This window comes from Enterococcus sp. DJ147D b, assembly GCF_058216655.1.
This window is the reverse complement of sequence record NZ_JBZADF010000002.1, coordinates 1-57671: the sequence shown is the minus strand read 5'-3', so window position 1 is coordinate 57671 and position 57671 is coordinate 1. Positions and strand designations below refer to the sequence as shown.

The window sequence follows — 57671 nt, the reverse complement described above, 5'->3', positions numbered from 1 at the left end:
ACAAGCACTTTCCAGACATGAAAATTATTAAAGTTCATGATTTTAGAAAGACCAATGCATCACTTCTCTTTGAAAGTGGCGCTAGTATCAAGGACGTATCACAACGCCTAGGACATAAGTCAACCAAAGTAACCACAGACATTTACATCATGGTTACTGAAGCAAAACAGAACGAAACAGCTGAACAATTTGCTAACTACATGGCTTTTTAAACTTATGGCATTCAAAATAGCATTCAATGATTAAATACCTATTTTTAATCAGCTTATAAACATTGGTATATTAACATTTTATACTTGCACTTTCGCAATCTTCCCTTGTTCGATATAGACAAGGAAAACAACGATTCAAAGTGATCAGTATAAAAAAGAATTCTATTGGGTAGACGATCAAGGTAACCGCCTCGTGGATGCTAATCAAGTAGAATATAGTTTTAGTAAAGAATAATATTTCTAAAACTCGTAACAAAGGCGCAAGGGGTATGGATCTGTTTATTTAATTGATGTATTTCCTCTTATTTTACATAATCGCTACGATAAGTATCCGTACTATCAAGCCAATTTCACCTTAACTTTGTGAAATTCTAATTTCTAAAAATAACTTGCTTGTTATATTTACGGTATTTTTTAAGCACATTTCATGGATAAGTACCCACTCAAACAACCGAAACTGCCTTAAAATCACTATTTATTAATTGTTTAAACAAATATCTGTCTTTAAACTCATACAATATGGTTAATATTCTGGAACACAATGCAAACCAAAGGCTCCCGACACTTTAAACAATATATTTGATATCAGCAAAGACATTGCGTATCTTGAAATTTTAGCAATGTAGAAACAGATTAACGAAGTTTGTCTTCCAATCTTCAAAATCTACAGATCATTGAATAAATGGTCTATTAACGGCAAGGGTATTTTCACTCGTAATAGAGCCATAGGGTGCTTGTTTACCAGTTGCTTGTTTAATAGCATCATTGGTACTTTGGTTTTCATGATCATAAAGTATGATTTCCAATCTCATGACCTTCTTCTGAGGCTTGTTTAGCGATTTGAGAATATTTTTCTGTATTTTTTCCTAATAGAAAAAATGTAACATGCACATCTTTAAACTTTATAATTTCAAAAAGTTGTGGTGTAGTCGATTGTTTAGGTCCATCATCAAAACTAATTGCTACACTTTTATTAGCTTCATCACTTGAATCATCATTAGCCATTGAATTTGAAAAATATTTTATAATTGTTTGTTTTCATGATACAGATAACAGATTCGTAGTATAAATAAAAAACGGTCTTATTCTTTAGAATAAGACCGTTTCTGGATCAACCAATTGTGATTGACTTAAACTATGATCTAAACATAATTCAAAATGTAAATGGCTACCTGTGCTATTTCCTGTCGAGCCAACATAACCAATGATCTGACCTTGTTTTACTTTGTCACCAACCTTGACTTGATATTCTTGTTGGTGCGCATATAAAGCCGTTGTACCGTCTTCATGCTCAATAGCTACATAATTCCCCCATGATGGGTGAAACTCTGCTTTAACGACCGTTCCTGCTTTACTGGCATAGATTGGCTCGCCTTGTGCTGCTGCCAAATCTAATCCTCTATGAAATTCTCCCCCACGAGTACCAAATGGACTAGAAATCGTATAGTTTTTCACTGGTACAATATAGCCTTCTTTACTTAATTGTGGTCCTGCGACTTCCTTGTCGTAGTCCGTTAAATGGTAGGTCTCGATCAAACCATTTAGTTTTTGATCGTATTTCGTATCAGTTGCATATCTGCCAGTTAAGAATTTGGTTGCTTCTTGATAAGTTTTTGCGTTTGTTTTCCATACACCACTATAAAATTGACTATTACCAGTCAAACCTTCTTTAAGCAACTGTGCATAATCATTTAAGCTATCTTCATAGTTTTCATACTGTCTAAAAGTGGCTTGTGTGTTGTAAAGAGTGCCGTTACCTAAATCCTCTTGTGTAGCAAAAGAAACACTTTTTCCGTTATGCGTACCTTTTATTCCAAATAAATTGTAGTTCGGTGCTTGTGCTAACAGACTTTGGCCGCTAGCTGATTCCAAAATGGCTTGCGCAATTATGACAGAAGCGTATAAATCGTTTTCCTGCCCTACTTTGCGAGCAGATTCGCCGATTTTTCGGACAAAGCTTTCTACGGACTCATCTTTTTCAAAATGAATGTTTCCTTCAGCCGTTTCTTTGCTTGAAGGAACTAATTCTTGAATAGGCGCAGTTGGCGTTTGGTGATACGGTTTTGACTCGCTTTCTGCTGGGATAGCTTGCTGCTCTTCATTTGGTGCTTTTACTTGATTGTTTGAAGGTTCAGTTGTTGACTGAGTCTGTGATTCATTCGTAGAACTACCAGTATTCGGCTTTTCTGGTTTTGATTCACTTGGCTTTGTTTCACTAGGTTTGGTTTCATCTGGTTTAGACTCACTACTGGATTCCGTTGTACTCGTTGAATCTGTTGTACTGTCTTCTGTAGGCTTTTCAGCCGATTCTGTTGTAGATGTCGTATCCTCAGGTGTACTTTGATCTGTACTACTTTCTGTGGAATCAGTCGTTGTGTGCGTAGTAGACGTTCCTGTTTGTTCATCACTACTTGAAGTAGATTCTTCAGACTGATTATTCATCGTGCTAGATTGACTGGTTGGTATTGAAAGCTGTTCATCTGCTAATACCTGTAACGGTGTTGTCAATAGCATTTGAGAAAGAAGAACAGCAGAAGCTATTTTTGAAATATGTTTTTTTTTCACTTTTTTCTTTCCTTCCTTTATTGCATTTAAGTTACTTTTTTTGTAAAAATCTATCTAAGCTTTATCTCTTATTCAAATATGTCAATAGAATAGATAGCTTTTTTTCTGTGAAGTGTCTATTTTACTAGGAGAATTTTTGCTTTCACTTCCCTTATCTTCACCATTGGTATAAATATTGATCTGTTTCACATTTCAAAGACTTGATATTAATAGTAATCATAGAACTCAGATTATATAATAGATTTAGGTATTTCTTTATTTAAATATTATATCCAAAATTTCTTGATTAATTTCAGAAATCTATTTCTAGAAGATTAATCAAGAATGTTTAGGTAAGGTATCTCTAAAATTTTGTTTTAAAATTTCATTTATTTAACCATCTACTTGATTTTGTAATTCCCTAACATAATAGAATAGTTTGAAATTTTTTTACAATTTATTTTCGGGACCAGAATCAAGAACCTTGCAAAACACTAATTTTTATAAATCAAGGTAGATTCAATCTGATTAGCCATATTTACTTCCTACTAGTTGAAATTTTCTAGTCTGACATATAGAACCAATATTTTTTTATTGTTAAGAATGGAGCTGTAAACAATATATTATCATTCTGATGATTTGGAAATAATCAAAATACATACTTAGAATAGTACTTTATTGAGCAAATCAGAATTTTATGCTTTCTTATATATACTGGCATCCACACTATTTTTTAACTATTATCATTTCACATGCAGTATTTTAAGAATTGGAGCTAATACTGCGGTAATGTCATTCCGATAGCTTCTTTATTCATTATTAATGTTATATTAGGAAGAATCGGGACATTGCTTTCTTTTATGAGAAAGCTAAAAATATAAGTTACTCTTCACGTCAGTTTCAATTTTCTCAACGTTCTCGATATACCTTTCGGATGTTCTTATTCGAATACCGCCTAAAATACTTTATTTAAATAATTCTTTAGGAATTTTCAATTGATTTAGCACATCTATGTCCCCTTTTCTCCTTTAACTGCAACTTTCAACATAATATTCTTTGAGCTAAGCTATCTACTTTTTTAATCTTTAAAAAAACATTTTCTAATTCTCTTCTTTTATGTATTACAAAAACATATGTTCTTAATGATAAAGAAGAAGTAGCTAAATACACAAAAGAAGAAGTAATCTATTACTTTACTTCTTCTTTCAATTTATAAGATTAATTAGTATATCACTTTATTGTAACTTGAAAAACAACAAACTCTTTTAGAGTGAGGGTCTGCAGATTAGTTATACGGAACCTTTTTTAAGTTCCATTCTTTAATATTAACAAATAATCATTAAGCATAAAATGCCATCTGACTACAACTTCCATATTTACTTTTCACCCTTAAAAATGTCCTTTTATAGTTTTAGAGCGTGCTTACACATATAATAAAAAATTATCCATCTTTTGTATCTTCATGCAATCGCTCAATTAATCGTGTCAACTCATTCATTTCTAAATCGGTTAAGCTTGAATGATTTAAAAGAATAGCAGGAAGATCGTAAGAATCTTGTCTTTTCTGTTTACCAAAATCTGTGATAGTCACTAACACAATGCGTTCATCATCTGTATTTCTTGTACGTTTCACTAATCCATGTTGTTCCATCCTTTTCAATAATGGTGTCAGTGTGTTACTTGATAAATCTAACTTTTCACCTAATGCTTTTATGGATAAACAATCTACATCATAAAGAAGAACTAAAATCAGATATTGAGGATAAGTCAATCCATTTTTTTCTAAAGAAGGATTGTACATACGCTGAACGGATCGAGATGTAACATAAAGCAAAAAGCACAGATGATCACTTAAAGGGGTTAATTTTTTTTCATTTTCCATTACATTATCTCCTTATCTACTGATTCATTAGTTTAAAACAAAAAAGTAACTCACACAAGTTTTTATCTTTGACGATTAAATCGTGTGAGATTATAATAAAAACATAAATTAAAGGAGTGATTGATTATGGAAAAACAAATTTCATTAGAAAAAGAAGCGATTGATTTTAGCGAGGCAAATGCCCCACATCCACGTATCTATGAATTAGATCCAAAAGATGGACGTGCATTACTCGAAGAGGTACAAGAATCTCCTGTTAATAAATATAATGTAGATATCGAAGATCAACTGATGGATACTGGAAAATATGGCTCAATCAATGTCCGGTTTATTCGACCAGCTGGAAATTATGCTACTCTACCTGTAATTTTTTATATCCATGGTGCCGGTTGGGTATTTGGTAGTGCCAAAACACATGATAAATTAGTGCGAGAATTAGCTGTTCGAACGAATTCAGTTGTGGTATTTCCAGAGTATACATTATCTCCAGAAGCAAAATATCCAACAGCCATTGAACAAAACTACGCAATTTTACAACAATTACCAGAAATGGCTGAAGCAAAAAAAATGGACATTTCCCGTTTAACTGTAGCAGGTGACTCTGTTGGTGGAAATATGGCCACAGTAATGACGATTATGACAAAACAACGTAATGGTCTGACAATCAACCAGCAATTATTGTATTATCCTGTAACAGACGCGAAATTTAACACGGAATCTTATAACGAATTTGCAGAAAATTATTTCTTAACAAAAGAAGGTATGCAATGGTTCTGGGATCAATATACAACTGATGAAAAACAACGTGCAGAAATCACTGCATCACCTTTGCGAGCAACTCTTGATGAACTGAAAGGATTGCCAAAAGCAATGATTTTAAATGGTGAAGCAGACGTTTTACGTGACGAAGGTGAAGCTTATGCACGAAAATTACGTGAAGCTGAAGTTGACGTCACACAAGTCCGATTTCAAGGAATGATTCACGATTTTGTGATGGTTAATGTATTGGATCAAACAAAAGCAGCAAGAGCTGCGATGACTTTATCTACGGAATGGATCAATCGTAACAATAATCAATAGTAACTTCTTGAACATACAATAAGCAAAAAGCTCAGCAAAGTGTAACCTTGCTGAGCTTTTTCATAAACGTCATAATTGTAATCAAATAATGCGAAAGAGAGTGGAATATTAATCAGAATTTTTTCTGATTAATATGTACCTACCCCCAAAAGTTAGACAGAAAAAGTTAACTTTTGGAGTTCACTACATTCCTCCACTCTCTTTATTTAAATTATATATCTATTGTTTGGTTAAAAAGCAAAGACAATTTCTTCTATACCTAACACTAAAAAATAGAAGCCTAGTAAAAAGCTTGCTGTGATTGCTGAAGAAATTGGATCAAATAATAAAGAGATACCAATAAAAATTCCGATAATATTAATAACTAGTGAAAATATATATCGAGGTTTACTAAATTCTTTCAAATAGGAAGAATTAAATAAGTAGAAAATTGAATTAACAATAAACCAAATAGCAAAAACATAAGGTAAAAGAAGTAATCCTTGCCAAATATGAAGTGCTAATCCAATCCCCATAATAAGATAAATAGTTCCTAGAATAATATTATTCGCTTTAGTATTTCCAAAGAAACCCGTTGTTTCATTCAAGTTAACTAATAAAACTATGCCTTTTAAAGTTAATATGATACTTACCAAAACTACAATAGAAGTTAAACTACTTACAGGGTTCCTAAAGGCAATTAATGAAGCCCAAATTGATAATATTCCTAATAAAAATAAACTAAATTTAAACTGATGTTTTTCTTGCATCTAAACACTCCTATTCTAATGTAATGATTACATTATCTAGAATTCAAGAGTTTGTTGAAAGAAAAAAATACACTTTAATCGTGTATTTTTTTCTCTTTTTTCTATTCTCTATGCTTTACAATCAATTCTATCTAAAATAGAAAAGAGGTAATTTTATGACACATTTAGAAAAAAAAGAAAGCCATATTTTAAGTAAGATTCAAGGGGAAATAAATAATTTGAATTATGATCTAACTGACATGGATAATACTGACAATATTGATGTTGCCTATGCCGAAGAACAGGATGCATTGGAAACAATTGGCTCTATTCTTAAAAATGATACAAAGCTTGATAAATTAGAAGATAAAAGTGCTGCGAAAGATGAAAAAGAGTTTGATAAATGGGTAGATAATGAAGAAAAAATTTTAAAAAGAATAAAGAACGAATTGGTTAATTTAAATAAACAGTTAAAAACATTGACTGGTGATTCAAATAAAATGAAGAGATATTTTGCACAAAAAAAAGCTTTACTAGACATCAAGAAAATTTTACATGAAGCTAGTGAGTTCTTTAAATTGTAAAAAATTTTTTAAGCTAGTAAGTAAATAATAAAAACTAAGATAGTATAATCAGATTAATCGAATTTCTTTACAAAAATCCAGAACTTGTTTTTGTAAAGCGTATATGCCCCATTATCAAATTTACGAATTGTCATAAGAAAAGTGAGAACAAGGATAAGCCTACTGAGAATAGACTGATCCTTGTTCTCACTTTTCTTATACAAAACCTTCACATTTCGCAATTAAATTACAGCAGCTTTTTCCATGAAAGTATACTCCATTGACTGCCTAACGTATATAATTATGGAAAAGTATTCTGTTTTATTTAAGCTGGATGCAATTGTATCTAGATCCTTTTATGGATATGTTCAATAGTGAAATTTTATCCTATCGTACCTATGAAAAGTCCGATGCATTTCAAATGCATTAGCGATAATGGAATGTTTGGAGGAAGCTATCCAGACCTCTAACGATTGTCCTTATCGTCGTACGTTTCATTCAGATCAAGGTTGGGCATATCAAATAAAAGCTTATAGAAACAAATTGAAGGAATACAAAATTTTTCACAGTAAAGTTTATAACTGTTTCGAGGAATTAAAATCAGCCATCGATAACTATATCTATTACTACACAATGAACGGATAAAACAGAAATTCAACTGGCAAAGTCCCGTCCAATTTCGTAAAACAGCCGTAACGTTTGCGTAAAAATATCACTTTAGAGCATGAAAAAAGAGTGGATTTCTCCACTCCAAAAAAGTCTAACTTTTTGGTGTCATTACATTACTACAGCTTTTTGATCTCTTTTTTTCTTCAAAGACTTCTAGATTAAAAATTGATTTTTGAATTTTTTGTGTTTCCTGTAAAGTTCGATGAACTTGTATTGAAAGAATATTCCATTGTTGTGGGTATATTCAATCTATAATCGGCATTAACACAAATCCAATCTCGTTGTGTGCCCATCATTTCTCTAAACAGAGGACCTCGCTATGTTTACAACAGCAAGAATCTCCCCTACAAAATAAGACAGCCTAACAGAATTAAATTTAGTAATTTATCTTACATTCTATTAAAAAACTAATCTAGATTTCTTTTAATTTTGATTCATATATTTCTAAAAGTATTAGGTCCAACTGTCTATAGTCTTTTAATGAAACACTACTATCTACATAAGCAATATACTCATATCTCAATTTAGGCTCGACCAAACTGTAATTGATGTCTGTTGTGGTAACTAAAAGATCATATTTTTGTTCAAGTTGAATATCTTTATATCTATCACATAGTACGACATTAAAGTGTAACGTCATTATATTAGATAGTTCTCTTAAGAAGATTTTTGTTTCACTATACGGCATATCAGTATCTACCAGTACAGATATTTGAGGCTCTAAGAAAGTAAGATCTTCTACTTTCGCTAAAGCTAAACTGTATTGATTCACTAAATATTCAACTTTTTCAAAAAGTGAATATCCAGTTTTTATATAAAGTTTTTCACACATTTCATTGAAAATATTAGTTGTTCTGATTAAATATTTTTCTGTACTCGAATTTAGAAAAAACTCTAAAGAATCTTTTTTGTCATAAAAAAAATCAGCATATAAATTAATAGAATAGAGATATTTCTTAAATTCATCTTTTTTATCTGAATCCAATGAGCAAATATTTTTATCAAAATACATAATAACCTCTTGCGTGGCCAACCAAGCTTGAGTATGTTCAATATAATTATTATTCTCCAAATAAAGATCACTATATTTTAATGTAAATGTCACTCTAGTACTTAAAAATGCCAAAAAGTAATTGCTTTCTACCTTACTTTTATTTATTTTAGCAAACCAATACTTCTGTAACCCTGTTTCTTCACCTATTAGCGTAAATAGCGTGCTATATTCCGTGTTAAAAAAATCAGCAGAAATTTCTTTTTTTCTATTATATCTAATAATAGTTATTGCTAAGAAGTAAGCAATTTGTAAGCGACCATTTCCGCTAACTGGGATATCCAATTTTTCGATATAGTGATTCAATGATTTTAATAGCTCGTCTTGTGATATTCCTGCGTACTTCCATTCAGATCCTCTATAAATAGTCCATAGAAAATTAAAGTAGAAAAAGCGGATCTTATTTTCTGGTCCTTCAATAGAGAAAAAACCTTTTTTATAAACAATCGTTAGACTATACTCTTCTAAATTTTTTCTCATGTCACACATTTTTTTATTTATAAATGCTTCACTTATATGATATTTTTCTATCAAGTTAGTCAAACTTTCATCTTTCGATAACAACTTAATTAAAAAGATAATAGGAAAGCAAGATTCAACCATTTTCTTTTTCAAAAATAAATATTCTTTCGTATGATTTTCATTTATTCGATAACCTTTTCCCTTAACATAATCAAGCAAAGACGATACTTTTTGTTCTTCTGCAAATATTAATAATTCCTCTAAATATTTGTAACTTGTTTTCCGGTCAATCGATAGTTCATGAGCTATTTCAATACCATTTTTATACCCCTCGATATTTCTTAAATAATCAAGTATTTCTATTTTTTTTTTCACATCATTATCAATAAAACAATTTATATCCATCTCAACCTCCTAAACATTTAAAATAACAGTGTACCATGATGAAATTATCTAGACAAATTTCATCATGGTACACTGTTATTTTAAATGTTCATTATTTTTATAAGATATGAAAAGCTATAGAACTTATTGTTGTTGATTAGTAATGCAGGAGTTTATAGTATACATTTTTAAAAAGATAGTACGATTTCTTCTAATCCTAATATTAAAAAATAAAAACCAATCAGATAACTAGCTGTTAAGGCCGAGCTAACTGGATCAAAGAACAACGAAATCCCTATAATTACTCCAAGTATATTGTTGATGATAGAAAAAATATATCTGGGCCGACTAATCTCTTTGAGAATTGTAATCCATTCATTGAAGCCTACTTATCGTCGATCGAAAAGCGGGCTTCAGGAAAAATGAATGTCTTATTACATTTTTCGCATTTATAAACATTCTCTTTTCTATTTTTAGTGCCTTATCCTCACATTCACATTCAATGAAGCTTGCACGTTACTCTTCGTATATGCTCAATGGTAGTCCGTAAAAGTTAAAAATTCTAACAATAATGATAAATATTTTTTAGTTTAACTGAACGGAAGTAAACTCAGTATCAACTGTAAATTCAATCGGCTTTTCAGAAGAAAGTAACGCGTCATCTAATTTAACTGAGTACACCTGTTCGGTAGTATATGGATTAAAGTAATAGGTTAACTCATCTACATCTAAAATCGAACGATATTGTGTATAATCTATTGATCCATCATTTTTAATATTTACACCTTTTGGAATCGTGACACTATTTAAAATATGAAAAATCGCACTCACTGCTTCATCCGTAGTTTTCCCTGCTTGAGTGAACTGTCTATAATAACCAGTTCGTACAAAACGTTCTGGTGACGTTAGTCCCCCAGGCATCCCAAATGTACCAGAACCTTGTCCAAATGGTTTAGTAGAATAGGCTCCTATTTTTTTTCCTTTAAAATTTGTGGGACGCATGGAAAGATAGTTATTTAAATTTTTTAAATGCCATTCAAGTTCAGGACTGTTAGTCATTACACCAACGGGATTTTCCTTCAATTCAATTTCTCCGGTATTTGTTTCGACTACTACCGTCATACCTGTTCTATCAGTCACAATATAATGTAAAGGCAGTACTAAAGACAAAAGTGAGTTTTCTTCATTAATTATATTTATTTCAAAAATACGTTTTTTTAACTCCTCAACACTAGAAATTTCACCCAGCAGCCACATAATAAATCCATGAGGCGATATGTTCAACTTTCCTTCTCTTGATTCATTATATTTTGCTTCATCAAGGAAATAGAGTTCTGCCACCGCAAGTCCCTGTTCGTTCACACCATCTGCTAACAAATATCCGTCTAGATTCCGTCCTGTGCCAATAAAACCAAATCGTGTTTTTCTAGTTGTGTTCGACGTAGCATTCCATTCATACTGTCTAGGAATAAAGATAGGAAGTCCATTTAATTCAAAACCAAAATCCATTGTTCGTGCTAAAAAATGATGACTGTTTCCAGATTGATAGGTTAAACTTGTACACATCATAATACCTTCTTTCAACTATTTTTAGTTCGTTTCTATTTACTCTAGGTCGGAATGTAAGTGATATCAGCTATCCATTTTTCACTTATAAGTTATATACTTATAAATATATAATACCTCTTAAAGGTTATAATGCACATCATTTATGCGTCTTTTGAGTGTACCTAAATATACATTTATCAATCATTGAAGTTTCTAGTTGGTCATTTTTTTACGATGTTTTCCTTGAATTGAATGCCATTTTTTGTCTGAATAGCTAGTAAATCATTATAGACTTCATACATATTTCATACATATTTTTTCCAGCAGATAATGATAAAGAATAGATAAACGTAGTAGGTAAGCTTTCGACACTTTTTTCTCTAGTAACCCATGAATCAATTGTGGACATAAGGATGGCAAGAAACATCTCAAAATTAGAGAATGGACTTGTCCTATTTGTTGTTCTCATCATGACCGAGATGTAAACGCTAGTATAAACATTCTGACCGAAGGTCTTAGAATGAAAGCGTTATCTTAGGTGAAATCAAGAACCGTAGGAACTACGGGGATAGCTTGGTAAAGAAGAGAAACCTCTGTGAGTAAAGAAATAAGCTTGCAAGTACGCTCTATTCCTAAGAAGCTCCCACTTCAAGCGTTAAGAACCGCTATGTTTAGCTAAGTGGTGAGTAGTTCACAGTGAAAAACAAACCAATGTTACTTAGTCATATATAAAAAAATATACTAACTATATTAAGTATATCTAATATAGTTAGTATATTTTTATGAATTTAATCGACGATTATATATTTGTTTTTCTTCATCATTAAGTGTAGCAACATAGGCGTCCATTGCTAGTTTCACAATTTCGTACATTGGAATATCTTTAACGTAACTAATATCTCTAATTGTTTTCAATACAGGTGGATCTACCTGTACAGGTTTTCGTTCTTTTGCAGTATACTTGTGCTCACCTAGTTCTACACTCAAATCGTCTTTGATTGAAATATCGGCAGCGCCAATTTTCTTTTTATCTTTATTAGTTGGTAATAATGCCATTAACTTCTATCTCCTTTCCTCCAGGAAGAATACGATTTGCCATTGAGTCGGCATACTTTAGAGTATAATCGAATCCTTCAATGTCACCATTTTTTTCATAATAGGCTATTCGTTCTTCCAGTTCAGTAAATATATCAGCAAAGATAGCCCACCACCGTCTGTCAACATAGTCATTTAACTGTATACCATATTCACCATAGTTTTCTAGTCTATCAGATCCTTTTACTATACTTTTAAATATATTTGCTTCTCCATATTTATCTACTGTTTTTTTGTAATTAGCATTTTGTGACGACTTACGGACAGCAAATAAAACAGGTAAAATTCCAATAATTTGAAGATTTGTTTCTGGAAAATTAGTGACAATTGGTACTAAAACTTCATTTATAAAATCTTCAGTCCCCTCCATTGCATAACGTTTAAGCTCTTGCATTGGAACAATATAATCTGCAGCAGTTAAAAATGCTCTAACAACATTATCAGTTGAAGGTGGACAATCTATCAAAATATAATCAAATTGTTCCCTTAATTTTTTTAAAGGCTCTAAAAATGCTAGATGTCTCTTATGTCTATCTGGATATTTTTGTGAAAGATATTCATTCAGTTCTTCTGATCCTGGGGAGCCAGCCATTATATATAAATTTGGGCTAACTTGAGTAATTCCAGATTCCCAATCGTTACTTTTGATAGCAGCAGCCATTGATCGATTGAAGCTAGTAATTTGATAAGTAGATCCAATATTCGAAGTTGTATTTCTTTGTTGGTCATAATCTATCAACAATATTTTTTTCCCAAATAATTGACTTGCAACCACTGCCAACAAATCGTTATCAGTGGTTTTTCCTGTTCCACCTTTACGAGCTGTCAGCATAATTACTCGCCCCATTCTCTTTGTTAAAGTTTCTTCACTTGATGAATACATGTTATCCCTCCAATTATCACGTAAAATATATTAGTTATATTAAGTATACTGAATATAGCTAATATATTAAATATACGAAATACTTTTAATATAAGAACTATACTGAGTATACTTAATATATTTCATATACTTAGTATAGCAGATATATTCGTTTTATCAAAATATATTTATACAAAGTGCGTTGAAAGCTTTTATTGACAACGTTAAAATATTACTCAACAAGTACTCTTTTATATACGAGCTAATATCAAACTTATTAGAACTCTGATTGTTCTAACATATATACTCAAAAAATAGAAAGAGGTTACAAAAATGACAACGGAATTCAATTTTATTACAGCGCAAGAAACTTATCGAGCGCTATACTACCAATTGCCAAAAGTATTATTTACTTCATCTTACTACAAAGAAATGAGTAATGATTCAAACATTGCATATGCAAAGTTACAAGCTAGATGTGAAGCGTCGATTCAAAATAACTGGATCGATGAACAAGACAGAGTTTATTTTATTTTCACCAGAGCCGAGCTTATGGAAATTTTAGGTTGTAAAGAAAATAAAATCTCCAAAATAAAAAAAGAATTAAAAGAGAAAAACCCACTTTCGACAGAAACAGCGTCAAATCAATATTCTTTCGAAGGTGGGAAAAAGGGAGTCAATCTATTATATTCTAATAATTCTTTAGACACTAATAGACACTGAAAAAGACCAGCTACAAGATCAATTGTTGCTCAATGAGTTTGAAACTATCATGCAGGAATCGAGCATTGGAACATTCGTTCCTGAACGAGTATTAGGCTTAATTAAAACTTTTTCTTCTAGCTATGAAGAAGCACAACAAACAGTGAAAACCATACACAATGCAAAAGCAAAAGCTGAAAAAGAAATGAATACGATCGTTGTATTCGAGGAAGTCGATAGTTACGGCATAAATGCAGGACAAGCTCTATACACAACGTTACTAAAAGCTTATCAAAAACAACGAACAGAAAAAGTTCAAAATATCCAAAATCTAATTTTTGTTTATGTAAAAAACTGGTTTATTGAACATCCGATTACTGCCAAAAAACAGCAAGAAACACAAAAAAACGGAGATCCAGTCTTGATGACTAACTGGCTAGAAGAGTGACTAAAATAGTTCCGTCACAAATTCATGTTATTAACACAATTGGCAATTTTAAGTTCCACTTTTTGCAGATTTGAAATTAAACAGAATGTTATAATTTCATTGTGCGAAAATTTGAGCAAAAGGAGCTATTACTTATGAATACGGAGTTAGGAATTGCCCGTGTGATGGATGCAAAAAATATATCTGGGAAAGAACTCATAGCCGAAAAAATATTTTTGCGTTCTAGATTGACGAGAGTACTAAGTGGAGTGACCAAACCAACTTTTGAAGAAATAGTTCTTTTTTGTGACTATTGTGCGATCACATTAGCCGAATTCATGAGTGTTATTCAAGAAGATACAGAAAAAGAGAAAATGATTACCCAATACCGTAGATATATTCAAAACATACCAGATTCAGAAAGAATTAAGGCAACAGAAATGGTAAATTATTATACAGCTAAGAGATTTGATAATTTAAGTTCTTTTCTGCAATATATACGAGTAGAAAACTTTATTGTCCCAAAACTGGAAAAAAAACCCTTCGATGGATTACCAGAGGATAGTATTGCTTTTATTGTCGAAAATGTCGGAAAAGGTAAAGTTCTAAGTTCTGTAGAATTTTATATTCTTGCAGGAACTGCAAGAGAAATTCCGTATAGTTTTTTGAAAAAAATGTATCAAACATTTATTCCTGTCGACAAAAATTATTTATTCAGTGTAACTGCCGAAGAAAGACAAGCTGTAAGAGAGTTTATCTCAAATGTATTTGATGATTTTTCTGAGCATGGAGATTTAAAACTTGCGCAACAGTCGTTGGATGATCTGAGAGAGTTTCTAACACATTTTCCAAATTTGCGATTTAAACTTATGTTGAAGATAAATGAAAATTTTTTAGCACTTTCGACAAAATTAGACAGAAAAATAATCACTGAAACTGAGACATACATCGAAGCACTGAAAAATCTTGATGAAGATGTGTTTGCAAAAGGTGCTGAGTTTCAACTTGAACAAATTGTAGCTGGAATAAGTGTTCCAATATTTGAAGAAAAGATGCCTTCTGAATAATTTTATTAAAAAAATCACAACTCGAAACATAATGCAAGTTATTTAAATCCCGTTTTTCGGGCAAAAAAAGCCCTTTTTTTTTGAAATTTGATCAATTTTAGTCGAAAAACAGACTTTTAGTCCCGTTTTTCGAGAATTTAAAAAAAAGCCTTTTTTATCTGATATAATTATTTCAGAAGTACTTCTAAGAATTTTTCAATCGGAGGTGAACTAAAATGATGTCAAGAATTCAACATATGACAACTTCTTTGTCAATTTTATTCGCAAGTTTTATGTAAAAAAATAAACCCATGTAAATCAAGGGTTTTGTGCGTTTTTGGTAATTGTGGCTGAAGTAAGCTACAAAAAATATTGTACAAAAAAAAGATTCTGTGGTAGCGTATTAAATGACAAATAACAAGAATCATTTTAATTAAATAATATTTTTTTGTTGTTCATATCGTGGAACTTAACAAGAAAAGGAGGCCGACAGTGACTTCTCGCCGAATTTAGGATTGCCGTCCAGAATTCAGGTCATAGAAGCCATGTCGTTCGAACATAAACTACCCTTATGTCCGATGAGCCCCTTTTAATGTTACAGTTTTACCTGCAACATAAGATACTATAACATATTTTAGTAGTATTTTTAATAATTTTATTTGTGAAAAACGTGCAAAGTTTAATGCTGATTTACCGTTCACATTCAATTTTATTGAACTTACAACTAAAAGGAATTTTTAGTGTCTACGTGGGGATTTGTAGGGGAACTGTAGATTAAAAGAGGGAGAATCGTTCATTAGTGTAGTGCTAGTGGATGGTTCTCCCTCTTTTTTGTTTTTGTTAAGCTCCACAATGTGAATAACCTATAAATCAAAATACTTAGTTAATCAATTACAAAATAAAGGAGATCCTAAAAATGAAATTTGTCCAATTAAAAACAGAAGAAACGAATCAGAGCTTTTATCAAATGCCTATCGGATTGATGAAAAATGAGAAATATAAAGATTTATCGCTAGGTGCAAAGATGGCCTACACTTTGTTTTTGAATAGACATCACTGCTCAGAGGCTAACGGATATAAAGATCAATTTGGGGACACTTATTTCTATTACACGAACGAGGAACTAATGCAAAATTTAGGAAGAGCGAATCGTGCAGTCTCACTAATTAAACAAGAATTGATTGATCATGGACTTTTGAAGGTTGTTCGTAGACCTCCGATGAGAATGGAAGATGGTACTAGTAAGTTTCAAGCATCCTTACTATATTTGGGGGCGTTAGACTCATCAGACAAAGATGAGTACAACAGACCAAACAAATTGGAAAAAAAACCAAAGAAGAAAGCGGAAAAAGGAGCTGCGGCTAAAGATAACGTCAACCAAATAGAAGACAAGAAGAAAGAAACAGCAGCTGTCAAAGAAGAAAAGAACGAACAAATATTACTAAGTAATTTCTCAACAACTATTCAATCGTTTGGTCGAACGTTTATTCCTGAAAACGCACTAACACTCATTCAAAAATTTTCGAATTCTATTAAAGAAGCAAAAGAAACAGTCAAAGCAATCCATAATGCAAAAGTAAGAGCACAACAAAAAATAGGAGAATATATCGTATTTGAAGAACTAGAATCATATGGAATAAATGCAGAAGCTGAATTGTACACAACGTTACACAGAGCATACATGCTACAAAAAACAGAAAAAGTGAAAGATATAAAAAATGTAATTCACGTCTACGTACGTAATTGGTTTATGAATACAATTGTTCCGACAAAAAAATTGGCTACGGATAATACTCTTCCGAAAGTCAGTATAGTTAATTGGTTAGAAGAAGAACTCTAAATTATTTTTTACGTAAAGTTGGAAAAGGAAATATAATATACACTAAATTTTTAAAAACATATAAAACAACTAATAGATACTCTATAGAGCTAGTTATGCAAAATTTGAGAATGTCAAACTAAAAGAAAGAGTGATGAAATATGACGCGTGGATTAACAGTGACACCTGCAGATCTAAGAAGTGTTGAAACGAAAGTTCAACTGTTTAATGGTCAGAGATGGAATTTAGCTAAAGGCTATGCTGAAAGGTACGCAATCTGGTACGAAGATGGGAACCCAACCGAAATTATCATTCGTAGAGCCAAAGTAGATAAAATATTTCCTAGCATAAAATTACTTTTTGATAAAAAGAATCAAGTCATCGCTCAACGGTCAAGTCCTGAAAAATTATTGATTGCAACAAGAGAAAACAGTTGGCTGAAAAGAGAAAACAAGTATAAGCAATCCTCAGAACTTGCTGTTTACGAAATGATTGAAATGATTGAAAAACAAGATGAACGGTTACGAAGAAAACGAGAAAAAGAACTGAAAAAACGCAAATCATCATGGCAGAAGCAATTTTCATATCTGGAGAAGAGATGATGAAGGCAAAAGAATTGATCAGTATTTTTCAACAAAATCCAGATGCTGAAATCTTAGTTTCAACAACTGAGTATTACGAAGGAATCACTCATTTCGCAGGCTATCAAAGAGGAGAATTTCAACCTCTAAAAGCCATCTCCTTTGATATTGAAAAAAATAGTATTCAACTAAACGGAGCAAGAGAGCTAGAATAATAGGCTGAAACTTTTGAGGGGAATGAACAGGAGGAAACAGAATGAGTTACGAAAATTACAAAAATTGTGTTGAAGAGGTAAAGGATGAAACAAATACCGTTAATTGAAGAGTTGGAAGAATTTAAAAAGCAAGGATATGAAAATAATCCTAATGAGCAAGTCATATACATTTTTGAAAATGGATTTGGTGCAAGTATCATTCTAGGAAAACACAGCTATGGATTAGAAATGATGTTAATAACGCCAGATTATGAATTTGATGAAGATTATGTAAAAAGTCAGCTCTTAAAGCTTGAATCTGATCTTTATTATGACGTTGTTGGCTATTTGAATAAAGAAAAAATGAATGGGCTTTTGCAAGGTATTCAAAAAATCAAGCCATTTTTGGAGGTGGTAGAAAGATGAAATATAGAAAAAAACCAGCGGTTGTTGAAGCTATGCAGCTAACTAATGAAAATCTGTTAGAAGTGAAAGAGTGGTGTAACGGTGAACTAGTTCCTAATACAGAAACAAGAGAATACGATCTATGTATTTCAAATTTAGAAGGTATTACACAAGCAAATTACGGAGATTATATCATCAAAGGTACGGATGATGAATTTTACCTACGTAAAGCTTATATTTTCGAAAAGATTTATGAAATAGTAAGTCAGAAACCACAACTCAACGACAACCAGCAAATCGTGTTGAAGTGGTTGAAAGAGAATACTTGTAAAGGTAAAAAGCCTGTCTATCCGATGAATTTAGTAAGAAAATCAGTTGCAAAAATGCCTGTAAAAATTGTTAGTCACTACAATCATTTAAGTGATAGAGAAGAATTTGAAGTCCTAGTAGCGTTCGCAGAATGGGGATTGGAACAGGAGGAAGCAGAATGAGCTACGAAAATTACAAAAATTGTGTTGAAGAGGTAAAAGACAAAAATGGGAAAATAATCAAATATCATGACGCTGTTCGTACGTCACAAGGTGAGCTTTTATTAGTTGGATTTGGTGTCAATCATCATCACAAAACGAAGGGTTTAAATGCTTTTAATGATTTTAACGGCGCTCATGATTGGCTAGATGTGTATCCAGATGGCGAACTAGAAATTTTGGGGAATGTTGATTTTATTGCTGACGAAACGGAGAGATTAGTATGAAAGATTTTGTGATCTTTACAGGTGAAAGAAAATGAATAATAAGCGGGGGACACCCAGCCGAAAGAGAGGGGACACCTGATGTCAACCAAGAAAAATAGGAAAAAATTTGCTCTATCTGACGCTACTATTGAAAAATTGGAGTGGTTAGTAAAAGAGCACCAAAAACGTTCTGATATCAAAATTTATCCGTGCAACACACTTGAAGAATTGATTGACAATGACTATTTGATAAGAAGCAGATTTAAAAAATAAGGAGTGAGTTTTATGGAAGAAAAGATAATTAATTTAATGAAATCAAAACATAAAAGAAAAATGTCTGTGAAAGAATGTGCTACATTTTTCAAAATGAGTGAAATAGTACTACTTAGCAAATTAAAGCATGCAAATTTTGTGAGAAGAACGTATAAAATCGATCCAGAGACTGGCTCTATTCAATCATTTTTGGAAAAAATATCTTAAATTCAGTATCGAAAATCTCTAAGTTTAATGAAAGACAGGTATTTGTTATGACGAAAAAAGAAATAATGGATGAAATTGCTCGTTTGACGCAACCAGGCTGGCAAGAAAATGAGGAAGTTGGACGTACTGTGCAGACGCTATCTAAAAAATTGAGTAAAAAAAACACAAACGACGAACCTAGAGCCAAAATAATTGTTGTTTATCATCAAGGAAAAATGTTGGTCAGTGGGGATGCGAGAAAAGTAGCTGCATTTATAAAAAAACCGATAGTGACTGTAAGAAACTACGCCAGAAAGAACTATGTAGATCTGAACAGGAAAGAGTTTTCGTATCTGGAAGAGAATTGATAATGAAATCTGAAAAAGAAAGGATGATCAAAAATGGAGTTAAAACCAGTGGATCTAAAAAGAATTACGTGTGAATTTGTTTTATTCAATCGACAGCATGTTAAATATTCAAATCAAACAGTGAAAAGAATAGTCGTCGATTATTCTGGGAAAGTCACAGTCATAAGCACTAAAGAAATAACGAATAATCACGAGCTTAAAAAATTTTTCGATCAAATAAAAAGTATCTATGTTGATGGGAAAACAGTTGCTTGCAGAGGTTGTTCTGACTTACCTTTACAAATTTCAAATCATGATTTTGCCAAATTAAAAAAACGAAAATTACTCTTAGTAGAATCTGAGAAAAGTTATCGAAAGTTAGAACAAAAAGAATTGTATAACTGGAATAAGGATATGATTCAGCATATAAAAAAAGTTGTCAGTTAAATTTTTAGTTAAATACTTGATCCTTTTGTTTGTTAGTTTTTACTAGCAAATTCTAGTAGTTGGTTAAAAGCTACCGAAGAAACAGACAAAATTAGAACACGGACACGAAACAACATAGAGTATAATGTGCCTTATGTTGCTGGTGAAGGAAGTAGTTTTCGAACCCTGAACAATACACGTCAACTAATTTGAAGTTTTCGGGAGAACATTGAAAATTGAATAACTACAGGACTTACTAAGTTAATCAGCGTGCCTAATAAGGGCTTAGTAAGGATAAATCACCTATAAGAGTACGGCTAGAGCTCGTAGAAGTTTGCGGTATGTTGATGGGTATGGCACACACAGAAAAGAACAGGTGCGACGATCAGATTTTAGAAAATTTAAAATGACAATTTTATTGTCTAATCGATTTCAAGGGAGCCGTGTTACTTTTCGAGAGTTTGAGGTTGCTGACGCTAGAAACCTTGCGAAAAAAATAACCTGTAGAAAAAAGTAGCTTAAAAGCTAACAAACAAAAGGATCAAATATGTACTAAATTAAATAGTATATCGATGCTTCGATGAAATAGAATGACAAAATTGCAATCAGTTAGACATAGAGAAAAACAATCAAAAAATTGAGAGGAATAAAAAAATGAGTATGAAAAAAGTCAACAGTATGGAAACGAAGATTTTAGAGCTAATGCAAAAAAATCATAGAAATAAATTAAGTGTCAAAGAGTGTTCAGAGAGTTTAAAAATCACCGAGTTTCAAATAATTAGCAGATTAAAAGATCCAAAAGCAATTCAGCGTAATTACGTGAAAGATGAGGCAGGTAAAATAGAAATGGTTTTAGAAAGAGTTGCTAATCTCTAGTGTCTATAAAAAAGTTAAAATAGAATTTTAGACTATCAGTTGGAGGAGATCATGAATAAGAAGAAAAAAAGAAATAAGAAAATTCCTGCACTAATAACAGCTATAGCTGTACTTGCTCTTGGTGGTTATGAATATGTTTCAAACGAAGGACTATTGACGGATGACTCAAATTCTACAAATCAGACACTAGAATTAGTGAGTGACCAATTTAATAGCGATACAGGAAATGAAATAGATTTAGGCATCTATGAACAGCTTTCAGATCTTGATTTTTCAAGTGGTGATTCAGCGATCATTGAAGTGAATGGGAATAACAGTACGTTAGATACAAATGAATGGATAGAAAACCGTGTTTATTATGGCGATTTAGATTATTTAAACAGAACAACTACAGTCACTGCCTACATCAATAAGAATAACCTTGGCAAATCTGAAGGGCGATCTAGACAAGTATGGCAACCGACAGGCTGGAATCAAAAAACTGTAGATGGTGAAACCATTCAAAATCGAGGGCACCTACTTTCGTATACGTCGAGTTTCAATTTTGATTCAGATGGAAACTATGTACAAGGTGAAGATGGTAGCGAAGATAATCCTAAAAATTTAGCAACACAAACAGCTTATTCAAATCAAAAAGTACAAACAAAGTATGAAGAAATGGTTCGTAATGCACAAAAAATGAATGAAAACAAAATTGTTTATCAAATTACTACCATTTTTCGTGGGGATGAGTTGATGCCACGAGGTTATTGGCTACAAGCAAAAGATACAAACGGAACATTGGACTTTAATGTCTATGAGTTTAACGTACAACCTAAAGTAATATTTGATTATGCAACAGGAAAAGCAACAATTGATCGTCAACTCGTAGTAAATTAACGTTTAATACACAAAAATAATTTTTATTAAGCAGAGAATTGAATAATTCACTGCTTTTTTTATTTGCAAAAATAAAAAAGAGGTAGCAGACCACTCGCTACCTCACAGAATATTGAAGAATGGAGTTGCCTGTTTCCGTCAAGCAACTCCGCCTGCATATGGTAATGAATGTATACATTCATTATCCAACGAGTTTACCATAAACGAATGGAATAAAAAATAAATCTGATGTTTAGTCATATTCAAGGAGGATAAGATGAAAGAAACATCAATGTTACTGGCAAGAAAAGCGATTGGAAAAGATACAGAGGTTCTATTCATGCAACAAGGGAAGGAATTTGTAGTGAGTATCTGTATTACTAAACTTCAAAAACCTTACTACTGCAATCAACTCTATAAATATTTTGAACTAAAAGAACAAGCAGAACAATTCTTTGAAGAGGTAATGACGATGACAGAACAAGGAGAGGTTTAGTGAAAAATAAGCGAGGTACTGCAATTAAATGAAGAAAGGAGAATAGTATGAACTACGAAGTAAAAGAAATTGTATGTGATTGGGGAATTTTTATAGATAGTGAACTCTATCCACATATGATATTTAATAGTAAATCAAATGCAGAAGAAGTGAAGAGAATTTTAGAACTTGATTGTCAGCATAGACGATTTGATGAGTCTCACTTAGATGAGGTAAATAGATGGAATTGATAGGGATAATATTAATTGTAATGTTGATAATACTTATGTGTGCCGTTTTGGTTATCGTCCTGGCTAATTTTTTTCAGGAGTCAAACAGGAGAAAAAAAATTCTTTATGTATGCGATAAAATTGTTGGCGTTATTTTCGTTATAATGTGTCTTTTGGTTATTGGATTACTAGTTGAATTAGGTATCGAACTCTATGCTCACTTTATTTACTCTAAATAATGAATTTGCGTAGAGGTGAAATAAAAATATTACTAAGAAAAAAGGCGGAGAATCAATCATTCACTGCTTTTTTATTTGCAAGGAGGAACACATGACAGATGAGTGTAACATTCGTATTCGTGGTGATCCATGAATCAAAAAATAAATAGGTAAAACACAAGGGGCATGAATTTCATGTCCTTTTTTATATAGATAAAAATAATTTGGTTTAGAAAGAGGATGGAAAATGAGTAAATTAAGCAATAAACAAAAAAAGGTATGGAAAAAAAGACTTGCCGCGACAATGGTGTTAGGTGCAACGGTGGCAGGTGTTGCTACAACAAGTACCATTGTACTTGCAGAAAAAGGAAATGAGCAAAAAGTAGAAAGTCCAACAAAATATGAAAAAGCACTAGGAAAATCAGATGCAAAAAAAGCAATCAGTTCGTTTGCTTCAAGCGATTATGTGTCTGTACTCGATGATCCAGAATCAACAATTGTAGATGATAAAACAATCATTTCTTCTGATTATGATTTTTCTGCTGGCTTCATTGAAGGGAAAACAACGGTTGAAACGATTGGTGCTGGATGGGAAGACGGCTTACAACAACCTGATGGTTCGTTAAGTTCAAGAGGAATTCATATCAATGAGAAAGACATTGTCAAAGGTGAAACAGGTGTCATTTATCACCATGTTTCGGCAAACGGACAAGATGTTGATATGAAAATGACTGTAAAAGACTTTACTGGTTATAAACAAGGTCAAATTGGTACTTTGGCGATGAATGTACAAGATCAAATCGGTTCATGGATCAATCGTATGGTCGATATTACGTTTGATGTGGAATTTTTAAAAGCTGGTACAAATGAACAAATTACGCTTAAGGGCTTCTTTACATGGTCAGATATCGATTGGTTACAGTCCGTTACGATTAATAAAGATATGGTTGATAAATCAGATGGTATTTTAGTTTCTTCTGACAGCTGGTTACAAACGAAAACATTAGAAGATGGCTCGAAAAAATTTGCAGAAGTGAACAACGAAGGCAGTGATGACTTAGATCCATGGGCAATGTTTACTGTGTTATTCCGAGATGTATCTGATTTTAGTTATACATTCAGCACTAATGCTGATCCATCGAAAGAATGGACAGAGGAAAACGACTGGGAATATGCTTGGCAGGGAAATACGGCAGTGAAACCTGCGCAGTCAGAAGTACCTGCGCCAACGAAAGTAGTATCCGATTCTGATGAGTTAGACGTAATCAATAATACGTTAAACGAAATGAAAGAAGGATTCACTTATACGATTTATCAAATTATTCCCGGTGAACTAGAAAAATTCCACCATAAATCATATGAACTGTTAGATACGATTATTCCAGTGCTAAAACGTACGTCTGATGTTAGAACTTCTGATGAAACAGGAACAGACCGTTCAAGTTGGTTTAAAGATATGTCTGAAGGCAATAATATTCGTATGGTAGCGACTGAAGAAGCATTGAGTAATCCAGATTTCTACGCACATACGTACTCTTTCGAATTTGATACGGAAGTTCGAGCTGGAGCTGATTTATCGGAATATCTAGGTGAAGACGGATTGTATCATTTCCCGAATGAGGCAAAGGCGATCATTGATGGTGAAGAAAAAACAACACCACCAACTGACACAGTTGTAAAGGATTATGATTCTGATCCACAAAAATATAATGTTGACGAAAATGGTGAAGAAACAACTGATGCGTTACAAGGCAAAAAAGGTGATAGCGTAAGCTATTCTATTCGTAATCAAGCACCGTATTCAATTACAGGTAAAGAGTTTTCATTAACAGATAATGTTTCAGATTATGTTGATATTGATCCTGCTTCTCCTAAGGTCGAAGTGACTGATGACAATGTGACTGAAAGTAATACAGGGAAAGACAACAGCACGTCTACTGATGAAGATGAAGACTTAAAAGTTACGTTGAACAAATGGATTGTTAAAGCAGAAGAATATCTTGCTGATTCAGAGAAATATGACGAAACAGCAATTGCGACACTACAAGAGTTCACAGACACAGCAAAAGAAGATTTAGCGAAAGAAGATGTATCAGATAAAGTTCTACAAACAGATATTGATGCGTTGATTTCAGCAATTAAAGTTTTAGATGAAGACGTTGATTCTGATAAAGACACGTCTACTAACAAAGAAACAGTTGATGTGAAAGATGCGAAGTGGACAGATATTACTGATGAAGGTACGTTAACCGCTGATAAAGAAACAGGACAAATCAAGTGGACGTTATCGAAAGAAAAAAGTTCACTATTAGCAGGCAAACACTATCGTCTAACATTTGGCGGAACATTAAGCAAAGATTTAGACTACTCATTACTTGAACAAGAAGATGGGTATGCGATTGTACCAAACGTCGCAACTGAAACAATTGGCGACAATGACAAAGATACAAACGAAGTGGATCGTTTAGTTCCGGAAGACGAAAAACCAGTAACACCAACTGATCCAGAAACGCCTAAAGAACCTGAAACGACGCCTTCTGAAGCACCAAAAGAATCCGTTGTTGAAGAAGACACTGGCGCAAAAGTCTTACCAACAACGTTACCTAAAACAGGAGTAGATGCGAGTACAGAAACGAAAGCTGAAACTTCAGGAAATGGTGTGTTGAAAGCAGTTGCGGCTGCTACTGGTACAACAGTTTCATTATTTGGTTTTGCTAAATTCTTTAAAAAATAAAATAGTAGAATAAACAGGGAGAAGAAGGAGCAAATGTTCCTTCTTCTATTTTTAAGGAGAATATATGAAAAATTTTTTTAAATCAAAAAAGGGAAGAGCTTTAATACTTGTTGCTTTGATTAGTATTTTTGCAGGAAGTATTTTTTTAGGTTATCAGACACTAAAAGATTTTGAAAATGTTCAAGCCACAGAAGAAACGGTATCTAGTGAAGAAGAAGCATTAAAAATCAGAAAAAATATGAATACAGATGAGCGTATTCAATTAGCGAATGATGTAAGTGAACTGGATGAAAATGGGCTTACTGATTACGAAGCGATGAAACGTCCAAAACTAAAAGAAATTGAAGAAGCGCAGGCGCATGTAAATGATCTGAATGCAATGTATGTTGGAACTGTTGAAATCCCTTCAATTAACCTTGATATCAATATTTTAGAAGGTACAACATACGAAAGAATGTTGTATGCAGCAACAACAATTTTTCCTGATTCTGTGATGGGTAAAGGAAACTATGCATTAGCTAGTCATAACATGGGTCAAGAAGGACTAATGTTTACTTCACTTTATAAGGTAAAAGAAGGCGATGATATTTATTTGAAAAATAATGAATCTGGAAAAACATTTCATTATCAAACAACGTCTGTAGATATTGTGAATTATAAGGATGCTTCTCTTTTAGAAGATCAAGACGAGGCAGTCGTTACATTAATTACATGTGAAAATATTTATGACACGACAAATCGAGTAGTTGTACAAGGCTCTTTAGTCGATTAATTGGAGGAACATATAGATGAAAAAAACAGTAGATGGCGCTTTATTTGTACATTTAGGAAAAGATACAACCGTTGAATTTGATACCAATAATAACGAGAACTTACTTACTCTTCGTCTTAAACCGAACAAGTTGGGCGAATTTATTGGAAATGGTGTTATAACAGAACAAAATATATTTGATAGAGAATATATCGGCATTATTAGTAGAACGAATGGAAAAACCTATGTACGAATTGATCGGGATCAAACGCTAAAATATGAAGCAAATAAGCGACCGTTCAATAATCAAGGGTTTCTATTCTTCATCGACCAAGAAAAAACAGCAAGAAAAGATCAGATTTTTAATTTGTTTACAAAGGGCAAAAAAAACGTGGTTAAGTAAGCATGAGAAAAATTAAAGAAAAAGCATTCTGGAAAGTAAGTTTTTTGATTGGGCAATTAAAACCACAAGAGAAATTTTTCAAAGCAGGTATAGAGATAATCATTGGTCTTTTGATTGCTGTTACAGGAATTACGTTTATCGCTCTAAGTAACAGTCATCATTACTCTGAGATATCTATAACACCAACAAAATTTTTCAATATGTTAGATACGGATAACGGAAAGATTAATCAGGAAATGACATTAATTATTTATCACACTGACTGTCCTGCTTGTCAAAAATTAGAAAATAAGATTGTGCGCGGAGTAATACAGAAAGAGAATGAGGATAGTAGTCGAGAATATGTTGCTGTGGATGTAAAAGCGATGACAGGAGAGCAACTACAATCCGTAAAAGAAAAATTTCCTGATTTACTGGTGGATGGGAATAAAATCTCTACTCCAACTGTAGCAAACATTGAAATAGAGCTAGATGGACACATCCAAGTGATTGATAAAAATACAAATGGTGATATGAGTAAAATACTAAAAATATTGAATAGTACAAGATAAAACTTAATTAATGTGGAGCAGCAGATACAGTTGTTGTTGCCACAAATACATACTTAAAAAAGAGGAGGCAAGGTATGGATAAAATAAACTATCATAAAATGATTGCTAAAATTAAGTATTTAATTTCAATACTCTTAACGTTTCTGGTGGTAATCATAGTTATTACTCTATTGACTACAGTAATTTATTTCTCAGGAAAAGTTGATATGTCGATTAGATTCATAGAATCATTCGAAAATATGGTTCTTTTGATCCTATTGGTGATGGCCATTGTATTTAATTGTTATTTACTTATTCGACTGAGAAAGAGAAAACAATTTGATAATAAAGAAATACTAACTATCCTATCCATATTTAATTGTGTGCTGATTCTTACGTCTTTTGTACCTCTTTTTGTAATTAGAAGAGGATCAAATGTTAAATCAGTGGAAGCAGTTGTAAAAAATACGTATGCTTTTTATGGTCTCCTCGCTTTATTAAGTTTTATAGGTATGACTATTACTATCTATTTACTAAAAAGAAAAATTCTTAAAAATAATTGGTGGCTATTTTTAATCTCTCTCCCATATGCAGTGAGTGGATGGAGTTTTGTGGAAGACTATCAATTATTTAGGAGCTTAGTAACAAGTAATGATTTTGATTATGAGAAAATATCGGAAATGTTGAATTCTAATGTCAATATGAATGTGTTACTGCTAAATCAAGATTGGTATAAAGGTATTGCGTTTATTTTTGAAGTATCAATTTTAATGTTAGGAGTGATAGTAATTGAAACTACTTGGAAAAAGACAGAAAAAATTCGAGCCTAAAGGAGATGAGCGAAGAAAAAAGAAAAAATTAGGTTTGAACAAATACAAAAATCCATCAGATGTTAAATTGTTCTATAGAATGCCCCTGTTTTTAGTTCTAGGGGCGTTGCTTATGTTTTTAGGTATAACTATAGGTCAGAGCAACATATCGGCTTACAAGCGAGAGATATTGACACATTCGATGGCCAAAGGTGAGGAACTGAAAATCAGAGAAGGGAATTCTGAAGGGAAATTGACGCTGGGAAATACTTTGCTTAGTCAGGATGGGAAAACATTAGTAGCAGAAATTCAATATGACTCAAGTGCACATCAACAGCTATCCTCATTCGGTAATAACTACAATCTATATTTGATTGATACAGAAAAATACTTGATGGAAGATGTTACAGTATCTTATGGAATGTTTGAAACTGACGGCTCAGGAATTTTAACTTTACACAGTGACAAGGGTTTTGAGGATAAGGCGTTTATGGTTTTCATTCTTGATAAAGGTCAATTGGTTTCATCATCAGACTTAATGACCTCTACGTATTTAACAGATGGTGAAATTGATCGCTCTTTAGCAGCACAGTTAGCACAATTAGATAAAGTGACCGAAGAAAAAGCAACAACAAATGAAAAAGAAACATTACCACCAACATACATTGTTAGACTTAATGCTTTCAGTGCGGAAAGAGCATTACGTAACTGGAACGATGATGGAGAAATGTTAGAAGATTTAATTATTGATAAAAATTTACAAAAATTAAATAAAGAAAAAAAGAAATTAGTTGAAAAACAAGCAACTGGAAAACATACACTTGAAGAAATGGAAAAACGGTTAAAAGAAAACCCAAAAGACGAAACAGCTAAAACTTCAATTACAGATTTAAACAATTCCTTGAAAAAAATCGATAGTGAGATAAGTAAAATTGAAAATAAAATAGTAGAACTAAATAGAAGTAGTATATCTTCAGATAGTTTAGAACCCAAACAAACGCAATTTGAGAAATTTACTGTTGTAGATTTAGAGAGAGTTAAATAAGGAGATAACAAATGACAATAGACGAGTTAAAGCGGATCATCATACAATTTATGAAGGATAATCCAGATGAAACAGATGAAACTATTTATAAAATAGTAAGGAGTGCTCGGAAACAAGTAGTTGTTGAGACGCTACCCAAATACACGCCAATAGAAGTAGATGATCGAGTGGAACTTTTAGAAGAATTCGAAGAAGAAATTGCCGAAATTGAGTTTGAAGAATTTATGGATGAAGCAACGATTTGAACTCCGTACGACTAAATTCACGAGTGTTCTTGGGTGATGCTTATGAGCATTTTCCTACTTCGTCGAAGGGAGTAGCATTTTTGTCTGTTGCTGAAGCAATTGGATTGATGATTCAATTTGGATCGTTGATTATTGCGTTAGTTGGCGTAATGTTAACTATAAGTAAGAACAACAAAAAATAAACCCGTCATAAAACTCTGGCAAGTTTGACGGGTTTATTAACCATTAAAATTTTGCTGCCGTCTAAGGCTACAAAGGGAAGTCATGTTGACGCATGGATAGTATAGCACAAAAACACTAAAACATTCAAATAGCTTACAGCAAGCATCTGAAAAGGCTATGCCATAATGTCCTAGTTTTACAAATTCAATGATTTAGTATTATGGTATAATTTAAGAGTAGAAAAGTGAAAAGATGGTGGCTAATCTCTTGAAAAAGGGGTGATGCCTATGGTTCATAGCTTTATCCCTAGAAGGGAGTAGGCACGTGTCAACTTTTGAAGCAATTCAACTGATGATCGCTTTTGCGACGTTAGTTTTGCTGATTATTGACCATAAAGACCAAAAAAAATAACCATCTAATTACTTTGGCAGGGAATTAGATGGTTCAAAACATTTATTCAAAAGCCACCGTCTTTTTAACGGTTCTACATTGGGGCTATGTTCGAGCATAGCTCCTTTTTCTTGCCTTCAGTATAGCACAAGAACACTAAAACATTCAAATAGCTTGCAGTAAGCAACTGAAAAGGCTATGCCATAGTGCCCTAGTCTTACAAATTCAATGATTTAGTATTATGGTATAATTTAAGAGTAGAAAAGTGAAAAGATGGTGGCTAATCTCTTGAAAAAGGGGTGATGCCTATGGTTCATAGCTTTATCCCTAGAAGGGAGTAGGCACGTGTCAACTTTTGAAGCAATTCAACTGATGATCGCTTTTGCGACGTTAGTCTTGCTGATTATTGACCATAAAGACCAAAAAAAGTAACCATCTTCTAACTTTGGCGAGTTAAGATGGTTACAATATACACTTAATGATGCTACCGTCTTTTTAACGGTTCTACTGGAGGGCTATGTGATCGCATAGCTCTCTTTCTTTTGATTTAGTATAGCACAAGAACACTAGAATATTCAAATAGCTTGCAGTAAGCATCTGAAAAGGATATGCCATAATGTCCTAGTCTTGATGATTATTGATCATAAAGACCAAAAAAATAACCATCTAACACTTTGACCGGTTATAGATGGTTAAAACACTATTTATATCGTAGTCACCGTCTTTTTAACGGTTCTACATTGGGGCTATGTTCGAGCATAGCTCCTTTTTCTTGCCTTCAGTATAGCACAAGAACACTAAAACATTCAAATAGCTTGCAGTAAGCATCTGAAAGGAGAGATTTTTTAAGTGCCTAGTATATTAGAACTATATATCCCAGAAAATATAGCTGAAAAGTATCAGGGTTCACTCAGTGAGTTACAAAGGGGAGAGAACACGCTTGTAGGAAATCAAGTTCAGTTAGAAATGTTAGAAGTATCGATGATGAATCCTGACATGCCAAACTGCATGATTTTAGGAGAACAAGGTGTTGGTAAAACAGCGCTAGTTGAACAGTTTCTATATGAACGACATATTTCGGATAGACCAATGTTGATTGTCTCATTATCTATTGAAGCCTTGGGGGAGTTACCAGAGAATATCATGGTTAGTAGAATGCGCACACTGTTGCATGATATGAAAAAAATTAAAGAGGAAACAATCAAAAAAAATGCTATTAAGAATTTTGACTTATGTTTGTTCATAGACGAGGTTCATAAGTTAAATCGTTACGGATTTTCTAATGGCTCATCGGGTGCAATGAATGCTCTAAAAGAAAGCACAGCAAGAGGAGAATTTCCTTTAATTGTCGCTACAACGGACTATGAGTATCGAAAACATATCGCACCTGATTTAGCGTTTGATAGACGTTTTTCAAAAATCATTCTTTCAGAGCCGAATAAGCGAGCAGTTAAAAAAATTTTAAAAAGACGGATTGAAATTTGGCAAAATCGAGGAGTAATTACTGAAGCTGTCGAAGGTACGTTTATCGATGAATTAGTTGATCTATCAGATGCGTTCATTCGAAATCAAGTGAATCCAGCAAAATCTTTATCTATTCTTGCTTCATCTGTAGCTTATGTACAAAACCAAAAAATTAAATATCAAAAAGAACAAACCTTAGACCATGATGTTCTAAGGTTTGTTTTTATGTCTGAAGGCTACAATATTGAATCAGAAGTTAGTGCAAACGAGGTAGAAAAAGTAATTGAGACGCGGATACGAGGACAACCCCTCGCGCGAATGTATTTAAAAGATTTAGTGAACTCTTTTTTCTATACCAAGAGAAACTTTAAAAGGCCATTGATTCTTGCTTTGCTGATAGGCACAACAGGGACAGGAAAGACTGAAACAGCAAAAGCCTTGGCGACTGCGCTTTTTGGTAGAGAGGATGCCATGATTACCATAAACGGAGGAGATTATTCAAATCCAGAAGACGTCATGTTGGCCCAACATTTTATTGGAGATAGTGTAGCAGTAAATAAGCAACAGGTTATCTTACTTGATGAGATAGAAAAGTCTCATCCTAATGTTTTAAATGGCTATTTACGAATGATTGATGAAGGGATTGTACGAGATAGTTTAGGAATTGAACGCTCAATCAACAATACAGCCTTAATTGCGACGTCAAACTTAGGAGCGAGAACATTTTCAGATTTAGCAGAAACAATGAAAATTAATACAATTGATAATCCTAATGAGATCAGCGAGGCAATCATAGATGAATGGTATAAACAGGAAACATCTGTGAGAGAAGCGCTACAAAATGGAGATGAAGGAAGAAATAATGGAATTAGACCTGAGTTTTTGGAACGATTCCAATTATTTGTTCCTTATTTTCCGTTACCTAGACAAATTATTGCTGAAATTGCTCGTAAAAAATTGGAACAATTTCGTGATGAAATGAAGTCGATTGGCTTTCTTATTCAATTACCAAAAGTCAAATCAAAAGAATTTTGGAAAACAAAAGAGGTTAAGTATGAAAATGTAGATAGCGTGAGTGTGATGATCGCTGAGGACATCATTAACCGAAAAGGTTCAACAACAGGTGCACGTGCAATTAACCGATTCATTGATAATTCAGTAAAGATAAAAGTAGCAAATGCAATTGCAGAACGAGAAAGGTTGGAGTTGTCAATGGATGGCGTTTTTCAAATTACGACAAACGGAAAGGCATCTTTTGAGGACCATAGTCATGAAAGACCAGATGTTTCAGTAAGGTTTGTGGGAAGGAGAGGGAATGCTGATTAATAAGAAACTTAGGTTTAAATTAGCTGGAAAGAAAATAAGCAATAAACTAATGAATATATTTTTTTCTAGTCTAAAAAGTAAGGTTGTAGTGTTATTAGCAATTGTTGGTTTTTGGTCAGTAGGATCTAAAATGACAACCGTTGATGCCTACTCTTTTGGTTCTGTGTATCAACATTATCTTTTAGGGACGCAGTCTGAGAATTTGATTGAAGGTAATTCTGATACAAAGGTGATGGTTCTAGGAAGTCTTGGTTCTGGAGGAGCAGCAGGAGAATTTTCGTATGATGACATTATCAATTCAGCAAATGATGATAGTAAAGAAGACGCAAAAAAGTTCGTTTCAATGATGTCAACCTATTCAACGTTTAATTATTTTTCGAATCAGATTGAAGGATTTTCGAGTGTCATACCATCTGTAGTGCGAGCAATTTTAGGGTTAATTTTAATGCCACTAGCGTTGATGATGGACTTGTTAGCTTTAATCATTCCAACAATCGTTGGACTTATTGCGAAGTTGAACGTCATCAATTTATTGGCTACGAGCATCGAAGGTAGTCAATACACGTCAGCATTAGAAAGTATATTAGGTATTTCTGCTAGCACGATAGCAAAGCTAGCTACTGCTTTAATGTCTTTTGCTGTCGCAATGATTATTTTAACAGCCATTCGTATATTTAGGACAGATTCAACCATTGAACAACGGCAAGTAAGTAAATTAAAAGGTCGATTAGTCACTTTGATTTGTTTGCCACTAATTGTAGGAATAAGCGCAGATTTTTTAAGTAAAGCAATGGATTTTAGTACATCCGTTAGCGCTACTTCTGCTGAATTTAGTCGATACTTAATCGATGATCGTTCATGGGCATACAATTTTAATTTTGCACCAAATGGAAATGATTCGAACGATGCGAATATTGTCCCTTCTTCTGATGGCTCTTATGTTGATTTAGATTTGAATCCATATAAGAGTAGTGCCGTTTCAAGAATTAATAGTATTAATGAGAATAGCTCAATACTAAATAATGAAAGTAATAAAGTCTTCTCGAATAGTGCGCTTGTACTTGCGTATATGACAAGTGCTACGTTTTCCGCTACAGATTATTTAAACTATAAGGGTACTGAGGCTTCAACTAGACTGTACGGCTCAAGTGTTAGTACAGTCAAAACAATAGGGAGCTATTACACATATGCCAATGATGTAGGTGATAATTTAGTGGATATAGAACATTCTTATGTTCCGTCAACTGGTAAGCCAAGAAAAAAGGAGGAAAATTCTAACAATATGCAAGAAGGTGGCTATGCGAACGCAATCGATGATTATCGTATAGATGATGGAGAAACGTATACATTAAAAGTAAGTCCACAAATTGCATGGCGGGATCGGTATATTTATGGTGGAAAAACATCTGGAGAAAATATGGATAAATACTATAGTGTTGCTCCAAGTTTGGAACAAATCGACAATAATGTAGGATCGAATGGAGAAGAGGAGTATGGAATTACTACCCAATCAGTATTTTTAATGCTATCCACTATTTTTACTGAAACTGGTGGGAAATATCACATGGATACACCAACGAGAGGCGCATACGATAAGCTAGCTTCTTTCGATAGTAATAGAAGTAATTACTATGTGGTATCTATGCTAGGAACACCATTTTTTACAATGTTTGCATTAGTTGCACTACCACTAATTCGTTTAGTTGTTTTATTGACAGTATTAACAGCAGTGCTTTCTTTGGGAATTATTGACATGAATATCCGACCGCTAATGGCGTACTTCAAAGGACTAACAATTGGTTCCATTGAATATTGTCAAGCAATGTTAATTTATGTGATAGGAATAGGAGCTACAATCGCACTGTTAGTAATTCTTCCAGAATTATTAATTTTACTGCTTACTGGAGTAGCTGAACTCATCACATTTCCTAAAAAGTTTGTAGACATTGTGACTATCTCACCACAAGCATCACTTGCATTGGAAGGTGTGAAACATATATTTTCTTGTGTGGTGGCGATGGGTTTTGGTTACTTATATTTAAAATCACCAACATTTAGAAAACAATTAGTCGATGTATTTGCAATGCCCTGGTCGTATGCTTGTGCAGCAGGAGATCGATTAGAAATACAAGCTTCAGGTGGCTTAGGAAGGCGAGCTCAGTCAGAAAGAGACAGGATGCGCTCGAAAAACAAATTAAATGCTGTATTAAATGGTGCCAATCAAAATAATACATCACCATTTGGTGCTCTTGAACAATGGGCAAATGATACAAAGGAAGGGATTAAAAATGATTTGTCGTTTCTCAGAACGAATACAGACGATATTCCAGATGATGATACAGATTTTACACCTAATGAGCCAAAAAACAACAGTACAACAAATCCTACGCAGTCTTCAGCAGACCTAGCTAGAGAAGGAAAAAAAGCAAGAATGTTGAATACTTTAAATGAAATGGAAGCAAGTGAGGATATTCCCGATGACAATAAAAATGATATTACAGTAGCGGAACAATCAATTTCAGAGTTCTACGATAATCCAACTGCTGAAAATTTGACAAAAGCACAAAAGGATCTAGACATTTTAGAAAACAATTTAAGAGATGAAGATATCGAAGATGTATCAGGTTTCCAAAAAGTTCATGATGTCAGAGAAGAATTAAATGATTTAGCTGAAAGTTTCTCAATTAAGTTTGAAGATAAAGACAATAAAGCTGAGAATAATCTAGCCAATGATACTAGTGAAGAAAATTTTATTCAAAACAATAATAATGAAGATTCATCAACAAACCTGGTCGGAAATGAAGGGAGTAACGATGAAGAATTATCAATTAAATCAAGCGATGACACCTCTAATGAAAAGATGCATAGAGAGATAGAAAATAGGTTAAAAGATGGTAAGGCTGAGGAGGAAAAAAATTCAACAATTATCAGAGAAAATTCAGAAGAAATTCGAACGGTCAATAAAGAATCTGTTGACTCTGAAATAAAAACAGTCAAAGATATCACTAAGGAAAAAGAACAAGGCCTGGATCACGTTTGGAAGCAAGATGCAGAAACTCAAAATAAACAGAGTCAATTACAAAAATTAGGTAACACTACAATCAATCAATCAAACGTGAACAATGCTCAAACCGAAAAGAATACTCAAAAATATTTTGAAAAAGAAGTTAATCAAATAGTCAATAACTCTACTGAAAAAACTAATTATCCAATAAATAATCAACAAGCCAACAGTAGTCATTCTAAAAATGAAGTAAAGGAAATTATGCAAATAGAAAACAGCTTAGGTAATTTGAGTAAAAATGAGCATATTTCTAAAGTGTTAAACGAAATGCAGCAAAGTGAAACACCGAAAGACTTTATCGAAAGTATTAAAAAAATGCGTTATTCCTTTAGAGAATTATCTAAAGAAGAAATTCAAACAATAGATAAAGACGAGTTGCAGGAAGGATTAACAAAAATGATGCAGAAGAAGCAACGAAAACACAGGAAGAAGAATAAGTTGGCTTCGAAAAAATAGACACTGAGCGAATTATTCGATACACTTTTTATAATAAAAAAATGATCGGAGAATAGAAATGAAACTAAAAAAATTAGGGTTAGTTGTTGGTCTATCACTAATGACGATGGGGTTAGTTGCATGTGGTAACTCAACGGGCAGTGAAACAGCTAATGCAGCAAAAGAAGTGAGTAGAAAATCGAAAGTCGTTTACGAGAATCAAAAGAATGTAGATGGAGTAATTAAAGCATTAAATAGTGTGCAGCCTAAGTTTAAAGCTAATACTATCGGTGATGATGAAGTTTCTACGGTCTACACTAATGAACCTATAGAGTTTTATAATGAAACAGATGGACAGTATTTTTTAACATATGGTTTCGATGACCCAAAAACAGGAATATCAGAGGTGGCGTTTGCCGACCAAAATAACTTAAATAAGGCTCAATTGAGTGCAGTTGCATATCTAACTTCAGGTATTGATAAAGAAAATAAGTTAAGAAGTAAAAATATATGGAGACATTATCCAGAAGCGTTACATTGGAGTGGTTATCCGTATCAGGGAGTAGATATAGACTATGTGATTATTTCAGATTTGGAAACAGAACCATCTGAAGAAGAACCGAATATGTTGACGATTACTGGAAAGGTCACATACCACTTACACCTTTTAGATGGCTCAGAAATAGACCATGAGTTTACAACCAGCGCAACTCCAGACAGTAGTACGGATCCTATTGATGAAAAACTTATAGAAGAAGCATACAATACGGATAAAATGAATGAAGATTTACCGATTAAGAGAGCGAATTATAAATCGAAAGATGTATGAAATGGTTCAGAGGTAGATCATGAGTTTACAACAAGTGCGACTCCGGATAGCAGTACAGATCCTATTGATGAAAAACTTATAGAAGTAACATACGACACAGACAAAATGAATGAGGATTTACCAATTAATAGAAATAGACCTAAATCTGCAGATAGTGAGTTTGAGTAACAAAAAGTAAATACAAATAAAAGAAGTCGCAAAGTAAATCGTCAGATTACTTTGCGACTTTTAATTTATAAAAAAATCGAAAGTAGGAATTATGATGACTGAATCAATTTTAGAAATAGGTAGATTTGCAATTGGATTATTACTGACATTTGGAGGGGTATACCTTGTGTACACTGGAATTAAATCAGTAATTAAGGGGTTAGGTAGTGATCCGCAGGACTGGAAAAAGGCTATCATTGGTATAGCGATTGCTTTAATTGGAGGTATGATGTTACTTCTAACTGCTGCTGGAGTAATTAATTACTTCAAGACAAACGGACAAACCATCCCACATTAAAAATAGGGATGAAAAAAAGAGCTTGCTAATGACACTTAGCAAGCTCTTTTGATTTGTATTATAAATATCGAATAGCGCAAAATGCGCTTAAAATTCGATTTACCGCATTTTGCGCTATTTTTGAGTATTTATCAGTAAATATAAATAAAACTTAGTAGAGAAGCATTGAGGCTCTAAATAGATGGAATGAAAACCTTTTAAGAAATTGGAGAGTGAACAAATTGAAAAGAAGGATTATTAAAGCAATCGAAATGAAAGATACAAATACTGGAGCATTGACTCAAGTAATAAACGATTTAAAAGATGAGGGGATTCAGGTAATTAAATTGGGAGAACGTTCATTATTTTCAATTGAAGATTCTTCTGAAACTGAAGCATTTATTGAGTCTATTGAAGATAACGCATTTGAATTAGGACTTGCCCACTCAAAAGGTGTATTGATTTATTTTGATACGGAAAAATCTAAAGCCGCACCAGCGAAAAAACTAATGAAATTATATGGTGAAGTAGAAGAAATCTCAGACAGTGAAAATGGGGTGTCGATTGCTAATATTCCAGATTTAATTGAGTTGATTGATGATAGAAAAAATGATGTAGATGAAGAAATTGAAGAACTATTCCCTCAAGAGTCCGCGACTAATGAAAAGATAGAGGAATCAGATGGATTCGACCAAGATTTTGATTCAATGATTGATGAGATTTTCAATGATGATAAAGAACTTTTAGTAGGGACAGATACAGAGCATTACAAAGAGGATGAGGAAGATCCTGTCGTTGAAGAAGTTACTGAAGGGGTAAAGTTAGAAACAAACGACAACAAAAAGAATGAAGTAGAATCTATAGAATTTAGAAAAGAAATAGCGACAGATGACTACTTATTGGAAAAAGCTAAAAGTTTATTTGAGGCTGAAGCACCTTTGAAGTTACCCAAATTTGATGAAGTAACGAATAAAGAAATGCAAGAACAATTCATCAGTGCTCAAATGGAGATTGAAAGAGCACGAGCACAAGGAATCAATAAGATTTATAATCGCCTCAAAGAAGAAAACAACGAGTCTATGCAAACGATTGAAACACATTTATTAGTCGATGCTAGAAAGAATCATAATCGTACAGTAGAAATCATTGTAGAAAATTTTAAAGCCGATGCTCAAAAATTAATTGCAGACAATAATGAAGCGTATGAAAAAGAGCGTGAGCAATTTGTCCATGCTCAAATACCAGCGTTAAAGAAGCAATACGATGCGTTAAATTATACGAATAATGAGATAATGCTAGACAACTTATTAACGAAATTAAATAATCAAAAAGTCACTAAAATCATGGAAGAGAATAAGCAATATCAGAATTATTTGAATCAAATATTTGATGAAGGCGAAGAGAAGATGCTAGGCTCGTTAGAAATCGATGATGTGATAGCTGAATATAATGTAATTGCTGAAGAACAGTTACAACAATTAAAGACGTATGCAAAAGGATTAAAAGGACAAATCGGAGAGACAATTACAAAATTATTGAAGGAACGAAAAAACTATAAGGATGAAATAACTTCTATTCAAAATGAAAAAAATCAGTTAGAGAATAAACTAATGAATCAAATCGAAATTTCTGAAAAGCAGTCAAACGAAAAATTGAAAGAAGTACTTGAAGAAAAAGAGAATGCTGAAAAACAAGCGGATAAAAAAATTAAAGAGGCTGAATCAGAATCGAATGAAATGTTGATTAAAATCAAAGAATTAGAAGATGCATTAAAAAAGAGTGAAGATTCTAATGTACAAAAAACAGTAGTAAAAGAGAAACTGATTCCTGTTAATGATTATGAAATATCTAATAATAAAGAGGTACAGGATCAAGTAACAGAACAGACTAATAAATATAGTTGGTTGAAGAAAATAGTTTATCCATACTTGCTAGGAACTTGTGCAGTTGCAACAATGGTAGTTTCTGGTGTTGTACTCAATGGGATTAGGACAGAGATGAAAGAAAGGAATGACTTAGAAAAAACAGTATTTGTCTCACAATTGGAAATCAACGAAAAATATGATAAAGCTGCAGATACTATGAAAGAGTTTGGAGCGACGTCAGAAGAGATTGCAAAAATGTATATCGACAACAATAAATTCTATGAAGCTGTTGAAGAAAATGCTGATAGTCTACCTGCAGTTTTAACAGCTATTGATAAATATAGTGATGACAAAAAGGCAGATATGACAAAGTTGAAAGAAATTAAAGGTTTATCAAAGGCACAAGTAGCAAGTATTGATACAAGATTAGCTATACTAGATAACAATTTAAGTGATTTGGAAGTAGCAGCGGTTCAAGTAAAAGATGATAAAGACACAATAAATTTAGCGGTTGCTTACTTTATTCAAGAAAAAGATTTTAGCGAAGCAGAGTCATTATTAGAAAAAAATCCAAATAAAGAGTTAAGCAAAGAATTATCTGAAGCTAAGAAAAAGAATGAAGAATCAATTAAGAAGAACATCTCAGAGATTGAAGATGAAATATCTGAGATTAATAAAAAAAATGACGACTTAAATAAACAAATTGACACGCTTAAGAGCGGTAAAGACAAGGATAAAGATAAAAAGGTAAGCGATAAAGAAAAAGAAATTCAGACAAACAAAACGAAAAAAGAGGAATTGAATAAAAAATTAGAATCGGAAAAAGAAAAGTTAGAAAGTTAATGGTTTTACAAAAATAAGAGAAAATGTAACAGCCTGCAAATATTTTATTTGTGGGTTGTTTTCATATGTAAAAGGAAAAAGGATGTGTGAAAAATGGAAATAGAGTATAAAAGATATTCAGGAAATCGGTTTAGTTTACGCTCAAAAACAAATCATATAATTAAGCGTATTGACTTTGTTTCGAATCGATTGGGAGCTTTAGGGGAATTGTTAGTGACTACAATGGAAAGTATGTTAATAACACTATTTCCGATGGCTTTTGGAATTTACTTAATGTTTCATTTTGCATGGGCAGAGCATGGGAAATTAATTAAGCCTAATTTGCTACCAATCGCGTTAATCTTGGCAGGTACTATTTTAATTTGTTTAAACACGTTAATGGTCAATCCCTCATTTGGATCACAATTTATAGTCAGCTTAAAATTTTTAAGCAAAAAAATAAGCACGAGAAAAGAAAGAAAAGAATGGATTAAATTTTCACCATACAAATTCTATAAAGAAATTATTGATAAAAGTGTACTAGAGACAAGATATAAAGGAAAAAAACGACTAGTAGTTGTGTATCAAGTACGCGGATCGGTAAGTAATATTAATTTTGATAATGATTTAGAGTATCTGGCAAAAAAAAATAGTCAGCTATTAAGAAATATGGAAAGAGATACAGTGATAACAACGATAAACTCAATTCAGTCAACAAAGATTGAGCTAAAAAAGATACCAGATAATGCGACACCAGCCATGATCAGAAAACGAGATTTAAATTATAAGATCACTTCTAATCTTAGACATAATCAACAAATAGATACCAAGATAATTATAGTTGCTCCGGATGAGGATGTGTTGAGAGCAAGAATAGAGTCAGCGGAAACAGCTTTTAGACAAGGATTAGTGATTGGCTATCGTCGGATTAAAGGAAAAGAACTGAAAAAAAGTTTTTATGAGATATATGGGGAGATGAAATAGATGCCTTTTTTTAAGAAAAAAAGTGAAAAAATTGTTTCTAAAAAAAATAAAGTAAAACAAGAATCTGGTTTCAAAGGTGATTCAGGTTTTACGTATCCTTTTGGTTATAAGGAGGATGATGCATATATTTTTGTAGGTAAAAAAACGGTCATTTCTGTTTTTGATGTTTTGTTCCATTATGGAACTAATAGTCCAGCATCAATCGGATGGTTGTTACGAGTAATACCCAAAGAAAAAATTGAGAATGGGGATGTTCAATTTGTTCAGAGACAAAAAGGAATGGACGTACTGACAGAAGCAAATATTCTTGATAAGCATTTGAGTTCTAATATCTCAACCATAGGTTCAACAAAAATGCGAAGTGAGAAAGCTAGAGCACAAGCTTCAATGAAAATTAATGATATGAGGCTAGCAGGTGAACTTGCTGGTATTGAGGATTCGATAGTAGATAGTGATATTCGAATGATTGTAAAAGCTAGGACAACTGAAGCTGTAGAAGAAATTATAGAAGAACTCCAAGGTATATATAAAAATTATGATGTAAAAGGGGTTAAATTTATTCGACAGACAGGAAATCAATTATCTGAAATGAAGAACCTTTTTACTGAAGTATCTTCGGATCCCTGGCATAGCTCAGATATGACTACTACAGCAGCAGGCAAATTATTCTTACCATCAAGCGGATTTGCGGACTCTACTGGAACGTATATAGGTACAGATTTAAGCGCATTGATTTCAAATAATCCCTCAATAGTCGATTTTACAGGAATCAACAATGCAGTAATTTTTATGGGTGGGATTAATATACGTGTATCCGTAGGTGGCTTAGAAGGCGCTGGGATGATTAAGAACGGAGGCAGCGCTGTGGGACATACGATATCTGAAGCAAACTACTTAACAGGAAAACGAATTCATCACATCGTACTAAATAGATTTGACTATAGAGCAACAGACAGTCTTATTTTCGATATGACGAAAGAAGCAATCAATCCACTCGAAGTTTTTGGGACACCAGAAACAGTCCAACAAGATGCTAATGCCAACTTTAGTAAAGCAACGACAATGATGTTGATGCCAGCAAATACTATAAATCCAGAAAAATATGCAAAACTTGAAGCTGATTTGAAATCGATATTAATCGATTGGATGATTTACACAGCGAATAATAATGGAATGTATACAGCAAATCCAGAAGATGAACCAACACGAGCAAGAAGGATTTTAGCAACTTCTAATCATGAAAATTATCCTACACCGCGAGATTTTGTAGCAGCTTTGAATTCTTATGAAAGTAAAAGCTCAAATAGAGGAGAATTAGCTTGGGAAAATGCTAATTATCTGGCACAAATTATAAAAAATACTTTTACAGAATATCCTAATGTATTTCATAAAAAGACGACACTACCTGATGTATTCACGGCAAACGATAGAAACATATATTATGATTTGTCGGGGTATATCGAAGATAAAAATATTGCTGGAGCTGTGTTTATAAATGTGCTTGCATATGTAACGAATCGTGCGTTAGAGGGTGAACAGATAGTGATTCACGGTCTAGATTCAATAGATATTCCAGTAAATATCCTACTTCCGTATAAAGAACGAATCGAACGTAAAAATATTGGTCTGATTACAATTTTTGAGAAGTCAGAAAGTGCAGTTAATCCAAGCACCTATTCAAAATTTGTGGGGCGCTTATCTAGACAAGATATGGTTGTTTTGGGTGGGATTACTGAAGATGAATTAGAGTATATTAATAAATCTTGGCAAAAAAAACTTTCACCTATCATCACAAATTATTTGTTACAGGCAAATAATGGTTCACTATACTTCTATCGTAAAAAAGATCGAATTAGTGCATTAGTGGATACACATTTAATTCTTTGATATAGCAAGAAAAAGAAGTGTAAATAAAGATGTTGAATGAACGTTTGGGTTAGGAGATGAAAGATGAGGAAATACAATAGAAAAAATAAGTTAAGCTCTCTGATAGCATTGATCACAGTTCTATCAGGGATCTTTTTTTGCTTTTCTAGCAATGTATATGCAAATTTTGAAGGTTTTAAACCATCAACATGCGTCACTACAGTAGACGACGTGGATAATGATTCAGATGAAAAAAATGATACTGATGATGGATCTTCCTCTGGAAGTGCTGGTACGTGGGATACCGAAGGAACAGATGCATATAAGATTGCACTGAGCATCTGGAATTATTGGAAAGACAAAGGATTTAGTGGTGCAGCTATCAGCGGTATTTTAGGAAATATTGCTCATGAGGGTGGTTTTGAGATTCCAGATCGAGCGGAAGGTCATTTTGGAAATGATTCCAAAACAAACGGAATTGCATATGGAAATATTCCCGCAGTCGGTTCAGGTTATCCAACAGGATCATCTGGAAAAGCTGAAGGAGGAGGAGGACACTATCAACTTACTCCATACTCTAAGTTTGCCCCATTAAATGATAAAAAGTGGTTAGATTCATCAGCACAAAGTGATTATGTTTGGACTTCTGAAGTAAAAAATGCAACGTGGTTAAATTCATATCTTAAATTAGATTCAGTAGATGAAGCGGTAGATAAGTGGTTTTCTTATTACGAGCGAGGTGCTTCTTTAGATAGCTCGAAAATTACCTCAGGAAAGAAAGCCTATCAAGTTTTTGGTGGTGCAGATATCAAAGGGGACAGTGAATTAGCCAATGTCAATAATGATGCTGAAAAAAATTCAAATGAAATTTCAGATGATGAAGAAGGAAGCCTCTTTAATTGTGGGACAACTGGAAAGAATTCTAGTCAAAGTGCTTCAGGCGGAGAAATTGAACAGGTTGCAAAAGATCTGTTAGGGTATTTTACCTACTCACAAGTGCATGGTGAGAAATATATTGGTTCTGTAGATGCGCCTAACAAAAACGGGGTTACCGATTGTTCAGGCTTTGTTTGGTTAGTTTTAGCAAAAGCTGGATACAAAACACCAGCTGATATGCAGTGGTATACACAATCAATGGAAAATGATGCTAAAGGTGAAGGACAATATCTTGAAGAAGTGACGGCTAAAGAAGCAAAAGCAGGAGATATAGTTATTGTCAACACAGGTAATGGAGCAGGAAGCAACGGACACACGGCAATTCTATTAGAAGATTGGAAAAATGGTGAAACAGATTCGACAAACACTACAAAGATTATTCAGATGGGTGGCATTTCTTCAGCTATTGGAGTTAATGAAAGCACATTTGGACAATCTTTTTTATCTTTAGTAAATGGAACTCATGGTAGCCATACCATAGTATTTGCTAGAGCAGTCAAGTAAACGAAGAGATAATAGAACAATTGACCGTATAAAATGAAGGAGCTAAAGAAGATGCAGCTAAAGAAGATGTTTACTATAGAAAATGTACTATTGTTGATTTTGATAGTAGTAGCAGCTACAACAACGGTCATGTTTATCAAGATGAAAATAAATAATGAAGCAGTTGTTAGTTCAATAGAAAAAGAAATCGTTTCTCTAAATAAAGAGAAAGAAAACTATGAAACACTAAAAATTGAGTATAACCCAGAAACAGTGAACGATCAGATAGAAGAAGATAATATTGATATCACTGTTAGCTTTACTAAACTCGAAAATCGAATCAATGAAGCATTAAATGAAGTTTACAATCAAACAAAAACGGATGCAGACTACGACCGGTTAGAAGGAGAAATACAGAGTAAATTAGGAGAAGAATTTACAGAAAAAATTTTAGATTTAGCAAAACCGACCATCAATCAATCTGGAGAAAAATTAAATCAATTTGATTCTTTAGATCATTTAGAAATTAAATTTGGGGAGTATAACATAAATACACATGAAGTAGCATGTTTAGTTTTTGTGGAATATAGTTCGCCAACAATTAAAGCTAGTGAAGAAGAAAGGGCTAAAGACGCAAAGGATTTAGTCGTTCATGGTACAGACGCTTTTACTCTTTTATTTAATTTAGAAACAGAAGAAGTAAGCTTAACAAATTATCAAAATTTTATTAAAAGCGAGGATACAACAGATGAGTAAATCCACTGTCTTAAGGGTCATGGTAGGTTGTTTTCTTTTAGGGATTATTGGTTTTGAAGTCTATCAAATAACTAAATCTGTACACGAAGTACAGATGCTAGAAAATGATAAAGAAGACGCTAATAAAGAAGCTGTAGCCGCAAAAGAATCATATGAAATATATAAAGAAGAGCTCTTACAAAAAATCTATGCGAGGCAAGAGGAAGAAGAAAGAGAAAATAGTTCAGAAATAGTTATGAAAATTGTAAATTATAATAATAGTTATCAAAAAGCTGATACTTTATCTGAAGAGTTTTTCAGTACATTTTTTAATTGGGATAACTCTGAGGAATATCATGATAGAGTAACTAAATTATCAGATATAATTGCTACTGAAGTAAAAGATGACGAAAAGATATTTGATAAAGGTATCGATTCTACAGGAGGAGACTATATAAAGACTTCAGGATTAAAGGCGTTTTTTGAAGGCGCAACTGTTTATGTATCTTCAACTAATGAAAATACTTATTTACCAGTCTTAGTGGAAGTCGCGTATAGAAGCTGGTATGGAGATGATGAAGATAAGACTATTTCGATTCATTATTATGATGTAACTATTGATCAAAAAAATGAGCTTATTACGGAAATAAATAGAGTATTTTAACAAAGTGGAATAAGAAATTATTCCACTTTTGTTGTTTAAGGAGGATGGAAAGCTTGGTAGAAGTATTACTCAAACTATTTACTGTCAGCGTCGTTATTCTGATTTCTCAGACGAGTTACAATGCTATAGTTTATCGTCAGGCAGGGTATATTAGATGGATTAAATTTACTTTAATTTTAATTGCTACGACAGGGGTAGGTTATTTATTAGTAATGCAGATAGATGAAATAAATAAAATCCCCTATTTAGGTAGGGGTATATTGATTATTGATTCAATATTTTCTGCATTTTATCAATATTTACCTAAAAAATTTATTTTTTATTGGTTAGTTGTTCCTTTCATCGTTATTTGCTTATTTTTTGCGGCACTAACGGTTGTTAAATCAATTGAGATAAGAAAAAACTTTATATTGTGGGAAAAAAGGAATAAGAAGATAGTAGATAATGAAATACAATTAAACCAATCGAAAAAAGAAAACGATTCAATTCAAGAAATTCAAGATGCAGTTATTAATGATGATAATGTTCAGGAAATTATCGAAACTGTTCATTTCTTAGAAGAAGAAACAACTAGGATAAAATACGATTCGATATTAGGATTAAGAAAAGTTTTTGAGAAATCAAAACAAAAGGGATTACAACTTGATGAAACAGAAGAAGGATATGTAGCTATCTATTCAAATAGAGATGGTTACATATCCTTAAAACATTTATTAGAGAGCAATGGATTATCTTCTGACGATCTAGTAGCACAACCATCAATTGTATTGTTCAATAAAAAAACGATAAATCAGAAGACAATAAAAGAAGCTTTAGAGATTTTGAATAGGGGGGAACGTCTTGGATAAAAAATTTATTATTGATCTTGTTTTAGAGTGGATTTTACCGATGTCATTGTTTTTCGGTCTTTATTTAGGATTCGTTAAGTATTTATATTCAACATACGAAAAACTGGACGTTGATAGAATTTGGAAAAACTTAGTAAAATCGGGCATAATCATTGGTATTATAACGATTGTGTGGATTGTTTTAGTCGATTCTACTATCCTTCAGATAACAGCAAATTTTTTAGGTATAAGTGCAAATTGGCTTTCAAAAACAACTGTCTTTCAGTATCTTGCTAGCAAAGGTGCTGAAGGATTTAAGATTGTATTTAATTTCTTGTTTTATTGGCTTCCTTTTTACTTTAGAGCAATGGTTATTGTATGGATTACTTCAACATTAATACTTATCCAAAGTTTGATTTGGAGAATACAATTTACTCGATGTGTAAGTATTATTTTAAGTACGATTTTTTTATCACCATATTTGACTGCTAAATACTTGGTTGGTTATCAAACACCGTTCTTTGATTTTGTTTATTCAAGACTATTTTTAGCAAAATTAAAGGAAAATATTAACGATAGTTGGTTTGATGCTTTGCAGGGAGTAGATCAAAACGGTAATAAATTTGACAGTGGGACTGGTGGTTCAGTTCAGACACAACGAATTAAAGCAGCAACTATTGCTTTAAGACGGACTAAATCAACTATAAAAACTGCTAGTGGTGTACGTAGAGCCAAGATGGTTACTAAAAAATCTAGGGAAACTGATACAGATTTATTGATTGAGAAAACACTAAAAGGCTTTGGAGATAGAGTCACAGCTTCAAGTATTCGATTCCAAGAAAATCCAGTTTTTAATGGAGAACAAGGAGGATATGTTTTTGATAGTGATGTTGCATATAATTCCGCTGATATATTAGGTTCGTGGGGAGCTATATTTGCTAACCCCTTATCGAAGGATAATAAAATTAAAAATGGGGGAGATGGCTTCCTTTGGACCATGTCTAAAAACTATAAGGAAATGCTTGAATATTTAAAACATTGCACGCCTTCTGCTATTTACGAAAGTATTATTGCCAAGCAAAAAAGATTATATTCCCCAGATAAAACTTTAGAAAAAGCAAAATATATTGTACAAGGTAATATTGATTTATCTGTTATTCCAGAGCCTACTGATCCAGAAACAGGGAATAGTGTTGAGATGCAGATAGAAATTGCTCAGAAGGTTGCAAAAGATAGGATCGAAGATGTTTCAAATGCACTTAATGCATTTAAACTTAGTGGGACTTTTGATAGGGTGTTGGTAGGTGGAAATACAGCCATTTATCAATATACGTTACCGCGATCAACCACTTTACCTACTGATTTATCAAAAGTAGAAAAGGGGATTGCTCAGTTGTTGAAAACGAAAGATATACCAATGGTTGAAGTTCGTGCAGGAATACTCTCAGTTTCAATGGTTAACGGAGTTAAAATTCCTGTTGATTTTAGAAAAATGATTGCAAATCGTGAGAAAGGTTTAAGATCTATTATTTCAGGGGTTGCAGGAGTGGATGCAATGGGAAATGATATTGTTGTTGAATTAGGAGATACGACACCGCATTGTATGCTTTTTGGGGCAACTGGTAAAGGAAAAACAGTAACAATTATGAATATACTGTTTTCTGTCATGGACGCTGTGGATCCTTCCATGTTAAAAATCGTAACAATTGATGGTAAGGGGAATTCTTTTGAATTTCTGCGTAGTGACAACAAGGGGAGTGAGAACTACCATCCTAACCCATTCATGTATGCACAGCCAGCAGATGGAAGTGGTGATATTGATTATGCGAGAGCTTTGCTTAAACATATCGAAAAAGAATGTAGAAGACGTATTGAGCTATTTAAAGTTCGTGGCGCATCAAAACTGGCAGTATTTAATGAAAAATTTCCAGATGAATTTCTATATGAGATTTTAGTTGTAGTTGATGAATTTTCAGCTCTAACCGACTTAGATGCTCTGTTAAGCAGCGATGAATATGCTATAAAGTCAATTGTTGAAACTTTGGAATACCTAGCTAAAATGGGACGGTCTGCAGGAATTCACTTACTACCAGCCAACCAAACTGCTAGAAAGGAAAAGGTGCCAGGACGGATTACTGCAAATATTTCTGGGCGTGTGACTTTGGCAGTGAATGAACCTCAAGAGAGTTATATTGCTTTACCTGATAGTGGAATTGCAGTTCACAATATCAGTCAGGCTGGGGAGTTTTATAGCATGATGAATGGAATAAGAAGTATTGAGCACGGAAATAGTCCGTATCTAGCAGATGAAACAATGAATGCTATAAATGATAGTTTAGAGGCAAAATTCGGTCATCATGATTATGTGATAACTCGCGAAGAGGTATTGCGTGAAATGGAAGAATATTTTGAAGAAGAAGGCAGCTTGTCTTATGATATCCCAAGCATATTGCCGACGTTGGAAACTAGCATAGACGAGTTGGTTTTCTTAATAAATGAATTTCCAGAGTGGGCAGCTGCTAACAAAGAAAGTGTCATTTTCAAAAATAATATTTTCTTAGACAAAGAAAAATGTATCAACTGGAAAGAAAACAAACGTGACTTAGAAGTAGCTTTAAGCAGAAGTTATCAAAGAGAAGTTTTATAAGAACGCGTGGCAGAGCTATAAAATTTAAAGAACGAAAAAAGCCAGAGCATATGCTCTGGCCATTCTCAAATCACCAGAAAAACAAATAGTCTCCTGGCAACCTTTTTTATTATAGCATAAAAGAGGGGACACCAGGAGACTATTTGACGTCGATGAGTATACACTACCTTCTAACGAGAGTGTAGACTTACAAAAAACAAAAGAATCTGTCGGGATTTTTTTGGTAGCATATAAAACCAATCGGGAACGGTTGGGAATGCCTGCTTATCCGAAACTTACACAAGAATTTTGTCTTGTGTGCAGTCCCGATCAAGTTGTTAAAAATATGAGTGAAGGAATAGAGCTAACCATTTATGAGAAAGAATACTTAAAGACAGAACAATGTTTTTCACATGCTTTTGCAGCAATTATGCACCCGTTCCGCCCTGAAGTTACAGAGCGGAGGCGGCGTGTTTTTTTTATCGCTATCTGTATGGATTATCAATTTCTCTTATCAGCGAGAGGATTAATTATCAAAAAAACATTGTAGTTGATGAGTCTAAAATTGCCATGATTCAGTTTAGCCTTGCCCTTGATTTAATCGTTTTTAGATAATCAACTATCTTGAAACTATCTGAATGCCGTTTGCCAACTGATTTGTCTGTATGCTTCTTTTACAAGCTTGAATAAAGAACACAGCGCTGTGAGAAAGAACGTTTCTCATGACAACAAGACAATTGAATTTTTTGGATCTATTTTCTGGTATTGGAGGATTTTGATTGGGTTTAGAAAAAGCTGGCCACAAATGTGCTGGTTTTTGCGAAATTGATAAGTTTGCTAGACAAAGCTACAAAGCGATTTTTGATACTGAAGGAGAGTTAGAATATCATGACATTACAAAAGTTAGCAACGAAGAATGGAATTCACTACAAGGAAAAATCGAACTTATTTGTGGGGGATTCCCCTGCCAAGCGTTCTCAGTTGCAGGGAAAAGAAAAGGATTTCTTGATGAAACTCGTGGAACGTTATTCTTTGAAATTGCCAGAGCGATTGAACAAATCAAACCACGAATTGTATTCCTTGAAAACGTCCGAGGCCTACTATCTCACGACAAAGGGAATACTTTTAGAACTATCTTGTCCACGCTTGATGAACTGGGGTACGACTCAGAATGGCAGATACTTAACAGCAAAGATTATGTCGCACAAAATCGAGAACGAGTATTTATTGTCGGACATCTTAGAGACCAATGTTCCCGAAAAATTTTTCCTATCACAAGACAAGAAAAATCAATTGATCAAGAACAATCAAAAATTGATGAGCAAGCAGAACGGCTGACATGTACATTAATAAAACCAATCGCAGTTGGCAACGTAAACCCCAGCGCCCATGGGATGAATGGTCAAGTATATGATAGCCAATCAATCGCTCCCACTCTAACTACAAATAAAGGAGAGGGCAGTAAAATTGCAATCCCTGTGCTATCTCCAGATAAGATGAAAGTACGCCAAAATGGTAGAAGAATAAAACAAAATAATGAAGAAATGTTTACACTCACTGCTCAGGATCGTCACGGAATAATTGTAGCAGGTAGAATTGATGGAGGTTTTAGATCCACGAAAACTATTTTTTCTACTGAAGGAATTAGTCTAACCTTGACTACAATGTCTGGAGGCGGACAAGAGCCAAAAATACTGGTAAAAGAAGCAACAAAAAAAGGATTTACTTCCGCTTCAGCTGGTGACTCAATCAATTTTGCTTATCCTGGATCAAACAAGCGAAGAGGTCGTGTAGGAAAGCAAAGTGCGAATACGGTTTTGACAAGCAATCAGCAAGCTGTTGTGACTGAAGACTTTCAAATTAGAAAACTAACTCCGTTCGAATGTTGGAGATTACAAACTATAACTTTGCTAATCATAATGATGGTAGGCTATCCTATTGTATTGTTACCACTATACTTATTATTTGAATTACTAATTGGCTTTGCAGAAACAGAAGCTCAATTAGATTCACGTATACTGGAACAGCAAAACGAGATAAAAGAATTACGGAGATGGAGTTATCTTTTAAAATAAAAAAATAGACCAAAATGAATCGAGGAGAGAAATCATGGTTGAACATATAATCAAAGACTTATCTTACTATTATAAGAATAATTTGGAATTTGAAAAACTTCTAAGAGATGTTGAGTCAATGGGAAAGGTAGATACCTTAAAAGATATAATAGGTTTGAATACACTAGAATTATGGATAAAAACCTCTATACCAAATATTAAAAGTTTACAAGAATTGCTGGATAATTTTCCTGATACTCTAAGAAAATTAAAAAAAATTATTGGTAAATCATTGGCAACAAACGAAGCTGATACTTGGATGCAAGAATACTTGAGTGATCCAGAATGCTATCGAGGTTTCCCACAATTATTTTCAGACTATAACTATTGGACAAATTTATCCAGTCAAGAAATGAGTAAATACCTACATTCTAACTTTGCAGAATATTATTATATTTTAGGGGAAAGAAAAATAGTTAATAAGTATTCTGAAGAAGTATTAGATGGTTTAAAAGATAATAAAGAGAAGTTATTTGAAAATATTCGCTTGATTACAGAAAGATCTACACGTAAAAAGAAATTATTTTTTCCAGAAGGATTTGAACAGTCAGAGTTATTTCAAGGAATGGTAAATTCTTACATTGATTTATTGGAAGAAAAAAATTTGAGAGATATCAGTTTTATAGAGACGCTGTTAAATTATAAGGATACAAAATTTCCCTTAAATGAGAAAACAAAATCTCGAATCGAACGATTTGAGAAAGACTTTTGGGAAGAGGGGGCTTTAAATATAGAGAAGTCTACTTACAGTGTAAAAGTTTCAATTCAAGAACAAGAAAATTTTAGTATTGATGGTAATGATATTACGGTATCTCTGGATAGAAGAACTTTGGATTCTTTGGAAAAAAAGGAAATTTTAAAATTTATCAATCAAACTTTACTCATTGATAAGTATAAAAGACCATACTCTGTTTATAATGATTCAATAAATGAACCTGATCTTGCTGGAATGATAAAGTCAAAGAAAAAAAATGTATATGATAGACCACTCCATCAAGAGGTTCATAATATGGTTATTACGACCATCATAGATACCTTACTAAGATATTTCAAAGATAAAAATCTTTCAATTGAAAAACTCCTAGCTCACTTTTTCAATGAACAAATTTTTTTGAACTATGACATAGAGGGTTTTTCTATGGATGAAATTGACAGTAATTTGCCTTATAGTTCTCGTAATATACTTCTTGCAGTTGAGCTAGAATCTGTCCTGAAACAGTATCAGTTACTATCAAGATATGATAAAGTCGATTTAAACTTACTTAATTGGATGCCTCCGTTAAATTTTAGCGAAATCCAATCAAAATTGGCTGATAAATATGTTGAAGTTTCATATGAAGAAATTCCAGAGGTTTTGGAAATAAAGTCAATGTTTAATGGATTTTATTACATTTGCACAGAATATTTACAAAAAGAAGATATTGAAGAGTTAAAAAAGTTGCCTTCGTTTAAACAGTATTCAACCTTTTTTTCAATAGATGAAATAAATTACTTGGATTTCAGTTTGAATAACAAAAAGTATATCAATTCGTTAGGAATTAGAAATGCCTATCTACACGGAGCAGGAAAAACTTTTTCTGAAGCCCAACATGAAACAAACTATTTAATGTTAGTAAAAATATTTTTAATTGTGATTTCAAAAATAGAGGAAGAGCTTGAATTGAATAAAACTTTGACTCAAACTGGAGACTAGTACTATCTTCATGTAGACTTTTGAGTTGTATATTTCAAATAATGGTGTTACAATTTAGGTGCGAAATGAGAATATGTCTTTATGACAGCACAAAAGCCAATCCTATGCGACTAGGACTGGCTTTTTTTTTCACTTGTTGCGACTTCAAGCGTGTGGGTTAGGACAACTTGCACAGTTATCGTCTAATCATCTAACCAATGATCAACTAGGGTAATTACTAGTCCCACAAATAATGGTGCGATAACAAATGAGAATAAATCTTGCATGACAGCACCCCCTTTGGGGGCAAGTTGCCAAAAAAATTATACCATTAAAAAAGCCTGGTACAAAAGAAAGTCAGAGAATTACTTTTAAATTACACTTATGCTCTAGGTCGGTTAAAATTTGTAATCAATAAATTATATGAAACCTAAAAATTATGCAATACAAAAAGTCCAATAGGGTATACCCTGTTGGCTTTTTATTTAGCATATATAGTTGGTTCTATAATGGACAATTAAATTGAGCAATATTAAAAGTAGAATAGAATTATTAGTGAGCTTAGGGTAACATACACATTGGGGGAGAAATCATTTAGAAAAAGGAGTTAGGCAATGAGTCATTCGTGCACGTTAGATTCATTTATTTCAATGTATAAGTCTGAAAATCTAGATTTTAGAAGTTCTTTTTTGAAATTAATTAATAATTCAGAAGAAAGTAGTATATCTGAAGAAGAGGTGATTGATTTTTTCAGCTTATTAAGCAATAAAAACCTTTTAAATTCACTAAATATAGAACAGTCTAAAGGCTATTTCTTTAACTATACAATTAAATCAGGTATAAGAGAACAATTCGATATTTTGAGGTTTAGCATTGATAAAGTATTAAATATAGAATTAAAGAGCCAATTACCTGTTAAAGGATACGAAAAAATTAAAAATCAGTTGATAAGACATAAATTTGTATTAAGTACTTTAAAGAAAAAGATAGTTTGTTGTACTTATGTAACGACTGAAAACAAATTGTATTTATTAACAGAAGATAATAATTTGGAAGAGATTACATCTGAGACATTGGCTAGTATGATACCTGATGATTATAATAATGAACTTGAAATTGAGAAGATAAATTTTTCTCACTTAATTATTTCTCCGTATTCACAACCTGAATTGTTTAAGGAACATAAATACTTTCTGACTAATGAACAGTTTTCTATACGTAATGAAATTTTAAGTAGCAAAAAAAGAGTTTTTCAAATTAAAGGTGGACCTGGAACTGGAAAAACAATGTTGCTCTTTGACCTTGCAAGAAAATATGTGGGTGAAAATAAGAAAGTAATAATTATATTCTCAGGTAATAAATATAATTGTGAAGAGTTGTCAACTATATTAAATATTGATATTAAACCTGTTAAGAACGTTGAAGTAACTGAGTTAGAAGGCTATGATGTTGTGTTGATAGATGAAGCACAACGTTTATGGGAAGAAAAATTTACAGGTATTTTTGGGTTACAAAATCCAAGACTTATTTTTTCTACCGATCATAACCAAACATTAGCTTCTCATGAAAAAAAACGCAATATTCAAAAACGATTATCTGAAGATGAAAATGTTGAAACGAAAAAATTAAAAGAAAAAATTCGAACAGATCCAGCAATGAACTCATTTATACAAAAATTTTTAGACGTAAAAGCTAAAAGAGTCCAAAAATTTGAATATTCTAAAGTAACAGCAGAATATTTTTCTACCAAGGAAATGGCAAAAAAATATATAAGAAGTTTAGTTGAAAATGAAAATTTTGTATCCATTGAAGTAACTGATTACACTACAAAATCAACATTTGTAAAGAAAAGAGAAAAGGTGTACTGGGGATCTCAAACAGCTCATTCAGTTATTGGTGAAGAATACGATAATGTACTAGTACCTTTAGATAACTATTTTTATTACGATGAAGATGGCAAGCTTGTTTCAAGATATGCTGACCAATTTTACTATCCGTATAATGAAGATAGCTGTATATTTGAAGCTTTAACTAGAACAAAAGATAGATTAGTATTAGTAATCATAGATAATCCTGCCTTATTTATAACAGTACAAGAAATATTGACATGGAAAAAAGATGACGAAAAAAATCCATAAATCGAATTCGTTTCTTATTCTGTAGACGGTTTGTCTGGTAACATTGCAATCTTTCGCAATTTTTGAAATCGCAATTCCGGCATTCAAATCCTTAACGATGTTTTCATAAACTAAACGTCGTTGGGGTATTGGATCACGAACGAAAAAGACACTGAATAGTGGGGATTATGTTAACCTAGACATTAAATAAAAAAAAATAGAAATTTGGTGCTGTATGGTAAAGAAAATTATGAAAGCAAGTTTTGTATTGTTTTTATTGAGCTTGTTTGTATTAGTAGTTATACCGATCATATTTGTAGTTATTTTCAATATTTTTCCTAACTTAGATTCCACTGAAAATGGTTTAGGTGCTTATCCAGTATTAGCTGTAATTGCAGGGGGATATAGCCTTATGGTAACTGCGCCGTTTGCGTGTATCATGGTGATAATCAATGGTGTAGGTAATCTGATAAAAAATAAATGAACATTGTGAGAAAATAAAAAAAGCTGTTTTTAATGGCTCAAACGATGTACCTTAAAGCTGAAAATTATTATTTAATATTAAGAGTGAGAATGTTGTTTAGCTATAAAATATTGAGATTATTTAGTGAAGGGATATGTTATATTAATAGGTAGAAAAGTGAAAAGATGGTGGCTAATCTCTTGAAAAAGGGGTGATGCCCATGGTTCATAGCTTTATCCCTAGAAGGGAGTAGGCACGTGTACCATATCAAAGGGCGTAATGGAAAGTTAGTTTTGTTTGAGAAACATGAAAATTCAATAAACTGGGAATTTGATCAAAAACAAGTTCCCCTAAAATTTGAAAAAGAAGAAGATCTTGAGATAGCAAGTATTGTAGATGGTGAAATAGAAGTTGTTTTGAAAAAAGAAGACGTTTAGGTTTGTTGATATTAAGTTGAAGGAGGGAGACCTGTATGAAAAAAGATATCTTTGAAAGATTTATAGATGAACAGCTGTCTAAAGGACGTTCGAGTGAAGATATTATTAGCGAGATAGAAGAGTCTATTAGCAATTTAGGTTGCTTTAGTTTAAGTGATGTTGATGGAACTGAAGTTAAACTTCAGAGCGTGTGGCTAGCCAACTTCGGTTATAAAGTATTTATTGCTAATAAGGAATCTGAGAGGTATTTATAGTGTCAGAAAAAAAGGAATTCATTTATAACGGAAAGACTTTTACAAGCTATTATCAGTTAGAAAAAGAGATGGGTATTTCCAGAAAAACAATTCAGTACAGACACGAAAAAATAGGTCTCCCACTAGAAGAAATACCTTACTTCATACCTAAAAGACCAATTGATAGATTGGGCGTAATTCAAGCTAACAAGGGAATTAAAGAAAAAAGTATAGAGAAAAATGTAGAACAAGATATTATATTATATCCTGAAGCCCCTGAGTTTGATTTTGGGAGCAGTTCTGAAGAAACAAAAGGACAAATTAAGCTTTATATTATTTGGCTTAGAGAAGCCCCTGAAGCTCTTCTGCTAAGGGAATTACATATATCAAAAACTAAGCTGAGGAATTCAAATTATACAGAAATAAATAGCTTGAAAAAACGTTTAACAGTCATAGAGAAAGTTATTGAAATGAGAGGATTAAATAAAAAAATTTAGCTAACAATACTAGCAGGAGAAAGAGCGATGATGAACTGAAATTAAGTTATAAAACACCTCAAAATTTATTACAAGCCCATACCATTCATCTCCTCCTGGAATATGACTATATCCCCATCAACAAGGCATCTCACTATTCAAACTTCAAACAAACTACAACCAGCTAGTCTAGCTATCGCTTAGAATAACTGGATCTTTTGCATCTCTATAGCTGATAAATAATAAAAATATCATCGTTACGCAAAACCAGCGTAACAGTTGTTGTTAGTTTATTACAAATTCGATTGTAAGATATAGCAAGAAACTAGTTTTGTTTTAAAAAGCGTGCTATAATAAAAATGAAAAAAGGAGTTGCGTCAACAACTCCAATTTTGATAGTACCGTTTAAGACGGTGGCTCATATATAGTTACAAAAAATAACCGGATAACTTTGCCAAGTTTATGATACGGTTATTTTTTGTTGTTTTTATCGCTGATTGTAAGAACTAATGTTGCGAAAGCTATCGCAAACATTAACGCTTCAAATACAGACAAGCTTATTCCTTTCTAGGGATAAAGCCACAAATCAACATAGGCGTCACCCCATTTCTTTAGAGGTTAGCCACCGCATAAACTTACTATCTTTGTTAGTATATCATATAAATAAATTCAAATGAATCAGTTCAAAACCTTCTCGAAGAGGAATTGAGCTGATTTTTTATTGTCTATTTTTCAAAGTAGTTACTCCTTAAAAGTTCAAAAGATAAGAGAAGCGGAACCTCATTGCACGCAATGATTTCCGCG

General features: G+C 32.8%; 58 protein-coding genes and 4 pseudogenes (1 of these 62 running past the window's edge). 51 read left to right on the top strand and 11 right to left on the bottom strand.

What is annotated here, in order from left to right; genetic code table 11:
• A protein-coding gene (locus AC4BD1_RS12520; RefSeq protein WP_490486081.1) for a site-specific integrase crosses the window boundary here: on the top strand, positions 1 to 212 show its 3' end. The gene continues 952 nt to the left of window position 1, outside the view; only the last 212 of its 1164 coding nucleotides appear in the window; the start codon falls outside the window, past its left edge; its stop codon occupies positions 210 to 212.
• Between the two features lie 786 nt (positions 213 to 998).
• On the opposite strand, the gene AC4BD1_RS12515 is transcribed toward AC4BD1_RS12520, so the two are convergent.
• The 3 genes from AC4BD1_RS12515 to AC4BD1_RS12505 form a co-directional block, all read right to left on the bottom strand.
• Positions 999 to 1217, bottom strand: a complete 219-nt coding sequence (locus AC4BD1_RS12515; RefSeq protein WP_490486080.1) for a polysaccharide deacetylase family protein — start codon at positions 1215 to 1217, stop codon at positions 999 to 1001.
• A gap of 84 nt (positions 1218 to 1301) precedes the next feature.
• Entirely contained in the window at positions 1302 to 2777 is a 1476-nt protein-coding gene (locus AC4BD1_RS12510) for a glucosaminidase domain-containing protein (protein ID WP_490486079.1), read from the bottom strand.
• A gap of 1420 nt (positions 2778 to 4197) precedes the next feature.
• Positions 4198 to 4638: a MarR family winged helix-turn-helix transcriptional regulator gene (locus AC4BD1_RS12505; RefSeq protein WP_490467331.1), complete on the bottom strand. Its 441-nt coding sequence runs from the start codon at positions 4636 to 4638 to the stop codon at positions 4198 to 4200.
• Positions 4639 to 4764: 126 nt separating this feature from the next.
• Here AC4BD1_RS12505 and AC4BD1_RS12500 point away from each other — a divergent pair, with 126 nt between their 5' ends.
• On the top strand, positions 4765 to 5718 hold the full coding sequence (locus tag AC4BD1_RS12500; protein ID WP_490486078.1) for an alpha/beta hydrolase: 954 nt from the start codon (positions 4765 to 4767) through the stop codon (positions 5716 to 5718).
• 230 nt (positions 5719 to 5948) lie between these two features.
• On the opposite strand, the gene AC4BD1_RS12495 is transcribed toward AC4BD1_RS12500, so the two are convergent.
• Positions 5949 to 6467: an HdeD family acid-resistance protein gene (locus AC4BD1_RS12495; RefSeq protein ID WP_490486077.1), complete on the bottom strand. Its 519-nt coding sequence runs from the start codon at positions 6465 to 6467 to the stop codon at positions 5949 to 5951.
• Between the two features lie 155 nt (positions 6468 to 6622).
• Between AC4BD1_RS12495 and AC4BD1_RS12490 the strand changes: the two genes are divergently transcribed.
• On the top strand, positions 6623 to 7030 hold the full coding sequence (locus tag AC4BD1_RS12490) for a hypothetical protein (protein WP_206911229.1): 408 nt from the start codon (positions 6623 to 6625) through the stop codon (positions 7028 to 7030).
• 316 nt (positions 7031 to 7346) lie between these two features.
• Positions 7347 to 7716, top strand: a pseudogene (locus tag AC4BD1_RS12485) (DDE-type integrase/transposase/recombinase); the annotation flags it as partial.
• A gap of 374 nt (positions 7717 to 8090) precedes the next feature.
• Here AC4BD1_RS12485 and AC4BD1_RS12480 read toward each other — a convergent pair.
• The 3 genes from AC4BD1_RS12480 to AC4BD1_RS12470 all read right to left on the bottom strand — a co-directional run bounded on the left by AC4BD1_RS12480 (position 8091) and on the right by AC4BD1_RS12470 (position 11141).
• Entirely contained in the window at positions 8091 to 9596 is a 1506-nt protein-coding gene (locus AC4BD1_RS12480; protein ID WP_490486076.1) for a helix-turn-helix domain-containing protein, read from the bottom strand.
• A 167-nt stretch (positions 9597 to 9763) separates the two neighbouring features.
• Positions 9764 to 9877 (bottom strand): DUF308 domain-containing protein, encoded by a 114-nt coding sequence (locus AC4BD1_RS12475; RefSeq protein WP_206911203.1) that lies wholly within the window; start codon positions 9875 to 9877, stop codon positions 9764 to 9766.
• Positions 9878 to 10160: 283 nt separating this feature from the next.
• Positions 10161 to 11141, bottom strand: a complete 981-nt coding sequence (locus AC4BD1_RS12470; RefSeq protein ID WP_490486075.1) for a choloylglycine hydrolase family protein — start codon at positions 11139 to 11141, stop codon at positions 10161 to 10163.
• Positions 11142 to 11520: 379 nt separating this feature from the next.
• Between AC4BD1_RS12470 and AC4BD1_RS12465 the strand changes: the two are divergent.
• Positions 11521 to 11661, top strand: a pseudogene (locus AC4BD1_RS12465) (zinc ribbon domain-containing protein); the annotation flags it as partial.
• A gap of 242 nt (positions 11662 to 11903) precedes the next feature.
• Here AC4BD1_RS12465 and prgO read toward each other — a convergent pair.
• Positions 11904 to 12179: a DNA segregation protein PrgO gene (gene prgO / locus AC4BD1_RS12460; protein ID WP_490486074.1), complete on the bottom strand. Its 276-nt coding sequence runs from the start codon at positions 12177 to 12179 to the stop codon at positions 11904 to 11906.
• Positions 12160 to 13101: an AAA family ATPase gene (locus AC4BD1_RS12455; protein WP_490486073.1), complete on the bottom strand. Its 942-nt coding sequence runs from the start codon at positions 13099 to 13101 to the stop codon at positions 12160 to 12162. Before AC4BD1_RS12455 ends, prgO begins: the two co-directional genes overlap by 20 nt.
• A 312-nt stretch (positions 13102 to 13413) precedes the next feature.
• Between AC4BD1_RS12455 and AC4BD1_RS12450 the strand changes: the two are divergent.
• The 41 genes and pseudogenes from AC4BD1_RS12450 (at position 13414) to AC4BD1_RS12250 (ending at position 53162) form a co-directional block, all read left to right on the top strand.
• Positions 13414 to 14230, top strand: a pseudogene (locus tag AC4BD1_RS12450) (replication initiator protein A).
• Between the two features lie 134 nt (positions 14231 to 14364).
• Entirely contained in the window at positions 14365 to 15276 is a 912-nt protein-coding gene (locus AC4BD1_RS12445) for a hypothetical protein (protein WP_490486072.1), read from the top strand.
• Positions 15277 to 16171: 895 nt separating this feature from the next.
• Entirely contained in the window at positions 16172 to 17095 is a 924-nt protein-coding gene (locus tag AC4BD1_RS12440; protein ID WP_490486071.1) for a replication initiator protein A, read from the top strand.
• A gap of 140 nt (positions 17096 to 17235) precedes the next feature.
• On the top strand, positions 17236 to 17676 hold the full coding sequence (locus AC4BD1_RS12435; RefSeq protein ID WP_490486070.1) for a hypothetical protein: 441 nt from the start codon (positions 17236 to 17238) through the stop codon (positions 17674 to 17676).
• Positions 17676 to 17870, top strand: a complete 195-nt coding sequence (locus AC4BD1_RS12430) for a hypothetical protein (protein ID WP_490486069.1) — start codon at positions 17676 to 17678, stop codon at positions 17868 to 17870. Before AC4BD1_RS12435 ends, AC4BD1_RS12430 begins: the two co-directional genes overlap by 1 nt.
• Before the next feature lie 84 nt (positions 17871 to 17954).
• Positions 17955 to 18275, top strand: coding sequence for a hypothetical protein (locus AC4BD1_RS12425; RefSeq protein WP_490486068.1), 321 nt, complete (start codon positions 17955 to 17957; stop codon positions 18273 to 18275).
• Complete coding sequence (locus tag AC4BD1_RS12420; protein ID WP_490486067.1) at positions 18272 to 18745, top strand: hypothetical protein; 474 nt, start codon at positions 18272 to 18274, stop codon at positions 18743 to 18745. Before AC4BD1_RS12425 ends, AC4BD1_RS12420 begins: the two co-directional genes overlap by 4 nt.
• The gene (locus AC4BD1_RS12415) at positions 18742 to 19008 is read left to right on the top strand and encodes a hypothetical protein (protein ID WP_490486066.1); all 267 of its coding nucleotides are present in this window, start codon (positions 18742 to 18744) and stop codon (positions 19006 to 19008) included. The genes AC4BD1_RS12420 and AC4BD1_RS12415 overlap by 4 nt, the downstream gene beginning before the upstream one ends.
• 78 nt (positions 19009 to 19086) lie before the next feature.
• Entirely contained in the window at positions 19087 to 19260 is a 174-nt protein-coding gene (locus AC4BD1_RS12410; RefSeq protein ID WP_490486065.1) for a hypothetical protein, read from the top strand.
• A 12-nt stretch (positions 19261 to 19272) separates the two neighbouring features.
• Positions 19273 to 19467: a hypothetical protein gene (locus AC4BD1_RS12405; RefSeq protein ID WP_490486064.1), complete on the top strand. Its 195-nt coding sequence runs from the start codon at positions 19273 to 19275 to the stop codon at positions 19465 to 19467.
• A gap of 47 nt (positions 19468 to 19514) precedes the next feature.
• The gene (locus tag AC4BD1_RS12400) at positions 19515 to 19814 is read left to right on the top strand and encodes a hypothetical protein (protein WP_490486063.1); all 300 of its coding nucleotides are present in this window, start codon (positions 19515 to 19517) and stop codon (positions 19812 to 19814) included.
• 33 nt (positions 19815 to 19847) lie between these two features.
• Entirely contained in the window at positions 19848 to 20240 is a 393-nt protein-coding gene (locus tag AC4BD1_RS12395; protein WP_490486062.1) for a type III secretion system protein PrgR, read from the top strand.
• Positions 20241 to 20873: 633 nt separating this feature from the next.
• Positions 20874 to 21095, top strand: coding sequence for a hypothetical protein (locus AC4BD1_RS12390; RefSeq protein ID WP_490486061.1), 222 nt, complete (start codon positions 20874 to 20876; stop codon positions 21093 to 21095).
• Positions 21096 to 21146: 51 nt separating this feature from the next.
• The gene (locus AC4BD1_RS12385; RefSeq protein ID WP_490486060.1) at positions 21147 to 21974 is read left to right on the top strand and encodes a DNA/RNA non-specific endonuclease; all 828 of its coding nucleotides are present in this window, start codon (positions 21147 to 21149) and stop codon (positions 21972 to 21974) included.
• A 256-nt stretch (positions 21975 to 22230) separates the two neighbouring features.
• Complete coding sequence (locus AC4BD1_RS12380; RefSeq protein ID WP_490486059.1) at positions 22231 to 22449, top strand: hypothetical protein; 219 nt, start codon at positions 22231 to 22233, stop codon at positions 22447 to 22449.
• Positions 22450 to 22496: 47 nt separating this feature from the next.
• A complete protein-coding gene (locus tag AC4BD1_RS12375) occupies positions 22497 to 22679 on the top strand; it encodes a hypothetical protein (protein WP_490486058.1) in 183 nt (60 codons plus the stop codon).
• A 444-nt stretch (positions 22680 to 23123) separates the two neighbouring features.
• Positions 23124 to 25610 carry a hypothetical protein gene (locus AC4BD1_RS12370; RefSeq protein WP_490486057.1) on the top strand — a complete coding sequence of 829 codons (2487 nt, stop codon included), beginning with the start codon at positions 23124 to 23126 and terminating at the stop codon, positions 25608 to 25610.
• Positions 25611 to 25674: 64 nt separating this feature from the next.
• Entirely contained in the window at positions 25675 to 26382 is a 708-nt protein-coding gene (locus tag AC4BD1_RS12365) for a class A sortase (protein ID WP_490486056.1), read from the top strand.
• Positions 26383 to 26398: 16 nt separating this feature from the next.
• Entirely contained in the window at positions 26399 to 26764 is a 366-nt protein-coding gene (locus AC4BD1_RS12360) for a hypothetical protein (protein ID WP_490467390.1), read from the top strand.
• A 2-nt stretch (positions 26765 to 26766) separates the two neighbouring features.
• The gene (locus AC4BD1_RS12355) at positions 26767 to 27315 is read left to right on the top strand and encodes a hypothetical protein (protein ID WP_490486055.1); all 549 of its coding nucleotides are present in this window, start codon (positions 26767 to 26769) and stop codon (positions 27313 to 27315) included.
• A gap of 74 nt (positions 27316 to 27389) precedes the next feature.
• Entirely contained in the window at positions 27390 to 28124 is a 735-nt protein-coding gene (locus tag AC4BD1_RS12350) for a hypothetical protein (protein WP_490486054.1), read from the top strand.
• Positions 28084 to 29148, top strand: coding sequence for a hypothetical protein (locus AC4BD1_RS12345; protein WP_490486053.1), 1065 nt, complete (start codon positions 28084 to 28086; stop codon positions 29146 to 29148). The genes AC4BD1_RS12350 and AC4BD1_RS12345 overlap by 41 nt, the downstream gene beginning before the upstream one ends.
• A gap of 11 nt (positions 29149 to 29159) precedes the next feature.
• Complete coding sequence (locus tag AC4BD1_RS12340; protein WP_490486052.1) at positions 29160 to 29393, top strand: hypothetical protein; 234 nt, start codon at positions 29160 to 29162, stop codon at positions 29391 to 29393.
• Positions 29394 to 29422: 29 nt separating this feature from the next.
• Positions 29423 to 29575 carry a putative holin-like toxin gene (locus tag AC4BD1_RS12335; protein ID WP_490486138.1) on the top strand — a complete coding sequence of 51 codons (153 nt, stop codon included), beginning with the start codon at positions 29423 to 29425 and terminating at the stop codon, positions 29573 to 29575.
• A 304-nt stretch (positions 29576 to 29879) separates the two neighbouring features.
• Positions 29880 to 29966 (top strand): putative holin-like toxin, encoded by an 87-nt coding sequence (locus tag AC4BD1_RS12330; RefSeq protein ID WP_219842351.1) that lies wholly within the window; start codon positions 29880 to 29882, stop codon positions 29964 to 29966.
• A gap of 324 nt (positions 29967 to 30290) precedes the next feature.
• Positions 30291 to 30377 carry a putative holin-like toxin gene (locus AC4BD1_RS12325; protein ID WP_219842351.1) on the top strand — a complete coding sequence of 29 codons (87 nt, stop codon included), beginning with the start codon at positions 30291 to 30293 and terminating at the stop codon, positions 30375 to 30377.
• A gap of 417 nt (positions 30378 to 30794) precedes the next feature.
• Positions 30795 to 32735 carry an AAA family ATPase gene (locus AC4BD1_RS12320; protein WP_490486051.1) on the top strand — a complete coding sequence of 647 codons (1941 nt, stop codon included), beginning with the start codon at positions 30795 to 30797 and terminating at the stop codon, positions 32733 to 32735.
• Positions 32725 to 36255 (top strand): hypothetical protein, encoded by a 3531-nt coding sequence (locus AC4BD1_RS12315; protein WP_490486050.1) that lies wholly within the window; start codon positions 32725 to 32727, stop codon positions 36253 to 36255. Before AC4BD1_RS12320 ends, AC4BD1_RS12315 begins: the two co-directional genes overlap by 11 nt.
• A 58-nt stretch (positions 36256 to 36313) precedes the next feature.
• Complete coding sequence (locus AC4BD1_RS12310; RefSeq protein ID WP_490486049.1) at positions 36314 to 37063, top strand: hypothetical protein; 750 nt, start codon at positions 36314 to 36316, stop codon at positions 37061 to 37063.
• A 262-nt stretch (positions 37064 to 37325) separates the two neighbouring features.
• Positions 37326 to 37568 carry a hypothetical protein gene (locus AC4BD1_RS12305; protein WP_490486048.1) on the top strand — a complete coding sequence of 81 codons (243 nt, stop codon included), beginning with the start codon at positions 37326 to 37328 and terminating at the stop codon, positions 37566 to 37568.
• Between the two features lie 221 nt (positions 37569 to 37789).
• Positions 37790 to 40255: a hypothetical protein gene (locus AC4BD1_RS12300; RefSeq protein ID WP_490486047.1), complete on the top strand. Its 2466-nt coding sequence runs from the start codon at positions 37790 to 37792 to the stop codon at positions 40253 to 40255.
• A gap of 93 nt (positions 40256 to 40348) precedes the next feature.
• A complete protein-coding gene (locus AC4BD1_RS12295) occupies positions 40349 to 41218 on the top strand; it encodes a hypothetical protein (RefSeq protein WP_490486046.1) in 870 nt (289 codons plus the stop codon).
• A complete protein-coding gene (locus tag AC4BD1_RS12290; RefSeq protein WP_490486045.1) occupies positions 41219 to 43105 on the top strand; it encodes a hypothetical protein in 1887 nt (628 codons plus the stop codon). It abuts the gene before it with no gap.
• Between the two features lie 63 nt (positions 43106 to 43168).
• A complete protein-coding gene (locus AC4BD1_RS12285; RefSeq protein ID WP_490486044.1) occupies positions 43169 to 44524 on the top strand; it encodes a phage tail tip lysozyme in 1356 nt (451 codons plus the stop codon).
• A 51-nt stretch (positions 44525 to 44575) separates the two neighbouring features.
• Entirely contained in the window at positions 44576 to 45259 is a 684-nt protein-coding gene (locus tag AC4BD1_RS12280; protein WP_490486043.1) for a hypothetical protein, read from the top strand.
• The gene (locus tag AC4BD1_RS12275) at positions 45252 to 45902 is read left to right on the top strand and encodes a hypothetical protein (protein ID WP_490486042.1); all 651 of its coding nucleotides are present in this window, start codon (positions 45252 to 45254) and stop codon (positions 45900 to 45902) included. The genes AC4BD1_RS12280 and AC4BD1_RS12275 overlap by 8 nt, the downstream gene beginning before the upstream one ends.
• 53 nt (positions 45903 to 45955) lie before the next feature.
• Positions 45956 to 46750, top strand: coding sequence for a hypothetical protein (locus AC4BD1_RS12270; protein WP_490486041.1), 795 nt, complete (start codon positions 45956 to 45958; stop codon positions 46748 to 46750).
• Positions 46743 to 49376: an FtsK/SpoIIIE domain-containing protein gene (locus AC4BD1_RS12265; protein ID WP_490486040.1), complete on the top strand. Its 2634-nt coding sequence runs from the start codon at positions 46743 to 46745 to the stop codon at positions 49374 to 49376. The genes AC4BD1_RS12270 and AC4BD1_RS12265 overlap by 8 nt, the downstream gene beginning before the upstream one ends.
• Before the next feature lie 256 nt (positions 49377 to 49632).
• On the top strand, positions 49633 to 49905 hold the full coding sequence (locus AC4BD1_RS12260) for a hypothetical protein (RefSeq protein ID WP_490486039.1): 273 nt from the start codon (positions 49633 to 49635) through the stop codon (positions 49903 to 49905).
• 229 nt (positions 49906 to 50134) lie between these two features.
• A complete protein-coding gene (locus tag AC4BD1_RS12255) occupies positions 50135 to 51430 on the top strand; it encodes a DNA cytosine methyltransferase (RefSeq protein WP_490486038.1) in 1296 nt (431 codons plus the stop codon).
• Between the two features lie 34 nt (positions 51431 to 51464).
• On the top strand, positions 51465 to 53162 hold the full coding sequence (locus AC4BD1_RS12250) for a hypothetical protein (RefSeq protein WP_490486037.1): 1698 nt from the start codon (positions 51465 to 51467) through the stop codon (positions 53160 to 53162).
• A 182-nt stretch (positions 53163 to 53344) separates the two neighbouring features.
• Here the strand turns inward: AC4BD1_RS12250 and AC4BD1_RS12245 are convergent, their stop codons facing one another.
• Complete coding sequence (locus tag AC4BD1_RS12245) at positions 53345 to 53428, bottom strand: type I toxin-antitoxin system Fst family toxin (protein WP_081129253.1); 84 nt, start codon at positions 53426 to 53428, stop codon at positions 53345 to 53347.
• Positions 53429 to 53830: 402 nt separating this feature from the next.
• On the opposite strand from AC4BD1_RS12245, the gene AC4BD1_RS12240 reads away from it, so the two are divergent.
• On the top strand, positions 53831 to 55279 hold the full coding sequence (locus AC4BD1_RS12240) for a DNA/RNA helicase domain-containing protein (RefSeq protein ID WP_490486036.1): 1449 nt from the start codon (positions 53831 to 53833) through the stop codon (positions 55277 to 55279).
• Here AC4BD1_RS12240 and AC4BD1_RS12235 read toward each other — a convergent pair.
• Positions 55220 to 55405: pseudogene (locus AC4BD1_RS12235) on the bottom strand (helix-turn-helix domain-containing protein); the annotation flags it as partial. The gene AC4BD1_RS12240 and the pseudogene AC4BD1_RS12235 overlap by 60 nt on opposite strands.
• An 88-nt stretch (positions 55406 to 55493) precedes the next feature.
• Here AC4BD1_RS12235 and AC4BD1_RS12230 point away from each other — a divergent pair.
• The 4 genes from AC4BD1_RS12230 to AC4BD1_RS12215 all read left to right on the top strand — a co-directional run bounded on the left by AC4BD1_RS12230 (position 55494) and on the right by AC4BD1_RS12215 (position 56888).
• Positions 55494 to 55742: a hypothetical protein gene (locus AC4BD1_RS12230; RefSeq protein ID WP_490467425.1), complete on the top strand. Its 249-nt coding sequence runs from the start codon at positions 55494 to 55496 to the stop codon at positions 55740 to 55742.
• A gap of 236 nt (positions 55743 to 55978) precedes the next feature.
• Complete coding sequence (locus AC4BD1_RS12225; protein WP_490486035.1) at positions 55979 to 56158, top strand: hypothetical protein; 180 nt, start codon at positions 55979 to 55981, stop codon at positions 56156 to 56158.
• Between the two features lie 35 nt (positions 56159 to 56193).
• Positions 56194 to 56412: a hypothetical protein gene (locus tag AC4BD1_RS12220; RefSeq protein ID WP_490467427.1), complete on the top strand. Its 219-nt coding sequence runs from the start codon at positions 56194 to 56196 to the stop codon at positions 56410 to 56412.
• A complete protein-coding gene (locus AC4BD1_RS12215; protein ID WP_490467428.1) occupies positions 56412 to 56888 on the top strand; it encodes a hypothetical protein in 477 nt (158 codons plus the stop codon). Before AC4BD1_RS12220 ends, AC4BD1_RS12215 begins: the two co-directional genes overlap by 1 nt.
• Positions 56889 to 57671: the final 783 nt, after the last annotated feature.

Coding starts and splice junctions, on each gene's coding strand:
- AC4BD1_RS12515 (WP_490486080.1), bottom strand. CDS start 1,217: ATGGCTAATGATGATTCAAGTGATGAAGCTAATAAAAGTGTAGCAATT.
- AC4BD1_RS12505 (WP_490467331.1), bottom strand. CDS start 4,638: ATGGAAAATGAAAAAAAATTAACCCCTTTAAGTGATCATCTGTGCTTT.
- AC4BD1_RS12500 (WP_490486078.1), top strand. CDS start 4,765: ATGGAAAAACAAATTTCATTAGAAAAAGAAGCGATTGATTTTAGCGAG.
- AC4BD1_RS12495 (WP_490486077.1), bottom strand. CDS start 6,467: ATGCAAGAAAAACATCAGTTTAAATTTAGTTTATTTTTATTAGGAATA.
- AC4BD1_RS12490 (WP_206911229.1), top strand. CDS start 6,623: ATGACACATTTAGAAAAAAAAGAAAGCCATATTTTAAGTAAGATTCAA.
- AC4BD1_RS12480 (WP_490486076.1), bottom strand. CDS start 9,596: ATGGATATAAATTGTTTTATTGATAATGATGTGAAAAAAAAAATAGAA.
- AC4BD1_RS12470 (WP_490486075.1), bottom strand. CDS start 11,141: ATGTGTACAAGTTTAACCTATCAATCTGGAAACAGTCATCATTTTTTA.
- prgO (WP_490486074.1), bottom strand. CDS start 12,179: ATGGCATTATTACCAACTAATAAAGATAAAAAGAAAATTGGCGCTGCC.
- AC4BD1_RS12455 (WP_490486073.1), bottom strand. CDS start 13,101: ATGTATTCATCAAGTGAAGAAACTTTAACAAAGAGAATGGGGCGAGTA.
- AC4BD1_RS12445 (WP_490486072.1), top strand. CDS start 14,365: ATGAATACGGAGTTAGGAATTGCCCGTGTGATGGATGCAAAAAATATA.
- AC4BD1_RS12440 (WP_490486071.1), top strand. CDS start 16,172: ATGAAATTTGTCCAATTAAAAACAGAAGAAACGAATCAGAGCTTTTAT.
- AC4BD1_RS12435 (WP_490486070.1), top strand. CDS start 17,236: ATGACGCGTGGATTAACAGTGACACCTGCAGATCTAAGAAGTGTTGAA.
- AC4BD1_RS12430 (WP_490486069.1), top strand. CDS start 17,676: ATGAAGGCAAAAGAATTGATCAGTATTTTTCAACAAAATCCAGATGCT.
- AC4BD1_RS12425 (WP_490486068.1), top strand. CDS start 17,955: ATGAAACAAATACCGTTAATTGAAGAGTTGGAAGAATTTAAAAAGCAA.
- AC4BD1_RS12420 (WP_490486067.1), top strand. CDS start 18,272: ATGAAATATAGAAAAAAACCAGCGGTTGTTGAAGCTATGCAGCTAACT.
- AC4BD1_RS12415 (WP_490486066.1), top strand. CDS start 18,742: ATGAGCTACGAAAATTACAAAAATTGTGTTGAAGAGGTAAAAGACAAA.
- AC4BD1_RS12410 (WP_490486065.1), top strand. CDS start 19,087: ATGTCAACCAAGAAAAATAGGAAAAAATTTGCTCTATCTGACGCTACT.
- AC4BD1_RS12405 (WP_490486064.1), top strand. CDS start 19,273: ATGGAAGAAAAGATAATTAATTTAATGAAATCAAAACATAAAAGAAAA.
- AC4BD1_RS12400 (WP_490486063.1), top strand. CDS start 19,515: ATGACGAAAAAAGAAATAATGGATGAAATTGCTCGTTTGACGCAACCA.
- AC4BD1_RS12395 (WP_490486062.1), top strand. CDS start 19,848: ATGGAGTTAAAACCAGTGGATCTAAAAAGAATTACGTGTGAATTTGTT.
- AC4BD1_RS12390 (WP_490486061.1), top strand. CDS start 20,874: ATGAGTATGAAAAAAGTCAACAGTATGGAAACGAAGATTTTAGAGCTA.
- AC4BD1_RS12385 (WP_490486060.1), top strand. CDS start 21,147: ATGAATAAGAAGAAAAAAAGAAATAAGAAAATTCCTGCACTAATAACA.
- AC4BD1_RS12380 (WP_490486059.1), top strand. CDS start 22,231: ATGAAAGAAACATCAATGTTACTGGCAAGAAAAGCGATTGGAAAAGAT.
- AC4BD1_RS12375 (WP_490486058.1), top strand. CDS start 22,497: ATGAACTACGAAGTAAAAGAAATTGTATGTGATTGGGGAATTTTTATA.
- AC4BD1_RS12370 (WP_490486057.1), top strand. CDS start 23,124: ATGAGTAAATTAAGCAATAAACAAAAAAAGGTATGGAAAAAAAGACTT.
- AC4BD1_RS12365 (WP_490486056.1), top strand. CDS start 25,675: ATGAAAAATTTTTTTAAATCAAAAAAGGGAAGAGCTTTAATACTTGTT.
- AC4BD1_RS12360 (WP_490467390.1), top strand. CDS start 26,399: ATGAAAAAAACAGTAGATGGCGCTTTATTTGTACATTTAGGAAAAGAT.
- AC4BD1_RS12355 (WP_490486055.1), top strand. CDS start 26,767: ATGAGAAAAATTAAAGAAAAAGCATTCTGGAAAGTAAGTTTTTTGATT.
- AC4BD1_RS12350 (WP_490486054.1), top strand. CDS start 27,390: ATGGATAAAATAAACTATCATAAAATGATTGCTAAAATTAAGTATTTA.
- AC4BD1_RS12340 (WP_490486052.1), top strand. CDS start 29,160: ATGACAATAGACGAGTTAAAGCGGATCATCATACAATTTATGAAGGAT.
- AC4BD1_RS12315 (WP_490486050.1), top strand. CDS start 32,725: ATGCTGATTAATAAGAAACTTAGGTTTAAATTAGCTGGAAAGAAAATA.
- AC4BD1_RS12310 (WP_490486049.1), top strand. CDS start 36,314: ATGAAACTAAAAAAATTAGGGTTAGTTGTTGGTCTATCACTAATGACG.
- AC4BD1_RS12305 (WP_490486048.1), top strand. CDS start 37,326: ATGACTGAATCAATTTTAGAAATAGGTAGATTTGCAATTGGATTATTA.
- AC4BD1_RS12295 (WP_490486046.1), top strand. CDS start 40,349: ATGGAAATAGAGTATAAAAGATATTCAGGAAATCGGTTTAGTTTACGC.
- AC4BD1_RS12290 (WP_490486045.1), top strand. CDS start 41,219: ATGCCTTTTTTTAAGAAAAAAAGTGAAAAAATTGTTTCTAAAAAAAAT.
- AC4BD1_RS12285 (WP_490486044.1), top strand. CDS start 43,169: ATGAGGAAATACAATAGAAAAAATAAGTTAAGCTCTCTGATAGCATTG.
- AC4BD1_RS12280 (WP_490486043.1), top strand. CDS start 44,576: ATGCAGCTAAAGAAGATGTTTACTATAGAAAATGTACTATTGTTGATT.
- AC4BD1_RS12275 (WP_490486042.1), top strand. CDS start 45,252: ATGAGTAAATCCACTGTCTTAAGGGTCATGGTAGGTTGTTTTCTTTTA.
- AC4BD1_RS12260 (WP_490486039.1), top strand. CDS start 49,633: ATGCCTGCTTATCCGAAACTTACACAAGAATTTTGTCTTGTGTGCAGT.
- AC4BD1_RS12250 (WP_490486037.1), top strand. CDS start 51,465: ATGGTTGAACATATAATCAAAGACTTATCTTACTATTATAAGAATAAT.
- AC4BD1_RS12245 (WP_081129253.1), bottom strand. CDS start 53,428: ATGCAAGATTTATTCTCATTTGTTATCGCACCATTATTTGTGGGACTA.
- AC4BD1_RS12230 (WP_490467425.1), top strand. CDS start 55,494: ATGGTAAAGAAAATTATGAAAGCAAGTTTTGTATTGTTTTTATTGAGC.
- AC4BD1_RS12220 (WP_490467427.1), top strand. CDS start 56,194: ATGAAAAAAGATATCTTTGAAAGATTTATAGATGAACAGCTGTCTAAA.